This is a genomic window from Caballeronia udeis, from assembly GCF_044909315.1.
GTDB lineage: Bacteria > Pseudomonadota > Gammaproteobacteria > Burkholderiales > Burkholderiaceae > Caballeronia > Caballeronia udeis_A.
Window position 1 is genome coordinate 1 of the sequence record NZ_JBIYEB010000048.1, and the last position, 42,830, is coordinate 42,830.

38 protein-coding genes are annotated in these 42,830 nt (G+C 60.8%); 23 read left to right on the forward strand and 15 right to left on the reverse strand.

The features are described 5' to 3' along the window. Positions 1-227: 227 nt before the first annotated feature. The 3 genes from ABH944_RS41470 to ABH944_RS41480 all read right to left on the reverse strand — a co-directional run bounded on the left by ABH944_RS41470 (position 228) and on the right by ABH944_RS41480 (position 2,885). Entirely contained in the window at positions 228-1,415 is a 1,188-nt protein-coding gene (locus ABH944_RS41470) for an NAD(P)/FAD-dependent oxidoreductase (protein ID WP_404614777.1), read from the reverse strand. A gap of 118 nt (positions 1,416-1,533) precedes the next feature. Next, positions 1,534-1,926: a RidA family protein gene (locus tag ABH944_RS41475; RefSeq protein ID WP_404614775.1), complete on the reverse strand. Its 393-nt coding sequence runs from the start codon at positions 1,924-1,926 to the stop codon at positions 1,534-1,536. A 356-nt stretch (positions 1,927-2,282) separates the two neighbouring features. Beyond that, on the reverse strand, positions 2,283-2,885 hold the full coding sequence (locus ABH944_RS41480) for a helix-turn-helix domain-containing protein (RefSeq protein WP_404614773.1): 603 nt from the start codon (positions 2,883-2,885) through the stop codon (positions 2,283-2,285). A gap of 222 nt (positions 2,886-3,107) precedes the next feature. Between ABH944_RS41480 and glnT the strand changes: the two genes are divergently transcribed. From glnT to ABH944_RS41500, 4 genes are read left to right on the forward strand one after another with little or no spacing between them, the layout of a single operon-like run. After that, the gene (glnT, locus tag ABH944_RS41485; protein ID WP_404614771.1) at positions 3,108-4,508 is read left to right on the forward strand and encodes a type III glutamate--ammonia ligase; all 1,401 of its coding nucleotides are present in this window, start codon (positions 3,108-3,110) and stop codon (positions 4,506-4,508) included. Positions 4,509-4,519: 11 nt separating this feature from the next. Further along, positions 4,520-5,428, forward strand: coding sequence for a class II glutamine amidotransferase domain-containing protein (locus tag ABH944_RS41490; RefSeq protein ID WP_404614769.1), 909 nt, complete (start codon positions 4,520-4,522; stop codon positions 5,426-5,428). Beyond that, complete coding sequence (locus ABH944_RS41495; protein ID WP_404614767.1) at positions 5,416-6,105, forward strand: GltB/FmdC/FwdC-like GXGXG domain-containing protein; 690 nt, start codon at positions 5,416-5,418, stop codon at positions 6,103-6,105. Before ABH944_RS41490 ends, ABH944_RS41495 begins: the two co-directional genes overlap by 13 nt. A gap of 26 nt (positions 6,106-6,131) precedes the next feature. Beyond that, positions 6,132-7,490 (forward strand): FMN-binding glutamate synthase family protein, encoded by a 1,359-nt coding sequence (locus tag ABH944_RS41500; protein ID WP_404614766.1) that lies wholly within the window; start codon positions 6,132-6,134, stop codon positions 7,488-7,490. A 23-nt stretch (positions 7,491-7,513) separates the two neighbouring features. On the opposite strand, the gene ABH944_RS41505 is transcribed toward ABH944_RS41500, so the two are convergent. Then, positions 7,514-8,419 carry a LysR family transcriptional regulator gene (locus ABH944_RS41505; RefSeq protein WP_404614764.1) on the reverse strand — a complete coding sequence of 302 codons (906 nt, stop codon included), beginning with the start codon at positions 8,417-8,419 and terminating at the stop codon, positions 7,514-7,516. A gap of 150 nt (positions 8,420-8,569) precedes the next feature. On the opposite strand from ABH944_RS41505, the gene ABH944_RS41510 reads away from it, so the two are divergent. Genes ABH944_RS41510 through ABH944_RS41520 form a run of 3 tightly spaced genes read left to right on the forward strand, consistent with a single transcriptional unit; the run spans position 8,570 to position 12,348 of the window. Next, positions 8,570-9,973 (forward strand): M20 family metallopeptidase, encoded by a 1,404-nt coding sequence (locus ABH944_RS41510; RefSeq protein ID WP_404614762.1) that lies wholly within the window; start codon positions 8,570-8,572, stop codon positions 9,971-9,973. After that, a complete protein-coding gene (locus ABH944_RS41515; protein ID WP_404614760.1) occupies positions 9,973-11,259 on the forward strand; it encodes an MFS transporter in 1,287 nt (428 codons plus the stop codon). Before ABH944_RS41510 ends, ABH944_RS41515 begins: the two co-directional genes overlap by 1 nt. A gap of 24 nt (positions 11,260-11,283) precedes the next feature. After that, positions 11,284-12,348 (forward strand): serine hydrolase domain-containing protein, encoded by a 1,065-nt coding sequence (locus ABH944_RS41520; RefSeq protein ID WP_404614758.1) that lies wholly within the window; start codon positions 11,284-11,286, stop codon positions 12,346-12,348. Between the two features lie 91 nt (positions 12,349-12,439). On the opposite strand, the gene ABH944_RS41525 is transcribed toward ABH944_RS41520, so the two are convergent. The 4 genes from ABH944_RS41525 to ABH944_RS41540 all read right to left on the reverse strand — a co-directional run bounded on the left by ABH944_RS41525 (position 12,440) and on the right by ABH944_RS41540 (position 18,767). After that, positions 12,440-13,243, reverse strand: a complete 804-nt coding sequence (locus ABH944_RS41525; RefSeq protein WP_404614756.1) for a hypothetical protein — start codon at positions 13,241-13,243, stop codon at positions 12,440-12,442. Between the two features lie 105 nt (positions 13,244-13,348). After that, the gene (locus ABH944_RS41530) at positions 13,349-16,351 is read right to left on the reverse strand and encodes a bifunctional diguanylate cyclase/phosphodiesterase (RefSeq protein WP_404614754.1); all 3,003 of its coding nucleotides are present in this window, start codon (positions 16,349-16,351) and stop codon (positions 13,349-13,351) included. After that, complete coding sequence (locus ABH944_RS41535; protein WP_404614780.1) at positions 16,348-17,589, reverse strand: ABC transporter substrate-binding protein; 1,242 nt, start codon at positions 17,587-17,589, stop codon at positions 16,348-16,350. Before ABH944_RS41535 ends, ABH944_RS41530 begins: the two co-directional genes overlap by 4 nt. A 266-nt stretch (positions 17,590-17,855) precedes the next feature. Next, on the reverse strand, positions 17,856-18,767 hold the full coding sequence (locus ABH944_RS41540; RefSeq protein WP_404614752.1) for a LysR family transcriptional regulator: 912 nt from the start codon (positions 18,765-18,767) through the stop codon (positions 17,856-17,858). A gap of 92 nt (positions 18,768-18,859) precedes the next feature. Here ABH944_RS41540 and ABH944_RS41545 point away from each other — a divergent pair, with 92 nt between their 5' ends. Further along, positions 18,860-19,834, forward strand: a complete 975-nt coding sequence (locus ABH944_RS41545; RefSeq protein WP_404614750.1) for a zinc-binding dehydrogenase — start codon at positions 18,860-18,862, stop codon at positions 19,832-19,834. Positions 19,835-19,888: 54 nt separating this feature from the next. On the opposite strand, the gene ABH944_RS41550 is transcribed toward ABH944_RS41545, so the two are convergent. Together ABH944_RS41550 and ABH944_RS41555 are read right to left on the reverse strand one after the other, a co-directional pair. Next, the gene (locus tag ABH944_RS41550; protein ID WP_404614748.1) at positions 19,889-21,811 is read right to left on the reverse strand and encodes a hybrid sensor histidine kinase/response regulator; all 1,923 of its coding nucleotides are present in this window, start codon (positions 21,809-21,811) and stop codon (positions 19,889-19,891) included. A 196-nt stretch (positions 21,812-22,007) separates the two neighbouring features. Beyond that, entirely contained in the window at positions 22,008-22,763 is a 756-nt protein-coding gene (locus ABH944_RS41555) for a hypothetical protein (protein ID WP_404614746.1), read from the reverse strand. Between the two features lie 523 nt (positions 22,764-23,286). On the opposite strand from ABH944_RS41555, the gene ABH944_RS41560 reads away from it, so the two are divergent. Continuing rightward, positions 23,287-23,943 (forward strand): peroxiredoxin, encoded by a 657-nt coding sequence (locus tag ABH944_RS41560; RefSeq protein ID WP_404614744.1) that lies wholly within the window; start codon positions 23,287-23,289, stop codon positions 23,941-23,943. 195 nt (positions 23,944-24,138) lie between these two features. After that, positions 24,139-25,209: a rhodanese-like domain-containing protein gene (locus tag ABH944_RS41565; RefSeq protein WP_404614778.1), complete on the forward strand. Its 1,071-nt coding sequence runs from the start codon at positions 24,139-24,141 to the stop codon at positions 25,207-25,209. 8 nt (positions 25,210-25,217) lie between these two features. Here ABH944_RS41565 and ABH944_RS41570 read toward each other — a convergent pair whose 3' ends face one another. The 4 genes from ABH944_RS41570 to ABH944_RS41585 form a co-directional block, all read right to left on the reverse strand. Further along, complete coding sequence (locus ABH944_RS41570) at positions 25,218-26,660, reverse strand: CHASE2 domain-containing protein (RefSeq protein WP_404614742.1); 1,443 nt, start codon at positions 26,658-26,660, stop codon at positions 25,218-25,220. Positions 26,661-26,698: 38 nt separating this feature from the next. Further along, positions 26,699-27,316: an OmpA family protein gene (locus ABH944_RS41575; protein ID WP_404614740.1), complete on the reverse strand. Its 618-nt coding sequence runs from the start codon at positions 27,314-27,316 to the stop codon at positions 26,699-26,701. Further along, positions 27,313-27,780 (reverse strand): FecR family protein, encoded by a 468-nt coding sequence (locus tag ABH944_RS41580; RefSeq protein ID WP_404614738.1) that lies wholly within the window; start codon positions 27,778-27,780, stop codon positions 27,313-27,315. Before ABH944_RS41580 ends, ABH944_RS41575 begins: the two co-directional genes overlap by 4 nt. Positions 27,781-28,057: 277 nt before the next feature. After that, positions 28,058-28,948, reverse strand: coding sequence for a LysR substrate-binding domain-containing protein (locus ABH944_RS41585; protein WP_404614736.1), 891 nt, complete (start codon positions 28,946-28,948; stop codon positions 28,058-28,060). A 216-nt stretch (positions 28,949-29,164) separates the two neighbouring features. Here ABH944_RS41585 and argH point away from each other — a divergent pair, with 216 nt between their 5' ends. The 9 genes from argH (at position 29,165) to ABH944_RS41630 (ending at position 38,083) form a co-directional block, all read left to right on the forward strand. After that, on the forward strand, positions 29,165-30,592 hold the full coding sequence (gene argH / locus ABH944_RS41590) for an argininosuccinate lyase (RefSeq protein WP_404614734.1): 1,428 nt from the start codon (positions 29,165-29,167) through the stop codon (positions 30,590-30,592). Next, entirely contained in the window at positions 30,586-31,470 is an 885-nt protein-coding gene (locus tag ABH944_RS41595) for an amino acid ABC transporter permease (RefSeq protein ID WP_404614732.1), read from the forward strand. The genes argH and ABH944_RS41595 overlap by 7 nt, the downstream gene beginning before the upstream one ends. 29 nt (positions 31,471-31,499) lie before the next feature. Next, entirely contained in the window at positions 31,500-32,282 is a 783-nt protein-coding gene (locus tag ABH944_RS41600) for an amino acid ABC transporter ATP-binding protein (protein ID WP_404614730.1), read from the forward strand. A gap of 63 nt (positions 32,283-32,345) precedes the next feature. Further along, on the forward strand, positions 32,346-33,197 hold the full coding sequence (locus ABH944_RS41605) for an ABC transporter substrate-binding protein (protein WP_404614728.1): 852 nt from the start codon (positions 32,346-32,348) through the stop codon (positions 33,195-33,197). Next, the gene (locus ABH944_RS41610; protein WP_404614726.1) at positions 33,184-34,065 is read left to right on the forward strand and encodes a polysaccharide deacetylase family protein; all 882 of its coding nucleotides are present in this window, start codon (positions 33,184-33,186) and stop codon (positions 34,063-34,065) included. The genes ABH944_RS41605 and ABH944_RS41610 overlap by 14 nt, the downstream gene beginning before the upstream one ends. After that, positions 34,062-34,964 carry a polysaccharide deacetylase family protein gene (locus ABH944_RS41615; RefSeq protein ID WP_404614725.1) on the forward strand — a complete coding sequence of 301 codons (903 nt, stop codon included), beginning with the start codon at positions 34,062-34,064 and terminating at the stop codon, positions 34,962-34,964. Before ABH944_RS41610 ends, ABH944_RS41615 begins: the two co-directional genes overlap by 4 nt. After that, positions 34,961-36,379, forward strand: a complete 1,419-nt coding sequence (locus ABH944_RS41620; RefSeq protein ID WP_404614723.1) for an MmgE/PrpD family protein — start codon at positions 34,961-34,963, stop codon at positions 36,377-36,379. Before ABH944_RS41615 ends, ABH944_RS41620 begins: the two co-directional genes overlap by 4 nt. Positions 36,380-36,438: 59 nt before the next feature. Then, positions 36,439-37,296 carry an ABC transporter substrate-binding protein gene (locus ABH944_RS41625; RefSeq protein WP_404614721.1) on the forward strand — a complete coding sequence of 286 codons (858 nt, stop codon included), beginning with the start codon at positions 36,439-36,441 and terminating at the stop codon, positions 37,294-37,296. A gap of 91 nt (positions 37,297-37,387) precedes the next feature. Further along, entirely contained in the window at positions 37,388-38,083 is a 696-nt protein-coding gene (locus tag ABH944_RS41630; RefSeq protein WP_404614719.1) for a helix-turn-helix transcriptional regulator, read from the forward strand. Between the two features lie 96 nt (positions 38,084-38,179). Here ABH944_RS41630 and ABH944_RS41635 read toward each other — a convergent pair whose 3' ends face one another. Then, the gene (locus tag ABH944_RS41635; RefSeq protein WP_404614717.1) at positions 38,180-39,337 is read right to left on the reverse strand and encodes a pyridoxal phosphate-dependent aminotransferase; all 1,158 of its coding nucleotides are present in this window, start codon (positions 39,335-39,337) and stop codon (positions 38,180-38,182) included. A 32-nt stretch (positions 39,338-39,369) separates the two neighbouring features. On the opposite strand from ABH944_RS41635, the gene ABH944_RS41640 reads away from it, so the two are divergent. The 4 genes from ABH944_RS41640 to ABH944_RS41655 all read left to right on the forward strand — a co-directional run. Continuing rightward, positions 39,370-40,026 carry a GntR family transcriptional regulator gene (locus ABH944_RS41640; protein WP_404614715.1) on the forward strand — a complete coding sequence of 219 codons (657 nt, stop codon included), beginning with the start codon at positions 39,370-39,372 and terminating at the stop codon, positions 40,024-40,026. Positions 40,027-40,082: 56 nt separating this feature from the next. Beyond that, positions 40,083-40,937 (forward strand): class I SAM-dependent methyltransferase, encoded by an 855-nt coding sequence (locus ABH944_RS41645; protein WP_404614713.1) that lies wholly within the window; start codon positions 40,083-40,085, stop codon positions 40,935-40,937. A gap of 153 nt (positions 40,938-41,090) precedes the next feature. Then, positions 41,091-41,729 carry a LysE family translocator gene (locus ABH944_RS41650; protein WP_404614711.1) on the forward strand — a complete coding sequence of 213 codons (639 nt, stop codon included), beginning with the start codon at positions 41,091-41,093 and terminating at the stop codon, positions 41,727-41,729. A gap of 479 nt (positions 41,730-42,208) precedes the next feature. Beyond that, a partial coding sequence (locus tag ABH944_RS41655; RefSeq protein ID WP_404614709.1) for an aromatic amino acid lyase occupies positions 42,209-42,830 on the forward strand: 622 nt, incomplete at its 3' end.

Genomic DNA, 42,830 nt, shown 5'->3' on the forward strand with positions numbered 1-42,830 from the left:
TTCAGCCGGATAGCCGCTGATAACCCCGCAGGACCGCCGCCCACGATCACGACGTCGTACTCCATGGATTCACGGGGACCGTACTGCTCGATGAGTGCTGCGTTATCCATGGTGTTTTATCGAAGGGCTATGTGATCCATTGCGACTGACACAAGCCGCGCACCCGGAGTTGGTATCGACGACCCGTTTCACGTAGACGGGAATTTTCAGGGACACCGTAGAAACGATCAGGACACCGCACCAGAACCGTATTTGCCTACCAGCAACGCACCGCTCGCGAAACGATCGAGCGAGTACGGCGCGAGCGAGACGTCGGTGGTCTGGCCCAGCGCATGCTGCGCAAGAATTTTTCCGATCCCCGGCGACAGCTTGAAGCCATGCCCGGAAAAACCGAAACCAACGGTCAGTCCTTCTATATCTCCGAGCGCTCCAAGCACGGGATTCCAGTCCGGCGTGACGTCATACACACCCGTCCACGATGAAGCGAGCCCCGCCATTTCGTAGGCGGGAAAGCGTTCGGCAACCTGCGCGCCGACTTCGCCAACATAGTCGAGCGAGATATCGCCTTGCTCGGTTTCAGGGGCATTCAGCGTTTCACCGACCACGCCTTCGGACACCAGCATCTGACTGCCACCGTAGCTGCGGAAATAAAGCATGCCCGGCGAGCCGAGATCCTTGAAGGCGGGCATGCTGAATGTGTAGGGAGCACCGTCGCACTCCAGCGCGAGCACCGTATGCCGTTCCGGTTTGACGGGCAGCGGCACGCCAATCCACTCCGCGAGTTCTGGGGTCCAGATGTTCTGCGTGCTGATCAGCGTCCCGCAACTGAAGGTACCGGCCGACGTTTCAATGCCGGTCACCCGGCGGCCATCGCGCACGAGTCGGGTGACGGTTGTGTTCTCCATGATCTTCACACCGCGCCGGCGAGCCGAGCGCGCGAAGCCGGTCGCGACCAGATAGGCATCGGCGAAACCCGCCTCGGGTTCGTAGCCGATCAAGGCGGCGTCGTCGAAGTGCGCGATCGGCAGCCGCTCACGGGCTTCAGTCCTGGAGAGCAGCTGCACTTCAATACCCATGTTTTGCTGCGCGTCGAGCGAAGCTTGCAGCGGCGCGAGTTTGTCGCCTTCAGGCGCGCAGATCATATAACCGCACTTGACGAGACCGCACGAGGCTTCATCGTCGTCCACATAAGCGGCGAAGTTGTTGAACGCATGCCACGATGAACGCGCGAGCTCCACGTTCTGCCGCACGGAATAGTGCGTGCGCAAAAGTCCCGACGACTGCGAGGTCGTGCCGGCGCCGATCGTGCCGCGATCCACCACGAGCACGCTTTTAGCCCCGAGCGCCGCGAGATGATGGGCAACCGACGCGCCGATAACCCCGGCGCCGATCACGATGAAGTCGTAATGGCTCATGGCACTTCCTGAAAGAAGATCGATGAGCGGATTCTAAGGAGTCGAAATGCTAAGCCGCTTTGTATTAGACAAACTTATGCAGACTGCGCGGATCGCTGCAGACTTTTTTGGCGGTGATTCAAACGGCTGCGATGCAATCGATTTCTATGTCGAATTTTCCCGCCCATGCGGGAACGCAAACGAAGATCCGGGCAGGCTGGTCCTTGGGGAAGTAGCGTACGTAGACCGCGTTGATGGCCGCAAACTTCTCGACCGACGTGCAATACACATTGCACTTCAAGACGTTCTCCAACGACGACCCCGCTGTTTCGAGGCAAAGCTTCAGCTGTTCGAGAGCCAGTTCGGTTTGACGTTCGATCGATGCGTTGACGACTTCGCCCGTGTCGGGATCGAACGGGGGAAGGCCCGAAACATACAGGGTATCGCCATGTCGGGTCATGACGGAGGCGGGTGCGTTCCATCTTTCCAGATACGAGGAAAGGGGTTCGACGCGGATGATTTGTCTGTTCATTGGAACGCTCCTGCGGTGAGGGTCTCGGATGAATGCAGAGTACCCCTGACCTGGCGACCAACGTTTCAGCTCGTGATGAAATGAGAATGTTGCCGGGAGCGCGGACCCCTCTCGCGATTCCCCGCACGCTTTGCATAAGCGCTTGTGATGAACTTTATAAGTGGGCCACCCGGCAGCGTGCGTCGACGCACCAGGCAAGACAAACGGCGCACCGCCATAAGGCGGCAGCGTTTCCCGTACGGCCGGACATGTCTTCCCTCATGATCGCCGGATGGTTTCCTGCTATGAACTTTTAGTTCTCAAAGGGAAACGTGGCACGATCGTTGCATTGCTGTATCGAACAGCGTTTGGCGTCTTCATTCGGCTGCAGCCGGCGGGTACAGGATGATCGACAGGAACTGGATGGGCATCTTGATGAGCTTCTCAGGACCGTGCGGGACATCGCCCTGGAACGTGAGGGTGTCGCCCGGATGCAGGACATAGGTTTGCTGGCCGTGCCGGTATTCAATCACGCCTTTCAGCATGTGAATGAATTCGGTGCCGGGATGCTCGAAGACCGGGAATCTTTCCGCTTCGTCATCCATCGTGATGAGGAACGGTTCGAAGATTTTTTTGGGGCCCTGGTCATAGGCAAGCAGGTGGTAGGTATGACCGCGTTTGGTGCCCTTGCGGACCACCTCCATGCCCGCCCCTTTCTTGACGAACTGAGCGCCACCGTCGGGCACGTCGTAGTTGCGAAATAGAGCGGACATTGACACGCCAAGGGCCTGGGCGATCCGGTTGAGCACGTCGAGTCCGGTCGAAGTCTGGGCATTTTCGATCTTCGACAGCATGCCGCGGCTGATGCCGGCCTGTTCGCAAACCTGTGCAATGGTCAGTCCATGGCGCTGGCGAAGTTCGCGGATGGTCGCACCAAGGTAATGCTCAAGCGGGTTCTTGCGGTCGTCCTCGGTTTGCATTGCACGCCTCATGAGAAAACGGCAGGTTAGCAGATCAGTTGGGGTACATACGTGTGAAGAGTTTCATGACATGAATTATTGTTGCATATCAATAAATTCATGAACATACTGCGAACTTGCTTGTGGATCGCCGCGATGGGTGACTTCCGAGTGGGTCGTAATCGGGCCATGCAAAAGAAGCATGGCTTTTTCAACCAACGATAGACGATGCAGGGAGTCACGATGAACCTGAACGATGGCGGCAACGCGCCGCTCACGGAGTTCGGCACAGAGCTTGGTACCGTCCCGCGTTTTGAATCCGCGCAGGACGCGCAAAGTTGGCTCGCGCAGCAAGGCGTGAAATACGTGCTGGCGCAGTTCGTCGATATCCACGGCGTGGCCAAGGCCAAGTCGGTGCCGGTCGCGCACCTCAACAGCATTCTGACCGCGGGCGCCGGGTTCGCGGGTTTCGCGATCTGGGGCGTGGGCATCGAGCCGAACGGCCCGGACTTCATGGCGGTCGGCGATCTCTCCACCCTCACCACCGTGCCGTGGCAACGCGGTACGGCGCGCATTGTCTGTGAAGGACATGTCAAGGGCGAACCGTGGGCCTACGATGCACGCGTGACGCTTAAAAAGCAGATCACTCGCCTGACCGATCGAAAATGGACCTTGTTTACAGGGCTCGAACCGGAGTTCTCGCTGCTCAAGCGGTCGGTGACGGGCGTGATCGAGCCGTGCGACGCCAGCGATACGCTCGCCAAACCCTGCTACGACTACAAGGGTTTGTCGCGTACCCGTGCGTTCCTGGAAAAGCTCACCGAGTCCATGCGCGCGGCAGGTATCGACGTCTATCAGATCGATCACGAAGACGCGAACGGCCAGTTCGAAATCAACTATACGTACACGGATTGCCTGACCTCCTGCGATCACTTCGTGTTCTTCAAGATGGCGGCGTCCGAGATCGCGAACGAGATGGGCCTGATCTGCTCGTTCATGCCCAAGCCGTTTGCGAACCGCCCGGGCAATGGCATGCACATGCACATGTCGATTGGCGATGGCGAGAGCAATCTTTTCTCAGACAAAAGCGATCCGTCGGGCATGGGCCTGTCGAAGCTGGCCTATCAATTTACGGCTGGCCTGCTGGCTCACGCCCCGGCGCTCACTGCGCTATGCAACCCGACCGTGAACTCATACAAGCGGCTGGTGGTCGGCCGTTCGCTGACCGGCGCTACCTGGGCGCCCGCGTATATCAGCTACGGCGACAACAACCGCTCGACCATGGTGCGCGTGCCGGGAGAGCGCATTGAACTGCGCCTGCCCGACGGCGCGTGCAATCCGTATCTGGCGACGGCCGCCGTGATTGCTGCGGGTCTGGATGGTGTGGACCGCGAGTTGTCGCCCGGCGCGCCGGCTAATGAAAACCTCTACGACTGGTCGCCGGCGAAGCTGCGGGAACATGGCATCGGCGTGTTGCCGCAGAACCTTGAACATGCGCTGGACGCACTCGAGAGCGACCGCCTGATCTGTGATGCGCTGGGTCCTGTCGCCGATGAATTCCTCAAGCTCAAGCGCATGGAGTGGCTCGAATACATGCGGCATGTGTCGGATTGGGAAATGAAAAGCTATCTGGAATTTTTCTGAGGAGAAACACGATGTGCGGAATCGTAGGTTTGCTGGTGAAAACACCGGCACTGCGCGAGCAGCTTGGCGCACTGATGGTGCCAATGCTGATCGGCATGACCGAGCGTGGCCCGGACTCGGCCGGCCTCGCGGTGTTCGGTGAGCCGCTGGACGCCGCCAGGCGAAAACTCAGCCTGTATTCGGGATTCACTCCTGAAGGCGACCGCTTCGACTGGAGCGGGCTGACCGCCGCATTGAACGGCGCCATGAATGTGGGCGCGCGGGTGGAGGCACAAGGCAATCACGCGATCCTGACCTTGCAGGGTGACCCGGAAGCGGTGAAGACCTGGCTGCGCGCCGCATTTCCGAAGGTGTACCTGCTTTCTACGGGACGTTCCATCGATCTGTACAAGGACATCGGCACGCCGGCGCAAGTTGCCGCGCGCTACGACTTCGCGAACCTGAAGGGCTCGCATCTCGTGGGCCATACGCGCATGGCCACCGAGTCGGCGGTCACGCCTGACCGGGCGCATCCGTTCACGGCCGGCGAGGATTTTTGCCTGGTGCATAACGGCTCGCTGTCGAACCCCTATGGCGTGCGCCGCATGCTCGAACCGCAAGGCATTCACTTCGATACCGACAACGATACCGAAGCCGCCTGCCGTTTTCTCGAATGGCGGTTGCGCGAAGGCGATGAATTGCCGGTAGCGCTGCAAAAGGGCTTCGAGGAACTCGACGGTTTCTACACCTTCCTGATGGGCACGTCGACGGAACTGGCGTTGATTCGCGACCCCTTTGCGTGCAAGCCCGCGGTCGTGGCCGAGACTGACGACTATGTGGCAATCGCATCGGAGTTCAGGTCTCTGGCGCACCTGCCCGATATCAAGCATGCCAAAGTTTTTGAGCCCGCACCCGAGGAGATGTACGTATGGAAAGCGTGATCTTTGACCTGGAGAAAGCGTCGGTCCGCGAGGTCAACCAGTTTCTTCATGGTGCGCCCGAGACCCTTGAAGGTCTCCACGTGACGGTCGTTTCGCCGAACGGCGCCCACAATCTGGCGGTCGGCGTGGATGCACCGGTGCAGGTGCTGATCGACGGGCACGCCGGCTATTACGCGGGCGGCATGAACAAATACGCGACGATTATCGTGGAAGGCAGTGCGGGCACGGGCGTCGCGGAAAACATGATGAGCGGCAAGGTGCACGTGAAGGGTTTCGCGTCGAATGGCGCGGGAGCATCGGCGCATGGCGGCCTGCTCGTGATCGACGGCGATGCCGGCCTGCGCTGCGGAATCTCGCTTAAAGGCGGCGACATTGTGGTCGGCGGATCGGTCGGCAGCTTCTCGGCCTTCATGGCGCAGGCGGGCCGCATGGTGATCTGCGGCGACGCAGGCGACGCTCTTGGCGACTCTCTCTACGAAGCCGTGCTGTATGTGCGCGGTTCGGTGAAGTCGCTAGGCGCCGACGCCCAATACGAAGAGATGACCGACGCCGATGTCTCGGCCGTTCGCGACCTGCTGAAAGCGGCGGGACTGAATCACGATCCGATGTCGTTCAGACGGATTGCTTCGGCGCGCAGCCTCTACCACTGGAACGCCGACGCGAACCAGAATTATTGATATTCCGTTATCCTAAGAAGGTCACAATGGAAGCCAAACCGATTCACTTCGCACGGCTGCAGCAAGAAGAGTCAGCAGGTTATGACCGCAGCACGATTGACTATATCCACGGCGCGGCACAGCGCGGACTGTACGAAATCCGCGGCCTCGGCGCGAAGCGCAAGGTGCCCCATTTCGACGACCTGCTGTTTCTCGGCGCGTCGCTGTCGCGTTATCCGCTTGAGGGTTATCGCGAGAAATGCGCAACAAAGACCGTGCTCGGTACGCGCTTTGCAAAGAAGCCCATCGTGCTGGATATCCCGATCACGATTGCAGGGATGAGTTTCGGCGCGCTCTCGGCTAACGTGAAAGAAGCGTTGGGGCAGGCCGCGACCGCAATGGGCACGTCCACCACGACCGGCGATGGCGGCATGACCCAGGAAGAGCGCCGCTCGTCCAAGACGCTGGTGTACCAATGCCTGCCGTCACGCTATGGCTGGAATCCCGACGACGTGCGCCGCGCCGACGCAATTGAAGTGGTGATCGGGCAGGGCGCGAAACCGGGCGGTGGCGGCATGTTGCTTGGGCAGAAGGTCAACCCGCGTGTGGCCGCCATGCGTACGCTGCCCGCCGGCATCGACCAGCGTTCGGCGAGCCGTCATCCCGACTGGACGGGTCCCGATGATCTCGCGATCAAGATCCAGGAGCTGCGCGAGATCACGGATTGGGAAAAGCCGATCTATGTGAAGGTCGGCGCAACGCGCACCTTTAATGACGTGAAACTTGCCGTCCATGCAGGCGCCGACGTGGTCGTGATCGACGGGATGCAAGGCGGCACCGCCGCGACCCAGACGTGTTTTATCGAGAACGTCGGCATTCCGACGCTGGCGGCTGTCCGTCAGGCGGTGGACGCGCTCGAGGACCTGAACATGAAAGGGCAGGTGCAGTTGATCGTGTCGGGCGGGATTCGCACGGGTGCGGATATTGCAAAGGCGCTGGCGATGGGCGCGGATGCCGTGGCGATCGGGCAAGGCATGCTGATGGCGCTCGGCTGCAACAGCGATACCTATTTCCAGAACGGTGGCCTGCATTCTGCGGCGGCTGACTATGCGGCACTGGGCACGTCGGCGGGTTTTTGCCATCACTGCCATACCGGCAAATGCCCGGTGGGTGTCACCACGCAAGACACGTTGCTGGAACAGCGCGTGCAGCCGGAAGAAGGCTCGCGCCGGGTACGCAATTACCTGAAGACGCTGAACATGGAACTGACGACCATCGCACGGGCCTGCGGCAAGCAGAATGTCCATCATCTGGAGCCTGAGGATCTGGTCGCGTTGACGGTCGAAGCGGCTGCCATGGCGCGGGTGCCGCTGGCGGGTACTTCATGGATCCCGGGTTTGACCTGAGTAACAACGCCTGAGTAGCAACCTCAGTCGAGGCACGTTGGATCCTGAATCGCCGTGATCAGCAGTTCAAGAAGCGCGGCCACGGCCTTGGGCAGCGTACGCCCGGCCATGGTCTGAACCTGGAGTGTCCGCTGATGCAATTCAGGGTTGCTGATGGGCACGATCGCCAGATTGTCCGGCTTGAGGCGGCTGCGCACGGTCAGGTAGCCGACCAGCGTGACCGCGTTCGTTTGCTGCACGAAGCTCTGGAGGGCGCTGCCGTAATTGCTCACGAACACGGGCTCGAAGCTCAGGCCTTCAAGGCTGCAGGCAATATCGAATAATTGCCTGACGGTCACACCTTCGTCGAATATTGCCAGCGGCCAGGGTTTCAAATCGGCGAGCGAGACAGATGACTGCTGCGCCAGCGGATGGTCTTGACCGACCAGCGCGAAGATGGGCGCCCTATGCGCGTAGTGCACGCTGACGTCCTTTTCCGGCGCAACGCTGAAGCACACGGCAATATCCGCGGTGCCGTCACGCACCCGCTGCGTGGCTTCGGTCGGCGTGTCCACATCGAGTTGAAAATGCGCCGCCGGCCAGGTCTTCAGGAAGTGCGCGAAAACCTGCGGCAGGAAGTCCCGCGCAACGCCTTCGGAACTCGACACGCGGATCGTCGCGCGACGGTCCGTCGTCAAGCCGCGAATCTCTTCGGTCACCCGATCCTGCTCCATCAGGCTGCGGTGCGCATGCGCGGCCAGCAGGCGTCCCGCCTCGCTCAGCACCATGCCTCGCGGCCGCCGCTCGAACAGCGGCACGCCCATCTCGTCCTCCAGCTTTGCAATCTGCCGGCTCAGCGCCGACACGGCGACGAACAGCCGCTCGGACGCTTTGCTCAGCGAGCCGCTTCGTGCGACTTCCAGAAAATAACGCAGCGCGGTGGTTTGCATGACGCATGCCTTGTAGGAGCTTTGCCGTTTCGGCAACGGAATCTGCCAAATATTGTCATTGTCCATAAATATCGGCGGTATCAAGATCGCGTCATCGATTTCCCGAACCAGAAGATGCACGCCTTTAGCCTGCTAAATCGGAGACCAGAAGTGACACGCGAGTCTGCTATTCAAGCTGCGGCCGATCTGTACGATTCCGGCATTTTTCTCGAAGACCTGCGTCGCCGCGTGGCGATGCGCACGGAAAGCCAGGAGCCTGAAAGCGGCCCCTTGCTGAGCGCGTATCTCAGCGAGGAGATCGCGCCTCTTCTGGCCGAACTCGGTTTCACGTTCAGGCTCGTCGACAATCCCGCGAAGGGTTCGGGGCCGTTCCTGGTTGCTCATCGTCACGAAAGCGATGACGTGCCGACAATCCTGACCTACGGGCATGGCGACGTCGTACGGGGCTATGACGCACAGTGGCGCGATGGCATGTCGCCATGGCAAGTTACCGTTGCCGGCGATCACTGGTACGGACGTGGCACGGCGGACAACAAGGGCCAGCACAGCATCAACCTGGCTGCGCTCAAGGCCGTGCTCGACGCGCGGGGCGGACGGCTCGGCTTCAACCTGAAGCTGCTGGTGGAAACCGGCGAGGAGGTGGGCTCGCCCGGCCTGCATGCGGTGTGCGAGATGCTTCGCGACGAGTTGAGCGCTGACGTACTGATTGCCTCCGATGGCCCGCGCCTGGGCGCCGCGCACCCCACGATCTTTCTCGGTTCCCGAGGCGTGGTGAATTTCAAGCTCGATGTAAGCCTGCGTGAAGGCGGCCATCATTCGGGCAACTGGGGCGGTTTGTTGCGCAATCCGGCCATAGTGCTGGCGAGCGCGATTGCGTCGATGGTCGATGCCAATGGGCGCATCCTGGTTGAAGGTCTCAGGCCGCCCGAAGTGCCGCAAGCGGTGCGGCGCGCGCTGGACGGCATTACCGTTGGCGGCAATCCGGGCGAACCGGAAGTCGACACAGGTTATGGCGAACCCGGCCTCACGCCGGCTGAACGCGTATTCGGCTGGAACAACATGGAGGTGCTGGCGTTCCGGACCGGCAATCCCGAGAAGCCGGTCAATGCAATTCCGCCGCACGCATTCGCGTACATGCAGATCCGCTTCGTGGTCGGAACGGACTGGAAAAACCTCGAGCAGATCGTGCGTCGCCATCTGGATCAACGAGGTTTCGAAAGGGTCAGCGTCGAGGTCGACCGGGGTACGCCCGCCACGCGCGTGGACCCCGACAACGCCTGGGTGCAATGGGCCGTGCGCTCGCTCAAGCAGACCACCGGCCGGGCGCCCGTGCTCCTGCCGAACCTGGGAGGCACGCTGCCCAATGATGTCTTTTCGGACATCCTCGGCATGCCCACGCTATGGGTGCCGCATTCGTATCCCGGCTGCTCGCAGCACGCACCCAATGAGCATTTGCTTGGAAGTGTCGTGCGCGAGGGGCTGTGCATCATGGCCGGGTTGTTCTGGGACCTGGGCGAATCTGACCATCCCGCCTTCGTGCGGAGGAGCGCCTGATGAGCACCGACTCCGCCGCCACCGGTTTGCCCGCAACACGACGACATGCCAGCATCTACAAGCTGATTGTCGCGACATCCATAGGTAACGCGCTCGAGTTCTACGATCTCGTGGTCTATGGCTACTTTGCATCGACGTTATCGAAACTGTTCTTTCCGACCACCGATAAAACCGTGTCGCTGCTGCTGACGCTCGGCACCTTTGCGCTCTCGTATCTCGCGCGGCCGGTGGGCGCGTTCGTGCTGGGGTCGTACAGCGACCGCAAGGGCCGCAAGGCGTCACTAACGCTTTCCATAGCCATGATGACGCTTGGGACCGGCATGGTCGCGCTGATGCCCGGCTACGCGACCATTGGTTTGCTCGCGCCCATCGGCATCTTCGCGTCGCGGCTGTTGCAGGGATTTTCGGCGGGCGGCGAGTTCGGCAGTTCCACGGCTTTCCTCACCGAGCATGCGCCCGCGCGCAGCGGTTTCATGGCGAGCTGGCAGTTCGCGAGCCAGGGCGCCAGCGTGCTGGTTGCGTCGGCGTTTGGCGCGGTGCTGACCAGCACGCTTACACCGGCGCAACTTGAAGGCTGGGGCTGGCGCATACCGTTTTTGTTCGGCATCCTGATCGGTCCGGTGGGTTGGTATATCCGCCGCCACGTCGATGAAACCCCGGAGTTCGAACGCACGGAGCGCTCCGCTTCGCCCATTCGCGAAGTGATGACTACGCAGAAGGAACGGATGCTGGTGTGTATCGGTTCGCTCGTGCTGACGACCACGGCGAACTACATGCTGCTCTACATGCCGACATACGCAAGCAGGCAGCTTGGCCTTGCGCCTTCCTATGGATTTATCGCGACGCTGGCAGCGGGTTTTATCGTCATGGTGCTGACACCGATGGTCGGCCACTGGTCCGATAAAGTGGGCCGCACCCGCATCATGCTTGGCGCAGGGTCGCTCTTTTTCGTGACCATATATCCGGCGTTCATGTTCATGAATGCTCATCCGTCGCTGCTCACGCTTCTCGCCGCGGTCATCTGGGTCGCGGTACTCAAGGCCGTCTATTTCGCGCCCATTCCCGCGTTGATGTCGGACCTGTTTCCGGTTCGCACACGCACTACCGGCATGGCGGTCGGCTACAACGTGGGCACGACGGTCTTCGGCGGATTCACGCCGCTTGCGGTGGCTTCGCTGATTGCGGTCACCGGCAATAACCTGGCGCCCGGCCTCTATCTGATGCTCGCGGCCATCATCAGTCTCTTCACGCTGCTGTGGGCGCGAACGCGCTTGAAAGTGCATTGAACCGTTGGACGAAATTTTCTGGACATGACCGATATGAAGGATTTGCAGCAAGCCATACAGTTCGCGATAGATCATGAATCGCTGTGGGACCGCAATGTCGACGGCGCCTGGGGCGTGCATGTTAACGACCCGCCGCCGTGGAACCGGCTGCTCGGCCCGGTGCACGATCGCGGTCCCGTTTCCGGCGCGATTTCCGTCGATGGCAAGGTGCTCACGACCTGGGGAGAACCGGATCGGGTCGACCTGACGTTCAGCATCGCCAAGACCTACCTTGCCTTGCTGGCGGGCGTGGCGTTCGACCGCGGCTTGCTGCCGGACGTAAGCGAGCCGGTGCATATACGCGTGCCGGGTATTGGCTTCGATGATAAGCACAACGCCCGCATCACCTGGGCACATCTGCTTCAGCAGACGAGCGAATGGCGAGGCGAGTGCTTCGGATTGTCAGATCAGGCGGACCATTTTCGTGCAGTGACCTTCGGCCGCGCGCCCGACGGCAAGAAGGGCGACCTGCGGCAAGTGCAGGCACCCGGCACGTACTGGGAATACAATGACGTGCGCATCAACCAGTTCTCGCTGGCGTTGCTGCATCTGTTCGGCCGGCCGTTGCCGGAGGTGTTTCGCGAGGCGATCATGGAGCCGCTTGGCGCCAGTGAAGACTGGCAATGGGTGGGCTATGACCATGCCTGGATCGAACTCAACGGGCAGCGCATGCAATCGGTGCCAGGCGGGACACACTGGGGTGGCGGGCTGTCGATCAGCGCGAACGATCAACTCAAGGTCGCGCGTCTTTTTATCGATGACGGGCTGGTGAACGGGCGCCGGATCATCTCGCGTGAATGGCTCGCGCGCATGCGAGCGCCTTGCGCGCTTGCGCCGTACTACGGTTATCTCGTGTGGCTCAATCATGAGCGCCGTGTGTTTCCGAGCCTGCCGGCGTCGAGCTATTTTGCAATTGGCGCGGGCAGTTCGTTCACCTGGATCGAACCTGAGCGAAAGATGGCGGTGGTGGTCCGCTGGCTGAACTCCGCTCACGCCGACGAGTTTTTCGGACTGGTGTTGAAAGGCGTGGATGAGGTCGTGGGGCGTTGAGCTGCTGGCGATCATGGCGAAGGGCAACGAACGATCGGGAAGATCTCCGTCGCGCTTCGCTTGCAGTTCGGCTTACAGAGCTCGGCTTACATCAAGGCTTCGCGTCCTCTGCTGCTGGATCCTTGGGTGGAGCAAAGCGGCTTTGTACGGCGACAAGCTGGTCATCGGTAGTCGCCACCAGCCACAGACGTGCGTGCTGCACGATCAGGCGGTTGTGATCCTTCAACGGACCCATGGCGCTGGCAGCTTTCCAGACTACCGGGCCTATCTTGCTTTTCCTGCCCGACGGTGCGCCTACCAGCAGGCAATAAGGTCCCAGCGGAAGAGAGACGTAGGGAAGTCCCGGGTTGGTACGTGTGCGCCAGTCGATGAAGGGCGTCTCGCTGATCAACAGCGGCGTGGGCAATCCGTACAGCACGCTGAAATCGTATAGCGCCAGTTGTTCACGCATGCCGACATAAATGCGCCGGATATCCTCGACCACCGCCGCGCGGATTTCGTCGTCGAACATGGCCTCTTCCGCGTAGCGGGCCGTTGCCTCGCGAGCCTCCAGTTGATACGCGCTGTAGAGGCCGAGTTCCACGCAGTCCTGCACGGCGCGCTGGACCTCCGCTACCGAGCCTGCATCTTCCGGCGTGCCTAACTGTGCAGCCCGCAAGAACCGCGCAAGTCCAGCGTCAAGGATCGCGAGGCTCTCCGCGGGCGCATCGGTGGCCGCGTCCTTATCGAGGGGCACGTAGATATAGGGCTCGGCCGCGAAATGCGATTTCTTGCCTTCATCGAACTTGATTTCGCCATCGGTGCAGTCCAGATAGCGAGTCCCAATTCGACCATGTTCCCAAACCCAGTTCTTAAGGAACGGGCGGAGTGGATGCAGTTTGTCTTGTTCAGCCATTGAAACCTCCAGGGAGGCCAGTATAGTTCCAAGCCGCCGATTGTCCACCGGGAAGCCGGGTGGCCGGAGTGCTTGCCCGCCAACCAACATGAGTGCATAACGGACTTATGCCGAAAGTCCGCCCGCATGTTCGGTGCATGGCTCTTCGCGCTGAGGGACAACGCAGGAACGGCCCGCCGCACCCTCCTCAGCATTCGGCCATACCAGCGCCTCGAATTGATCAGGCGCAACCGGTTCGGAATACAAGAAACCCTGGGCAAAATCACAGCCTACGGAGATGAGGAAATCGCGTTGCTCGATCGTCTCGACCCCTTCCGCAATGACCTGTAATCCCAGTTTGTGTGCGAGCACGACCATGGCTTCGCAAAGCGCCTGGTTGTCCGGGTCGAAGGAGAGGTTCTGGACGAATGAGCGATCGATCTTGAGGTAGTCGATGTCGAAGCGCTTGAGATAGGCGAGGGACGAGTAACCCGTCCCGAAGTCGTCGATCGAGATCCGGATCCCGGCATCGCGGAAGGTCAGGAGTTTCTCGTTCAATCCGGCATCCAGCAGCAAGCCCTCGGTTATTTCAACCGCAACACTCTCCCCGGGCAAGCCTTCCCGGATGAGATAGTCGGACCATTGGGTGCAAACCATGCTGTCCTGACGAATCTGCACGGGAGACATGTTGACGCTGATCTGGAAAGACGGATGGAACCGGTTGCGCCATTCACGGACCTGATGCACGGCCTGCTTGAACACCCAGTCGCTGATTGGAACAATCAGCCCGGTGTCTTCGGCCAATGGAATGAACTCCACCGGGCTGATCGTGCCGCGTTCGGGGTGCTGCCAGCGGATCAGTGCCTCGGCTTTGTAAATGGCGCCGGTCGCCAGGTGAGCGATGGGCTGGTAATAGACCTCGAACTGGTCGCCATGCAGGGCGGCACGCAGATCGTTCATGAGACGCCGGCGATTTTCCGCCGCCACTTGCAAGTCGGGCGTGAAGTAGCTGAAACGGTTGCGCCCGGCGTTTTTGGCGGCATACATGGCCTGGTCAGCGTTCTTGAAAAGAACATCGAGTTCGCTTGCGTCGTTGGGGTAAAGCGTGACGCCGGCGCTGGCGGAAATGAATGCCTCGTCCGGGCCGAGCTTGAAGGGTTCGGCCAGCGTCGTGATGATGGTCTTCGCGATTCGCTCAATACTTTCGGTGTCGTCCAGATTGGACAGGATGACGGTGAACTCGTCACCGCCAAGACGAGCGACGGTGTCGGATTCGCGCACGCATGAAGTGATGCGGCGGGCAGCCTCGATCAGCAGGATGTCCCCTGTGTCGTGGCCCAGTGAGTCATTGACCTCCTTGAAACGATCCAGGTCGATCAGCATCAACGCCATGGATCGTCCGGAGCCATGTGACATCCTGGCTTCATGGTCGAGACGGTCATGAAACAATTGACGGTTCGGAAGCTGGGTCAGCGCATCGAAATTGGCCTGTCTCCAGATGGTCGCCTCGAACGCCATCCGGTCCGACAGGTCACGACCGATAGCCAGCACCGAGTTCACCTTGCCCGACCGGTCAATCTCCGGTGTCAGGCGGATATGGGCGCATTGTTCCTGTCCATCCTTGCTGGCCCATCTCAACTCGAATTGCCCGCTTTTTCCGCTTGAGATGGCTTCGCTTATCTTCTTCTCGTAGATGAGGGCATTGGCACCGCCGGGGATCTCCGAGGGCCGCTTGCCGAGTGATTCGCCGAGGCTGCGCCCCACCGAGGCACAGAAGGCGGGATTGGCGTAAATGCGGCGGAGATCGCGGCCGTAGCGGGTAATCGTGTCCGGCGAGTTCTCGATCAACGTTCGCGACTCCTGTTCCCTCGTGACGAGTTCTGCCGTTCGATTGACGACGGTCTGCTCGAGGGACGCATTGATCTCGTTGATCTTCTGGATCTTCTGCCTGATCGCCGCACTCATTCTTTCAAAACGCTGCGCCAGCCTGCCCAGTTCATCCTTACCGCCGGCATCGCCGTGCGTTTCTGCAAGCACCTCCGCCTCGGCTCCCGCATCGTTACCTGTATCGTGCATCTTTCGCACGAGTTCCTTAAGCGGCGCCGATATGCTGTGGGAAATGAAGTACGCCAGGAAGATCGAGAGCAGGAACCCCGAGATGCCGACCAGTACGATCTGGTTGCGCACGGACTGGGCTTCCGCCATCAGCTTCTTTTCCGGAACCGTGCTGACCACAAACCATGTCGTGCCGGGAATGCTGCTGTAGGCGGCCAGGTAACGCTCCCCGCGCTTGCCCTCGAAGTCGACGAAACCACCCGGCTCGTGTGGCGCGTTGCTTGCGATCTTTGCAATCAGGCCGGGTTCGACTGCCCCGTCGGGGTTCGTCGAGGTGCCGTCGGCACGGACGATCAGCTTGTTATTGCTGGCATCGATAACGCAGATTTGGGTTCCGCTTCCCAAGGCGACGTCATTGAAAATAGTCGAGAAATGTTCGGGGCGAATCACCAGGACCAGCGTGCCGATGCGCCGGTTGTTGCTCTTGCCTATGATGGCACGCACCATGCCGAGGTTTTGCTGGCCAACGCCATTGTCGTAACTGCCCCAGTAAGGGCGGCCATTCTGAGCGGGGGCCAGCTCGACCAGGCGCATCACACCCCGGGTCAGTTGCGCGAACGCCTGGGTGTCCATGATCCGGTTGTTCTTGTCGAGCAGGTATTTCTGGTTGATGAAATCAACCGATCCGTAGTGCTCCAGAAGCAAGCGGGTCATATCCTGATGCGCTTCGCTCTGCTCTTTTGCGCTGCCGTGCGCAACCCGTGTCAGGGCGCCCTGAACTTGATCGGAGAGCACAACCACGCTGCTTTCCGTCTCGATCTGCTCCATGAGCAACGAGATGTTCTTGGACACCTGCTTGACCACTTCCTTCGAGAATATCTCCGCCTTGTCCCTGATCGCTTCGGTCGATTCTACATATGATATGTAACCCGAAATAAGTATGGGTATCAGGGAAAGCAGGATGAACGCGGTGATCAGCCGGTAACGAATTTCTATCCGGCGCAGCAGATCCAGCGAGAGGTAGGCGAACGTACCTCTCAGCCTGTTTAGCAGCGCGCCAATGAGTGAGCTCATTTGTAATGCATCTTCGCTTCGTTCTTGACGGACTCGTCCAGGAGTCTGGCTGCCTGCCTGGGCGTGATCTTCTTGAACAGCACATCCTGCATCAACCGATGCACCCGCTCGATCGAGTTGGAGGGGAGAACCGAATAGTACGGGCTGGAGGTCACCGGAAAGCGACTGACCCGGTTCGTGTAGTCAACAATCTTCTGGTCGCTCACAATCGCTCCCGGGGCTTGCTTGAATGGGGGGATGTTCTGGCGTTTCCTTTGCAGGATCGAGAACCCCTTCCCGGCGATGAATTCGAGAAAACGCATGGCTGCGGCCTTGTTGGGAGTCTCGCACACCGCAAACCCGGTTTCACTGCCAATGACAGGCACCACCCGCTCGCCGGGTGCATTCCAGGGCGGAATAAACACACCGACGTCGAAAGGATTGCCGTGCAGCAGCAGGCCGGCGGCCCAACTGCCGTGAAACGCCATCGCGACCTTGCCTTCCTTGAACAGCCGTATGCCCTCATCGTAATCCGTCGCCATGAACTCGTCCTGAACGTAACCACGCTCCGGCAACAGCAGGATCTTGGCAAAGATATCGGCGACCTGAGGCGTGTTCAGATCCAGCGTGCCGTCGCCCATTTTCCGCTTCCAGTCCGGCTCGCGTGTCACCACGTTGTTGGCAAAGCCAGAACTGAAGGGGCCGTTGCCGAGCATGTTCGGGAAACCGCCGTTCCACATGATGGGTGTAAAGCCCGCGCGTTTGAGCTGCTCGCAAACCATCAGGAACTCGTGGAAATTGGTTGGCAGTTGCTTGATACCTGCCTTCGCGAACATGGCCTGGTTGTAGTAGATCAGCGTTGTAGCCACGCCGCCGGATATTCCAAAATTCCTGGATTGACGACTGGTCCAGTCCCCCTTGAGAGGGTCGAGCATGTTGTTCCATGCCGCTGTCCCGCTGACGTCTGCCAGGATGTGTTGATCGGCCAGTTCAGCCGCGTAGGCATTAGGGTTGACACTTAGCAGATCAGGCAAGTTGCCGGAGGCGATCCGGGGCTTGATATTTTCTTCGACCGAATTGCCGATCATGAACTGCACATTCACGCTGATGTCCGGATTGAGCCTGGTGAATTCAGCGGCAATCTGGAGCATCTGCTCCGGCCAGTCCGGCGCCCATATCAACGCGGTAATGGTAGTCCTGGCCGGCGCGGTTGCACTGGCAGAAGAGGGGGCTTGCTGGTGACAACCGGACAACGACATGAGAATGAGGGTGACCAGACCAGACAGCAGGAGGGCAAACTCAATTCGTCGCACTTGAGGGGCCACTTTATGGTTTCGGGATAAATCGGCCCGGCTTCAGAAGGCACGTTGGACCCAGCTGAAGCCAACCGTTGGAACTTGCGTCGCGAAAGAGCCCAATGGCATGACCAGGGTGGCGTCTTTGCTGCGGTAACAATGCAACGGTCAGACAAATTGAATGGGACAGTGCCTAGACTGAATATCGGCAACACGCGTCAATACTTTAACTAAGGGGACCCCGGATTTTCCCGACCTGCTTCCTGTTCCAGCAGCTGGATCCAGAGCTTCTGTGCAATGGGTCCGTGAGCGGTGTCCCGACGGCGCGCTGCGTAGTGCTTGAGCGTGGCGCCCCGCAGGTGCCTTCCTTCCAGCGACACCAGCCGATGTTGCCTGAGGTCGCCGGCCACAAGATGAGACGGCATGTGGCCCCACGCCAGCCCTTGCACAATCAGTTCACGCTTCATCAACTGGTCAGGCACGGTACAGGTCGGCGCGCCCTCGATCAGGTAGTAACTGGCGTCTGATGGCTGTGTGCCCGTGTCACGAATGACGCACTGCACATAGGGCCTCAAATCATCGGGCGTGAGCAATTCGTCAACAGGCTGCCGGAGAAACCCGGGCGCTGCGACCGGCACCAGTTTCACTTCGAAAAGCTCGATGCTTTCGATCGCCGGCGACGGTTTGTCGAGGTGATGAAAGATCAGTTCGCAATCGCCATTGCGCAGCCGTTCCCACGGGCCGCTTATGGCCTCGAACAGCAACGTCAGCCGTGTGCCTGTATGGCTCCCGAAGAACCGTCTCAGCAGACCCAAGGTCTCCGGCAAAGGACAGAGGTCACCCACGACCACACGCAACTCGGCCTCTTGGCCGGCAGCGAGTTGGGCTGCTTCTCGCCGAAGATTTTCATATTGACGAAGAAATACGGCCGCCCGCGAGCGAAACGCGGCGCCTTCCTCCGTGAGCGAGACCCGATACCCGGTCCTGTTCAGCAGCACCATGCCCAGCTGCGCTTCCAGCGCCGTCACGGCCGCGTGGACGGTCGGATGCGTCCGGTTCAGACGCGCTGCAGCCGCGGCGAAGCTCCCCTCGGTCACTAAGGCCTCGAAGCATTGCAACTGTAGAAGGGTGGGTTCATTCATTGTAGGATCCGACTTCAGTCCTTGTCGAAACATCGTAATTTATTTCGATGGTGACCGATCCTACCATTCGTTCTCCCATTGAGGAGATCGACATGAAGGCAATTTCGAGGAAAGGGTTTGGTGGTCCGGACGTGATGGAAGTCGTCGATGTGCCGGAGCCTGCGGTGAGGCCGGGTTGTATCCTGATTCGCGTTCGTGCATTTGGCCTGAACCGGGCCGAACTCTATATGCGTCGCGGATTGTGGGGGGAGGTGGCCGACATTAGCGGCATCGAATGTGTCGGGACCGTTGCTGCGGATGCGACGGGGGTTTTGCGCGAGGGCCAGACCGTCATGGCATTGATGGGCGGAATGGGACGAACGATCAACGGTAGTTATGCAGAATACGTCGTGGTACCTGCATCCAATGTCGTGGCCGTTGAAACCACGCTTGACTGGGAAATTCTCGCTGCATTGCCGGAAGCCTATGCGGTTGCCTGGACGTGCCTTCACCGGAACCTGGAATTGAAGGCCGGACAGCGACTCGTCATACGCGGGGGCACGTCGAGCCTGGGACAGGCGGCTATCGACATCGGTAGCCAACTCGGTGCCGATGTGATTGCGACCACCCGTCGATCAGGCAGCGAAGCTTTGCTCCGTTCGCTTGGCGCTGCACACGTAGTGACGGCGCAGGAGGATTTGCTTGCGGCGCCGGATTGGCCCGGCGGCAAGGCTGATGCGGTGCTCGATCTCATCGGAAACAGCACGGTTCTGGACTCATTGCGTGCAACGCGGCGGGGCGGCCGTGTCTGCCTCGCGGGGTTTCTTGGGGGGCTTGCACCTCTTGCCGAGTTCAATCCGCTCGGCCAGATGGCAAGCGGTGTCCAGATGAGTTTTTTTGGAAGTTTTATATTCGGGACTCCGGAGTTTCCACTGTCGGACGTGCCAATGCAGCAGATCGTGGATTTCGCGGCGGGTGGTTTGTATCGAGGCCGGCCAACGCGGATATTTGGCCTGACCGAGGTGCCGATGGCTCACGAATTGATGGAGCGTAATGAGGCAAGAGGAAAGGTTGTTGTGCTGATCTAGTCGGTCCCCGGGGAATCGCGACCGGCCGAACCGGGGTACTCTCACTTCAAGCCGCTACGAGGCGCGCAGCACCTTGGCCAGCTCTGCCAGCCGGTAGGGTTTGGATATAAAAGTGAAATCGTCGAGTTCACCGTGATCCCGGCGGAGCGCCAACAGCGGAAAGCCGGAAGCCAGCACGATTTTCACAGCAGGATAATCCCGCCTCACAAGGGCTGCCAGCTCAATGCCGCTCATCCCATGCCCCATCATGACATCGCTGAACAGGATATTGATGGCGGGGTTCTTTTTCAGTATTTCAACCGCATCCGATGCGTTACTGGCCACCAATACTTCATAGCCGATACTTTGGAACAACTCGGAAGCCGCGCCCAGCAAGTCGGGTTCGTCTTCGACCAGCAAGACGGTTTCGACCGACAAACGGCCGGCATACTCGTTTGCACCGTTCACCTCGTCTTCGACTTTGGGAAGATAGAGCTCAATGGTCGTGCCTTCGCCCTCGACGCTCCTGATCACAATGTCGCCGCCCGACTGGGTGATGAATCCATATACCTGGCTCAAGCCGAGGCCTGTTCCGCGTCCGGGTTCCTTCGTAGTGAAAAACGGATCCAGAGCGCGCGACAACACAGCGGGTGACATGCCCGTGCCGGTATCTGCGATGGAGATCCTGACGTACGCACCAGCGGGAAGAGTGCCGACCGCGCCGTGCTGAAGTTCGACGATCTCCGTGCCGACTACGACTGTCCCGCCTTCGGGCATTGCGTCGCGTGAATTCGCCACGAGATTGAGGAGCGCTGCCTCAAATCGCGGACCATCCAGCAGGACCGTCGGCTTTTCGGAAGCAAGCTTGACCTGACACGTGATCGACGAGTTCCCGACACGCTGCAGCATGGGTTCGAACTCGCTGATCAGCGCATTGAGATTAACCTTCTCGATTTTCAGCGGTTGTTGGCGAGCGAACGAGAGAAGCTGCTGGGTGAGCGATGCGCCACGATCAACAGCGCGTTGCATCGTCTGGATCATCTTGACGTCCAGATGCGTTCGCGACTGGCTGGTGAGCACCTGTAAACCGTTCGACAGCACGGCCAGTAAGTTGTTGAAATCGTGTGCGACCCCGCCCGTCACCTGACCGATGGCCTCCATCTTCTGCGCATGGGCAAGCGCCTGATTGGCTTGCTCCAACTCCGCGGCTGCCCGCCTGGGTTCGGTTACATCGCGAGTGATCTTTGCGAAGCCGACAAGCGTCCCGGATTCGTCCCGGATCGCATCCACGATCACGTGAGCCCAGAATTGGCTTCCGTCCTTGCGAACGCGCCAGCCTTCGAGTTCCACACGACCTTCCTTGGCTGAGATGGCCAGCGTCCGGGCAGGCGTCCCGGCCGCTCGGTCCTCCTCGGTATAAAAACGCGAGAAGTGCTTGCCGATGATTTCGCCCGCCTGATATCCCTTGATGCGCTCGGCGCCTGCGTTCCAGCTGATCACGTCGCCTGCGGGAGACAGCATGTAGATTGCATAGTCCGTCACGCCCTGGACGAGGAGGCGGAACTGTTCTTCGCTCTGGCGCAACGTCTCCTGCGCGACCTTGCGCTCGGAGATGTCGCGCGTTATTTTCGCAAACCCGACCAAGGTGCCCGTCGCGTCGCGAATGGGGTCGATGACCACATTCGCCCAGAAGCGCGAACCGTCCTTGCGCAAACGCCATCCTTCAGCCTCGAACGTTCCATGTTCGGCGGACTTGTTCAAAGCCTTCTGAGGCAATCCCGATTGTTTGTCTTCGTCGGTGTAGAACAGGGAGAAGTGCCTCCCGATGACCTCGCTCGCCGTGTAGCCCTTGAAGCGCTGCGCACCGGCGTTCCAACTGACGATAATGCCGTCGGTATCCAGCATGTAGATGGCGTAATCCTTCACGCTGGTGACGAGCATCTCGAATCGCTGTGCGTCGGAGAATCCGGTCAGGGGCTGGTCATCAGAATGGGTCATTGTCGGGTGCGGAGGGAAACGGAAAGTTGAACATGACGTTCGAACCATTGTAACGTCAGACGATGTCCGGGTCCCGCAGGACCGGTTCAAGGAGCGGTTTCGGCCCGACGGAGGCGTCGATTCCGTGAAACAAAAGCACGAGATTCAGCATGATGGCGTGGCGCCGACGTGGTTCGCGTCAGTTCAGATCGTTGGTTCACATCATGCCGCCGGTGGAGCTGCCGGCGCCGCCCGTGCTGGATGAAGGTGTTGACGTCGCCGTGAGTGGATGAGCGAGACCTGCCGAGGAAAACAGCGAGACGGCGGCCGGATCGGGCATGCCATTGGCGTCGATAGCGCCTGCTGCCGCCAGCGCGCCGAGATCACTGTCGACGCCTGCTTGCCCGACAACAAACGGCGTAGTCAGAAACGCCGGCGCCGTCAGCGTGAGCGCATAGCGCTGCTGCAGATTCGTGACGGTTGCCGATTGCGCAGCCAGCACATCGGCCTGGTTTGCCAGCACCTGCTGGAACTGCGAGTTGCTCGGGAAGCCCGCAATCAGGCTGGTCTCGCTCGTGCCGAGTTGCGACGCGAGGTAGACGAGCATCAGCTCGGTCTCAGGCGTCGTATTGAAGGTGCCGCCGGCAAAGGCCACTGAATGCAGGGTCGTGCCGCCGGAAGTCACGGTGACGATGCATGGAAGCGTGGCGTTAAACGTGATGCTGTAGTGTCCGCCGCCGTCTGACAGGGTGGAGCCCGAGCCCTGGGCACAACTGAAGCTGACCGCCGCACTGGCGAGCGCCGTGCCGGTGGCGGCCGTGCCCGATAGGGTGATGTTTGGCGCCACGCTGGCGCCGCCACAACCGTCCAGGCCGACACAGACGTTTCCGCCGCACGCGGCGAGCGCAACCAGCGAAGTCACGCAAAGCGCAGCCAGCGCGGGGCGAACGAAACACGCATTGTCAGTGCTCATGGTCAGGGTCGCCTGCCGTTGATAGAAAGGGATAGGACGACCGGCCCCACGCAAGGGGACCGGCGCCACCTGCAATTTTAAGCCCGATGTCCCGGGGCTGTTCGCCGCGCTAATCACCCACGCGAGTACAGATTCCTTCGGCGTATAGATCAGACATTGGAGCAATTCCACACGCGTTGCAATGCAACGAACGGTGAGGTTGAAGCAGCAGGCGAATGCGTCGTCGCAACGGCGGATCGGCGGATTAACCCTGCACTCTGGCTACAGTGAAAGGCTTTTTGTTCTACGCTATATATGGGACCTGCAGCGCGTGCCGATGTCTGTCCCGCATCAAGGCTGGTGGGGGAAAGCTTCTGAATGAGTTGCGCCCCGGAGACGGTCCTCCCGCGCGATACGGTGCAAGCGGCTGGCGGGTGGTTTCAAGTCAGACCAATCACTTGACTCAACGCCCAAGGCAACCCGGGCGACGCGGCTCGGTCCGCGGCACGAGTATCTGCGGGCTCCCACACAATGGAGACTGATGATGTCGATTCGACTAGGAGAAGACGCACCCGATTTCACTGCCGAAACCACTGAAGGGACAATCCGTTTTCACGAATGGATAGGCGACCAGTGGGCGATCCTGTTTTCGCATCCGAAGGATTTCACGCCTGTTTGCACCACGGAACTGGGGTACATGGCTGGCCTCAAGCCAGAATTCGATAAGCGCAATACAAAAATTATCGGGCTCAGCATCGATCCCGTCAGCGACCACGAGAAGTGGCTCAAGGATATTGCGGAGACACAGGGCCACGAGGTCAGCTACCCGCTGATCGGCGACCCGGACCTGACTGTCGCGAAGCTCTACGACATGATTCATCCGGAGGCGAGCGGCGGCGGCCCGCGTACCGCGGCAGACAACGCGACCGTACGTTCGGTGTTTCTCATCGGGCCGGACAAGAAGGTCAAAGCCATGCTCGTCTACCCAATGAGCGCGGGCCGCAATTTCGACGAAGTGCTGCGGCTGCTCGATGCGCTGCAGCTCAACGCGAAACATTCGGTGGCGACGCCGGTGAACTGGAAACCGGGTGAAGACGTGATCATTCCCACATCCGTTTCCAACGATGCCGCGATGCAAAAATATCCGCAGGGTTTCAAGACCGTAAAGCCTTACCTGCGGTACGTTGCGCAGCCGAAGTAAAACGCTCGTTGATTAGAGCGGCGAGCGCCTGACAGTTCCCAAGTCCGGCGCCCGATGTGAGTCCGGCCGCGTTCCTGTGCCCGGCTTTCTGAACGGGCTGCGCGTGATTCGATTGCTTGCAGGGCAGGTTGGCGACGCGTCATGGGCAGCAATCCTTAAGCGCTCGCAAAAGGCGAGCCCCGGAGCGAAATCGTGTTGACCTTCCGCCAGCTATTCGATCAGCAATCGTCAACCTACACGTATCTTCTGGCGGATAGCACAACACGCGAGGCTGTGCTCATCGATCCGGTATTTGAACAGGTGCGCCGCGACGCAGCCCTGATCGAAGAGCTTGGATTGCACCTGCTTTACACAATCGACACCCACGTCCACGCCGATCACGTGACCGGTGCATGGATGCTGAATCGCCGCACAGGTAGCGAGATTGCGATCTCGGCTGCGAGCGGCGCCGAAGGCGCGGACCGCTATCTGAGTCATGGAGACAGGGTCGAGTTCGGCTCTCGGTACCTGGTAGTGCGTGCGACACCGGGCCATACCGATGGCTGCATCACCCTCGTACTCGACAACGAGACCATGGCGTTTACCGGCGATTGCCTGTTGATCAGGGGCACGGGCCGCACGGATTTCCAGAGCGGTGACGCGCACGTCATGTTTCGCGCGATCCACAACCATATTTTTACGCTGCCCGCCGCGTGCCTGCTTTATCCGGCCCACGACTATCGCGGCTTGACGGTCACCAGCGTGGCCGAGGAGCGGCGCTTCAATCCACGCCTCGGCGGTGAACTGTGTGAAGACGATTTCACCGGATACATGACGAACCTGCACCTGCCGCATCCGAAGCAGATTGACGTAGCCATGCCTGCGAACCTGAAATGCGGTCTGGCTGCGAGCTACCCCGCGCAGATGGGGGAGCCCAACTGGGCGCCGCTGTCATGCAGCTTTGCGGGCATCTGGGAAATCAATGCCCAGTGGCTGGAGGAAAATCTGCGTGCGGTCGAGATCGTCGACGTGCGCGAACCTGACGAGTTCAATGGACCGCTGGGGCGTATTCCCGCAGCCCGGCTCATTTCATTGGGTGACCTGGCCGGGCGCGCCGCTGAACTCACGAAGGAACGCCCGATCGTGACTGTCTGCCGGGCCGGCGGACGCTCGGCACAAGCGACGATCATGCTGCGACAGGCCGGCTTCGAGCGGGTCGCCAACCTTGCCGGTGGCATGCTCCGCTGGCGCGCGGAAGGACGCGTCGTCGAAAACGGCAGCGTGTGACGGTATCGTCATCCGGGCGGCGTCCGCGCTTCTGTTCCGCTTCGCTCGCCGAAGTGGAGCAACGCGGGTGCGAAGAAGCAGCCCATGACTGCGGACAGGATAATGAAAATCGAGGCTGCATCGACCAGCAGTCCGAAACGGATGAAAATATAGAAGCAGCAGAAAAGATTCAGCAGATGAAGGAAGACGCCCAGGATGGTGGACCCCTTGGGGACGGCTCTTAGAAATCCCGCGAACCGCGACTGAGTTCGGGGAACATACCAGATGATCAGTAGCCCAAAGGTCATGATGAAGGCGCTCTCCGCCCATTTCAGCCAGGTGGGGCGGCGCAGGAAACGTCCCTCGAAAATCGTCTCTATGACTTGCGCCTGTACTTCGATACCCGGCACCAGTTCCCCCAACGCGGTCGTGCGCATGTCGGTCACGCCGGTGCCGGTCAGTCCGACCAGCACCAATTTGTTCCGGAACCGTTCCGGATCGACTGTTCCCTGCAGGATGTCGCGTGCCGACACGTAGCGGTTCAGCGTCGACCGGATGGAGGCGAAATGCAACCAGATGTCGCCGCCGGGCTGCGTGGGCACCTGCGCATCCGCGACACCCACCGCCTGCACGCCCGACGCGTCGGCAAAAACGTCGATTGCCGATGAACCCGTGGCGAGGCGGAACATTTCCATCGGCAAACCGGGGACCAGTTTCTCTCCCAAACCCATGACGAGGGGAATGCGCCGGACCACGCCTTGTTCGAGCGCCACGCTCAGCATTGCCTGCCCGTGGGCCGCCGCCTGCAATTCGGGCAGGCTGGCGAGCACATAGTCGAACCGTTGCACGCGGGCAAGCGGGTCGGTGCCATGCACGAGGATCGGCGCGCTTCGCATGTCAGTGCTGGCGGCGAAAGTGGGGTGATCGAGTGCCGCGGCACCCAGTATGGTCGGCGCTGCGCGCAACGACCTGGCGAGAATGGCTTCGTGACTGGGAAGTGCCCGCAAGCCGGCGGCGAGAGCCGCTGCCGTTGCCGGCAGATTGCCGGCAACCTTGTCGGGAGAGGTCTGATCCGGTTCCGGCATGTAGATGTCGAGACCGATAGCCAGCGGTTTCAGTGCAGCAATGGCATCGATCAGGCTCGCTAGTCTGTTTCGCGGCCATGGCCATTGACCGACGGTTGCCAGCGTCGCGTCGTCAATCTCGACAATGGTCACGGGTTGAGCCGCCGGAATTCGCGGGAAGCGGCGTTGATACTGGTCGAACAGAAGTTGCCGGGCCGTTTTAAAGGAGTCAGGAAGCGTTTCGTCAAGCGCGGCCACAAAAGCCGGACGCGGTATGTTGCTGGGCCATTCGCTGGACAGGTTGATCAGGCTCAGGCCGAACAACACCAGCAGTGCCACCGGGCGCCCCTGGGCCGCCCTAAGCAGATTCCTGATCCTGGCCAGCCATAGGTCGTAGTAGCGTTTCATCAAGGGAAAGCCCGTTCACCGTCGATGACTGGCGCGGCTCACTGGATGGTGATGACTACGCGCCGGTTCATGTGATTGGGAACACCATCCGCCGTGTGGACCAGTGGCTCGCGCTTGCCGCGGGCAGCGGTCTCTATCTGTTGGGCGGGAATGCCTTGCTTGATCAGGAACGCTGCAACAGTCTGCGCTCGCCGCCTGGACAGGTTGTCATCGAAGTCCTGGGCGCCCGCCAGATCGGTGTGACCCACCACCACGAGCTTGGGCGCGGGCCAGGTAGCCAGCACGGTTTTTAATTGTTTGACCGTGGCAAGTGACTCCGGGGCCAATTCGGTGGCAGAGTCAAAGAGGAAAAAAATCGTGAATGTCATGGGGCGGGGAGGCCGGGCCGCAAGCAGCTCGCCATATCGCGCCTGCACACTGGATTGGCTATCCATTGTTTTTTCGATGGCGCCTCCCTTGGCGACGTCCACGCCGGCATACGCCTTGTTGATTGTCTGCTCTCCGGTGGCGCTGTGGACAATGACCGCGCCGACCTTGCCCTCGGGATCCGGCAATAGAATAATTTTGTCCGGGGGCGTGCTGCACCCGGACAGGACAGCCAGCATGACAAATGCCGCTGCAGAAGTCTGGCGGTGACATTGGAGGGCGGCCTTCAACGCGCACTCTCCCCGTTACCACCGACTTCGATGATGAATGCCGTGCCGCGCACGCCCAGCGTGGTGGTCGGCGTGCTGAAACGGACGGCATCCGGATTCGCCTTCGCCAGCTTGCCTGAAATCACTGCCAGGGAGCCGCGCTTGATGGTGGCATCGAGCACCCCGTCATGGGTCGTGGTATTGAACGCGAACTTGTTGAGCTCAAGAATGGAATTGGCGCCGGCCGAGAGTTGGGTGTCGTCGCGAAGCGTGATACCCACTGAGGATTCCGGGCCGGTCACTATGCGATCGCTCCCATAAACCTCGCTGCCGATGGCCGCGCCCGAACTTGTTCCGGCGCGCTCGACCTGCACCGTGCCCTTGACGGTCTTGACGACGCCGGCGGCATCGGCGGCAAGCGCATCGGCAGCCGCCACGCACCCGCAGGCAAGAATCAAGGCATAGGTGATGGCTTGGAGACGCATCGGTGGCACCTGATTGCGTAAGCGCTGCTTTTCCGCGGGGTAGCCTGGCTCCCCCATGTCGACCCGGAGGGTGAGGGGGCTTGTGAAGGACCTGCAGAAATACTGCTCGTGGAAGGCAGGTGGAGACGTTTCTGCGGTATCGAACAGAGTATGGCCCGGACCCGAACGACTCTGTGCGCTGCCGCGCATATCGCCGCCGGGCATTTCCCTGGCGGCTGGTTTGCGGCTACAAACAACGCTGTTTCCCGGCGAGCGCCGCAACCCGGCGCAACTCGTCTTAACCCGCCGTGATCCTCAGCAACCACGCGAGCAGCGGTTTCAATTTCTCGCGATATTCATTACGCGGCGGATGCACGAGGTAATACCCCGAGCCCGTTTCAAGCACGCGTTCGAACGGCGCCACCAGCGCGCCACTCGTCAGGTTCTCCTGCACCAGGTTCAAGTCTCCCAACGCCACGCCATGACCGCGCACCGCCGCGCCAAACGCAAGGTCGAGCGTGTCGAACACCTGCTCGCGATACGTATGCGACGCGAGTTCATCGCTTTCCTGTTGCAGCCATAACATCCAGCCGCGTCTGCCAAAGCTCGAATGCAGCAGCGTGTGATGTTTCAGATCGGCCGGCTCCGCCAGCGGATGGGGCCCAAGCGCGGTCTGCGGCGAACACACGGGTGTCAATCGTTCGCGCATCAGGCAGGTCGCCTCCAGTCCCTCCCAGCGGCCATTGCCGAACAGGATGGCCGCATCCAGCGTGCCTTCGCCGAAATTGGTCGGCAGGAACCAGGCGGTATCGATGTTCAATTGCGTGCCCGGCACGTCCGCATAGAAGTCGGGAAGGCGCGGCAGCAGCCAGCGCGCGGCCAGTGTTGGCGTGACCCGCAGCGTGATGGTCTGGCCGCCCGTGCTGATGATATGCATCGACCGGCGCGCGGTCGCCAGCAACTCTTCCACGATAGGCACAAGCCGCTGGCACTCGGCGGTCGGCACGACCATGCGCGTGTGCCGGACGAATAGCGCGCAGCCGAAATACTCCTCGATCTGCTGGATATGCCGGCTCACCGCGCTCTGGCTGAGGAACAACTGCTGCGATGCCGCCGTGAAATTACCGCATCGGGCTACAACGAGCAGCGACTGAAGCACGTTGAACGGCGGATAGCGTTCGATTTTCATTTATGCGAGTTATGCATGGTAACCATGAGATTTTACCGTTTGTCGCTTCAAAATTGGCATTCATAAAATCGCCTCGAAAGTTAAGGTTTTTTGCCTCTTGCCCCAAGCGCAGGAAGCCTTGAACGAGCAGGGCGCCGGGCGGTATGCAACTTCAAGCCGCTTCAATACCGCCTCACATGCCCGCTTTCAGACCATCCACTTCCAGGGAGCTTTTGCATGACTCAACCTTCAGACCGGCTGTGGGGTGGACGCTTCAAGACAGGTCCTTCTGCCGCACTGACCGCGCTGTCGCGCTCGGACCCGAGCTTCTTCCGCCTCGCACCTTACGATCTCGCCGGCTCGCGCGCCCATGCGCAGGAACTGCGCCGCGCGGAAATCCTGACGGCTGACGAACTGCAGCAACTGCTGCGCGAGATGGACCGGCTGGAGGCGCAGTTCCTGGCGGGCGAAGTGGGCCCGACGCTTGACGATGAAGACGTACATACCTTCCTCGAGCGCGAACTGACGCAACGCCTGGGCGCAACCGGCGGCAAATTGCGCGCCGGCCGTTCGCGCAACGACCAGGCGGCGAACGACCTGCGCCTCTTCCTGCGCGACAAGGCGCGCACGCTCGCACAAGCGGTCATCGATTTGCAGAATGCATTAATCGAACAGGCGAACGCGCACGTGCATAGCGTGAGCGCAGGGTTCACGCATTTGCAGCCGGCGCAGCCGATCGTGTTCGCACATCACTTGCTCGCGCATGCTCAGTCGATCTATCGCGACGTCGATCGTCTGGTGGACTGGGATCGCCGCAGCGCACGTTCGCCGCTGGGTGCAGCGGCGCTGGCGGGATCGGCGATATGCCGGCGGCCGGAGTTGTCGGCGGCGGAACTCGGTTATGACGGCCCGTGTGAAAACTCCATCGACGCCGTCGCGTCGCGCGACCACGTCGCCGAGTTTGTGTTCATCACCAGCATGTTCGCGGTGAACCTGTCGCGGCTCTCGGAAGAAGTCATTCTCTGGACCTCGCGCCAGTTCGGCTGGGTCGTCCTCGACGATGGTTACGCGACGGGCAGCTCGATCATGCCGCAGAAGAAAAACTCGGATATTGCGGAGCTGACGCGCGGCAAGGCGGGGAGGTTGATCGGCAACCTGAGCGGTCTGCTCGCGACACTCAAGTCACTGCCGCTCGCGTATAACCGCGATCTCGCTGAGGACAAGATCGCCGCGTTCGACAGTATCGATACCCTCGAACTCGTGCTGCCCGCCATGGCCGGCATGATCCGCACCATGCATGTGAACGCGGATGAAATGCGCCGCCAGGCGCCGCTCGGCTTCACGCTGGCAACCGAAGTCGCCGACTGGCTCGCGCTGCGCGGCGTGCCGTTCAGCGAAGCGCACGAGATCACCGGCGCGTTGGTGCAAGCCTGCGAGGAGCAGGGCATTGAACTCTCCGAGGTATCGGTTGCGACGCTGGCAAAGGTCGATGCGCGGCTGGAACCCGCAGTGCTCGATCACGTGACGCTGGACGCGGCGGTGGCGGCGCGCAGCGGTTTCGGCGGCACCGCGCCGGTGCGTGTGGCCGAGCAGATCACGCGTTTGCAGACGGCGCTCAATCAGCAGCTGGCATGGGCCACTTCATACGGCGGGCCGACATGCTGAGCGTTTCAAAGGAGGTCGCACCCGGCGACGCGATCGACGCCGGCACGGCCGACGCCACGCAGCTGGAATACGTGCACCGACGCCATTGGGGCCGCTACATTGCGTCGGCCGTGATCCTGGCGATCGTGGTTTATATAGGCCTGGCGTTTGCGCATGGGCAGATCGAATGGCGTTATGTCGCACGCTTCCTGACGGCGAAGTCGATCCTGACGGGCCTCGTCAACACCATCGTCATGACGGTGCTTGCGATGGCACTGGGCGTGGCGCTGGGCGTCATCACCGCGATCATGCGGCTGTCGACCAACCCGGTGCTGCAGACAGTCGCGCAAGCCTACGTATGGTTGTTTCGTGGCACGCCGGTGATCCTGCAACTGCTGCTGTGGTTCAACCTCGCGCTGGTGTTTCCGTCGATAGGCATCCCGGGTTTCTTCGAGTGGCGCACCGTCGACGTGATGACGCCGTTCCTCGCTGCATTGCTCGGGCTCGGTATCAACCAGGGGGCGTATACATCGGAAGTGGTGCGTGCCGGTTTGCTCTCTGTCGACACCGGCCAGTACGAAGCGGCGAAGTCGATCGGTATGCCGAGGCTGCAGGCGCTGCGCCGTGTGATCCTGCCGCAGGCCATGCGCGTGATCGTGCCGCCTATTGGCAATGAACTGGTGGGCATGGTGAAGCTCACGTCGCTCGCGAGCGTGATCCAGTACGCGGAGATGCTGCATAACGCGGAGAACATCTACTACGCCAACGCCCGGGTGATCGAACTGCTGATGGTCGCGGGTATCTGGTATCTCGTGGTGGTGACGGTGCTGTCGTTCATGCAGTCGCGCGTGGAGCGGTTTTACGCACGCGGCGCGGGTCGTCCGTCGGGCCGGCAATAGCCCCGGCGACTGAAAAGGAAAACCCACCCATGAGTTCTATCGGTTCAAGCGGTTCAATCGTTCGTGCGGTCGACGTGCGCAAGTCCTATGGCGACTTCAAGGCGCTGCAAGGCATTACCCTCGACATTCCGAAAGGCGAAGTGCTGTGCGTGATCGGACCGTCGGGTTCGGGCAAGAGCACGTTTCTTCGCTGCATCAACCAGCTCGAAGAGATCAACGACGGCGCGTTGTGGGTCAACGGCGAGCGCGTGGGCTACCGGCGCGTGGGCAACAAGCTGTATGCGTTGTCGGAGAAACAGGTCGCGCGCCAGCGGCTGGCAACCGGCATGGTGTTCCAGCGCTTCAACCTGTTTCCGCACAAGACCGTGCTGGAGAACGTGATTGAAGGGCCGGTGCAGGTGCTCAAGCGGCGCCGGCCGGAGGCGATTGAAGAAGCACGGTCGCTGCTCGAGCGCGTGGGCCTGGCTCACAAGTGCGATGCGTTCCCGGTGGAATTATCGGGTGGACAGCAGCAGCGTGTCGCCATTGCACGAGCGCTTGCCATGCACCCGCAACTCATGCTCTTCGACGAACCCACCTCCGCGCTCGATCCTGAACTGGTCGGCGAAGTGCTTGCCGTGATGCGCGATCTTACCAAGAGCGGCATGACGATGATCGTCGTCACGCATGAGCTCGGATTCGCACGTGAAGTGGCGAATCGCATTGTGTTCATGGACCAGGGGCAGGTGGTGGAGACCGGCACGCCGGAACAAGTTCTGTCGAATCCCCAGCACCGGCGCACACGGGAGTTTATTTCCGCTGTGCTGTCCTGATTTTTTATCCGTGACTCCAGAGCGTCTGGAACACGGTCTGACCTTTATCTTCAGCGAGTTTCCATGAATGTTTACCTTCGTCTGACGCGGCTTGCAGCGCTCGTAACCGGTACGGTCGCACTGACCTTGTCCTTGTCCGTGTCACTCGCACACGCCGGGACGGCTCCGTCGATTGGCAAAAGCACGCTGGTCGCGGCCATCGTGCCGAACTATCCGCCGTTCGAATACAAGGACCCGGCCACCGACAAGCTGATGGGCTTCGACGTGGACCTGGGCGAAGCGATTGCCGCGAAACTCGGCGTCAAGCTGCAGTGGGAAGAAACCGGCTTCGACCAGATGATGAGCGCACTGACCACTAACCGTGTCGATGTGATTCTTTCAGGCATGACCGACCTGCCGTCACGCCGCGAGGCAGTGAACTTTCTCGACTACGTCACGGGCGGTCCGCAGTTCTACACCGTCAAGGCGCGTGCCGGCGAGTTCGCCAGCATTGACGCGCTGTGCGGCAAGACGGTGGGCGCGAGCCGCCGTACGTCGTGGCCTGATGACATCGCGAACTGGAGCAACGAGCATTGCGTGAAAGCCGGCAAGAAACCGGTCAACGTGAGCGGCACGAACGGGTCCGCGGATGCACGCGTGCAGTTGCGCCAGGGACGCATTGACGCTGCGGTGCAGGGTGGCGAAACGCTGCCGTACCAGAACTCGGTGGAGGAGAACGCGTACGTGCCTATCGGCAAGCCGTTCCTGTCGCAGTACAACGGCATTGGCATGGCGAAGGGCAACACGGCGTTGAATGCGGGATTGACGGCTGCGCTCAACCAGCTCATTGCAGATGGCACGTACCAGAAGATCCTCGTGAAATGGGGCCTGCAGGAACACGCGGTTCAAAAGGCGCTGATCGATGCCGGCAACTGACTTGAATCCGGGTGCTCCGCGCTGGCCTGAGGGGCAGCGCTCATGCGTCGCGCTGGCTTTCGACCTTGACGGCCCGACGGGTGATGCCATGCTCGACGGCTCGATCTGGAACAACCCCTCGTACTTCACGCTGGGCAGCTATGGCCCGTGGCGTGCACTCGAGCGCCTGCTCGACATGCTGGATGAGCGTAAGGTGCCGGCCACGTTCTTTGTCCCCGCATGGGTGGTCGAGAACTGGCCGGAGCAGTGCGCGGCGATCGTGGCGCGCGGTCATGAGATTGGTTACCACGGCTATAAACACGAGGCATTCTGGACACTCGACGCGGATGGCCAACGCGCCGTGATGGAGCGCTCGGCGCAGGTGTTCGACAAGTATCTCGGGATTCGCCCGGTTGGTTTTCGCACGCCCTCCGGCGACTGGGGTCCGGACACCATCCGCGTGCTGATGGAAGCGGGCGTGCGGTATTCGAGTTCCATGCGTGGCGACGACCGTCCGTATTTGCTGCACGCGCCGGGCATGGCCGAACCTATGGTCGAGATTCCTGGCCGTTGGGAAATGGATGACTACGCGTCGCTTGCATATCACCGCAATCCAAATTTTCCGGCGAGCCTGGATCGGATTGCGAGCTACGACACAACACTCGATAACTGGCGGCGTGAGTTCGATGGTTCGCATCGTGACGGACTGTGCCTGACGACGCTGTTCCATCCGAAGGTATCGGGCAAACCGGGCAGGATCGCGCTGCTGGAAAGCCTGATCGATCACATGCATGCACAGGGTGGCGTGTGGTTCGCCACGTGCCGCGACGTCGCTCAATGGTGGCGCGACAACTCCGCTTCACCGACTCCGCAGGAAGCTCCCAGATGAACTCTTTACGCTGGCCGCAGAACGCGCGATGCGCGGTCGTTGTCACGGTCGACTTCAACGACGAACACGGCATTCTGACGCAAGAGCCCCGCATTGCGGGCCGCGAGAAATCGCTCTCCGTATGGCGTTATGGGGCGAAGCGCGGGGTGGATCGCGTGCTGGATGCGCTCGAAGAATTCGATGTGCGTTCAAGCTGGTTCGTGCCGGGTCGCGTTGCAGAAACGCACGTGGATCTGGTGCAGCGCATCGATGCGCAGAAGCATGAGATTGGCAATAGCGGTTACGTCTGCGAGGACTTCGACACGCTCACGCTCGACGCGCAAAAAGACGCATTCAGAAAAGGACGAGCCGCGCTTGCTCATGCGCTCGGGCGGCGTGCGCAAGGGTTCCGTTCGTTCACCGGCAACTGGGCGCCGGGCTTCGCGGACTTCCTGCGCGATGAAGGCGTGACGTGGTCGTCATCGTGGCGCGGCGATGATCTGCCGTACTTCCATCTGCCAGATACGGATGCAGCGCTCGCAGCGCCGCGTCTGGTCGAGTTGCCGTTGCACTACGAGCTGGAAGACGAGCCTTACTTCGCTTATAACCTCTCGCCGGCCGTTCCCGCCGGGCAGCCGCGCATCCCTTCGTATCGCGAAGTGCTGCGGAACTGGAAGCATGATTTCGCGGCGTTTCTCCGCTTCGGTTTGTGCTTCGTGCTGAGACTGCATCCGGAGATTATCGGCACGGCGGGGCGCATTGACGTGCTGCGCGAACTGCTCACCGAGATCCGCTCACACGACGACGTCTGGTTCGCGACCGGGTCGGAGATGGCGGCATGGTGGAATCAGAACGTTGAAGCCAACGAGCCGGGGCATCCGGTCGAAGTGTATGCACGGCATCGTCGGGAGGAAGCGTGAACGCATCGTCTTTATCCCTGTCTTTATCCTCGTCTTTTTCCTTATCTCAGCGCCTGGCTGCGTTCGTTGCGGAGACCCCCGCTGACGTGCTTCCCGCAACCGTCGTGCACAAGACGAAGCGCCATATCCTCGATACCCTCGGCGCGTCGTTGGGCGGTGCGACCGCGTTGGAAGCGCGCAGTGCCCGCGCCGTCATGGGCATGGGCAGCAGCGGTAGTGTGACCGCCTGGGGCACGGCACAGACGTTCAACGCCCGCGATGCGGCCTTTGTGAATGGCGTGGCGGCCCATGCGCTTGAACTCGATGACGCCGGCGGCTGCGATCACTCCGGCGCGGTCGTGCTGCCCGCCGCATTCGCGGCGCTTGCCTGCACAGAAAGGCCTGTAACGGGCCGCGAGTTCCTGATGGCAGTTGTGCTCGGCTACGACGCCGGCCGCCGTGTGCTGGAAGCGTGTGGCGGTTATTCGCCGCATAACAATCACGGCTGGCATTCGACCATGACCTGCGGCGTGTTCGGTGCGGCTGCCGCCAGCGCGCGCCTGCTGGGCCTCGATGCCGCGCAGACTGCGGCAGCATTTGGCCATGCCGCCAGTTTCAGCGGCGGGTTGTGGGGGTTTATCCACGACGCATCGCAGACCAAGCGCATGCATACGGGGCGCGCGGCTGAGGGCGGATTGCTCGCTGCGTTGCTCGCCCGGCAAGGCGTCAGTGGTCCGACACAGGTGTTCGAGGACGTGTGGGGCGGTTTCTTCAACGCGTTTGCACGAGACACGCAAATACCCGATGCACTGCTCGCGGACCTGGGCGTTGTCTGGAAACTCACGCGCTGCTCGATCAAACCGCATGCGGCGTGCCGCAGCACCCACGCAGCCGTGGATGCCACGTTCGAGTTGCTGCAGGGGCGAGCCGCGGACCTGGACAAGCTGGTTGGCGTGCACGTCAGCCTCAGTGCCTTCGTGAACCAGATGTGCGGCGGCCGTGACCTGAGCACGCTGGCTTCGTCGCAAATGAGCCTGCCTTACGCGATCGCCACGGTGCTGGTGAACGGCCATGCCGGGATAGGCGCTTATCTCGACGCGCAGCGTCGCGACCCCCGCATAGCAGCCGCCATGGAACGTGTCACGCTCGAGATCGATCCGTCGATGTCCGACCTCGACGAGCCCGTCATCACGCTCGCACTGTCCGACGCCGAACCGCGTTCGCGGCAGGTCAATGTGCCGCTTGGCGACCCGCGCAATCCGGTGTCCGATGCGGACCTTGCCGATAAATACCGCACGCTCGCTGCCATGACGATCCCTGAAGCATCGGTGAATGCGCTTGAAATCGCCGTGCTCGATCTGGAGAATCTCGCCGATGCGCGAACGCTGGCGCACTGGCTGCAAGGTGACGCAGACGCAAGACCTGTAGTGCGTTAATCGATATTCCGACCTCCGGCCCCGACCCTCAACAAGACCTTTATAAAGGTACGCCTTCCATGAACAAGCTGAATCCGATCCGTGCCGTTTCCGGCCTGATGGCACTTTGCCTGTCGACGTTTCTCTTCGCGAGCGGCGCGCATGCGCAAGCGTTGCCCGATGCTGTCGCCAAGTCCAAAGTGATCAAGGTCGCGGTGAACTCCATCTATCCGCCGATGGAATACAAGGACCCGGAAAGCGGCGACCTGGTCGGCTTTGATATCGACCTGGGCAATGCCATTGCCAAGGAGCTGGGCGTAAAGATGGACTGGCAGGAGTCGGCGTTCGAGCAGTTGCTGCCGTCGCTGGCAACGGGCCGTGTCGATATGATCCTGAGCGGAATGAGCGATGTCCCGGGCCGCCGCGACACCGCCGATTTTCTCGACTACCTGAATTCGGGCGCGCAGTTCTATATCCTCGCGTCGCGTGCGAATGAGATCAAGCAAGCGCCGGATCTCTGCGGCAAGTCGGTTGGCACGAGCCGCAGCACGTCCTTCCCGGCCGACACGGCCGCATGGAGTGCGCAAAATTGCGAGGCCGCCGGCAAGCCTGCCATTACGGTCTCCGGTACCGAAGATACGTCCGCTGCGCGCATGCAGTTGAAGCAGGGGCGGATTGCAGCGGGCGTGCAAGGCAGCGAGACGCTGCCCTATGCCATGAAGCTTGAACCGAATACGTACAAGCCGATCGGCGAGCCGTTCGCGACATCGCCTGAAGGGATTGCGTTCGCGAAGTCCAATTCGAAGCTGCGCGACGCCGTGCACGGGGCGCTGAATAAATTGATCGCAAACGGGACCTATGCGGCGATTGTCGCCAAGTGGAACCTGCAATCGAGCGCGGTCAAACAAGTGACGCTGAACGCAGCGGCAACCAAGTAGTCGACCGCGTTTGCCGGTGCGGGGGGTCATTGAAGCACTGGTTGAAGTTCGTGGTACGTTTAGCCCCTGTCCGATCCTGTCAGGAGCCAGGGTGTCCCGAACCGCTCGTTTATTGACCTTGCTGGAAAGGCTTCGCGCGAAGCGTGTGCCGGTCACCGCGTCCGAACTCGCTTCGGACCTGGGCGTTTCCGAGCGCACGCTGTATCGCGACATTGCGACGCTGATCGAGCAGGGCGCACCCATACACGGCGAAGCAGGCATAGGGTACGTGCTCAGGCCGGGGTTGTTCCTGCCGCCACTGATGTTGAGCGAAGACGAGATCGACGCCGTGGTGCTGGGCCTGCGATACGTCGACCAGCGCGGCGATGACGTTTTACGCAAGGCCGCCGCTCAGGCGTTAGCCAAGATTGATGCTGTATTGAACGCGTCGGGCAAGGACGCCATGCGTGCCCCGACCGTTCATTCCGGCCCTCCGGTGCAGGACTTTCCTGTGAACGCCGTGCCGCTCACGAGCCTGCGCGCGGCCATTCGCGGCCAGTGCAAACTCCGGATCGCTTATCTGGACGCGCAAGGCGAGCCGTCGGATCGTGTTGTCTGGCCAGTCGTCCTGGGCTTTCTCGACAATGTCCGGATTCTTGGCGCGTGGTGCGAAAAGCGCCAGGATTTCCGCAGTTTTCGCACGGACAGGATCACGTCTGCCGATGAGACCGGCGAGCGATATCCCGGGGCGAGGGCGGTGCTGTTACGCCGGTACCGGACGCATCTCGCGAAGTCGACGCCCTGGTAGCGGGTAGTCACGTTGCAACCTGCCCAAGCGTGATCGGGGTGCGGGACGTCGATCACCTTTCACCCTGGTGACGCTACGATCAAATCCCGCAGTAGTCTAGATTCCCCAGGCCGCACGCACGCGGCTGCGGATATCGGCGAGACGCGTAGCGGGTTCATTCGCGAACACGAAGCGCAGATACCGGCCTGCATCCGGACCCCATCCGGGCATTGGCGTTGCAGCTATCTCGCCCTTCGCGAGCAGCAGTTGCGAAGCCTCGGTAGAGGGAAGCCCAAGCTGTTCAGTGTCGATCAGCACAGACCACCCGCCATGCGGCCGGATGACCGGAAGGTCATGAAGCGCGTTCAAGATGACGTCGCGTCGATCCTGCCATTGCGCCACGGCTTGGGCCACGCCGTCGTCGGTCGACGTCAGGGCGGCAGTCGCACCCGGCATACCGATTCCGACTTGGCAGACCACGTTGGACAGGCTCGTCAGGCGCACGTCGGCCATGATGCTCAGTGGTCCTACGATCCAGCCTACCCGCCACCCGATCATGCGGAACTCTTTCGAAACCGCGCCAACCGTAATGGTTCGTTCGCGCATGCCGGGCAATGACGCGGGGTGAATGACGGGGAGGCCATCGAACACGATGCGCTCCATTGCAGCGTCATAAACAAGCCACGCATTCGCGCGCCTGGACTGTTCCGCGATTGCATTCCATTCGCTCATGTTCGCGACGAAGCCGCTTGGCATGGACGGCGACATGATGAGCAATGCGCGCGTGCGCGGCCCGACTGCAGCGGACAGGCTGTCGAGGTCCAGCCGCCAGCCGTCGGCGCCAGGCACCAAGCGGGCGAACTTCGGAATGCCGCCTGCCAGCCGGACGCGATTGATGAGACCGGCATAAGTCGGATCGGTCAGCACCACTTCGTCGCCGGGTTCCAGTATCGACAAAAGGACGTTGAGAATGCCGTTCAGGCCTCCCGCGGATATGATGCATTCGCTGTTGGCGTCGTACTCGATTCCGGTCGATCGCTGCATGCGCGCCGTCACTGCCTGACGCAGCGCAACCTGACCGGTAAAGGGCAGGTAGCTGTTGGCGTTGTCGTCGTCTATGGCTTCATGGGTCTGGCGAACGGCGTCGGCCGGCGGCCGTATATCCGTGTCCAGGTTCTCGAGCCTCAGGATGTTGGGATTGTTCGACGAATCCGCGGCGTCACCCATTTTGTCGACACCAATTCCGGGAATACTTTGCAGGCGAGTGACAGTCACATGAGCCTCCTAATTTGTTTTAATATATTAAAATGAAAAGATCGATCGATGCAAATCTTTCTCCCGGGTCGCTGTGCGACCGCCTGCGCGAGCGGATCCTGCGCGGTGAACTGGCGCCCGGCACCCAGTTGCGCCAGGACCGGATTGCCGAGGAATTCGGCACCAGCCACATTCCCGTGCGAGAAGCATTTGCTCAACTGGAAGCGCGTGGCTTCGTGACCATCGTTCCTAACCGCGGCGCTTTCGTGTCTGCCATGACACGCGACGAGGCGGAAGAACTGCAGCAGATGCGCGTTGCACTCGAGCTTCTCGCGCTCGACGCAGCTATTGACGTGTTCAGTACAGAGGATGCGGCGGCTGCGCGCGCCACGCTTGCGCTGGATGCGAGCGTGACTGACGTCGACCAATGGTCGAAAGACAACTGGGCGTTTCACCGCTCGATTTATGCGGCCTGCGGCAAGCGCCACCTGATGGAAACGCTGGAGTCGATATGGCAGAAGGCAGACCGGTATCTGCGTCTTGTCTGGCAGATCGAGGCCTATCAGGACACCTCGTTTGCCGAGCACACCCGGATTCTTGCCGCTGTTGAAGCGAAGGACAAACGCCTGGCGAAACGGTTGACGAAAGAGCATATCGTCGAGGCAGGTATTGTCATGCTCGACGCGCTGCGCGCTCATCGTTCGCGTTAGGCGTTTGACGCAAACAGTACGAAGGTCTCAACCCGGGCAACAACAAGAAAAGAACCATGACAAACGAATTTCACGAGAGAAACCGCCTTTCCTGGGATGCCGCCACGGCAGCGCATAACAGTCACAAGGGTGATCAGGCTGCATTTTTCCGCAATGGCGGTTCAACGCTGTTCCCCGAGGAAGTCGAGTTGCTTGGCAGTATCGAGGGACTGGACCTGCTCCATCTGCAATGCAATTCGGGGCAGGACACGCTGAGCCTCGCGCGTCTTGGCGCCAACGTGACCGGTGTCGATATCTCGGACGAAGCCATTCGCTTCGCACGGGATTTATCGGAGCAATCAACCATCTCGGCGATCTTCCACCGCGCCGACTTGCTCACCTATTTCGCGGAACAGGCAAGCACGCCGGGCCGGTTTGACCGCGTGTTCGCTTCTTATGGAACGCTCTGCTGGCTCTCCGATATCGACGCATGGGCGCAAGGCGTGGCGCATTCGCTCAAGCCCGGCGGCCGTTTTGTGCTGGTCGAATTTCATCCGTTCGCGATGATCTTCGACGAGCAATGGAACATGCGATACGACTATTTCGACCAGACGCCGATCGCAAGCGATGGCGTCAGCGACTACGTTGCGCTGTCAGGCGAGGGACTGGCGCCGGACGGCTACGAGGCCGGCGTCGAGACCTTTGTGAATCCCCATCCGAGCGTCGAGTTCTTTTGGGGAATCGGCGACGTTGTGACGGCATTGGCCAAAAACGGCCTGGTCATCGAGCAACTTCGCGAGTACCCGTATGCAAACGGGTGGAAGGGTTTTGAACGCATGCGCGACAGCGGCGGCCGGCGCATGGTGCCTCCGCAAGACATGGTGCGCTTGCCGCTGATGTACGGCATCGCGGCGCGAAGGGCGGGGCGGTGAACGAGTCGCGTGCGCTTCGAAGCCGAAAGGGTTGAGCTCGCAAGCCATGACCGGCGCTTAACAATCTGCTTAATTTGCAAATGTGGCGCCGGTCCGCACGTGTTATTTTTGTGGAAAATACATCCCTTAACCCCCTCTCACTGGAGAACGCCAATGACCGCCTTAGCCGCCGTTGCCGCCATACTTGCAGCGCTATTAATGGGGGCGATGAGCCCCGGCCCGAGCTTTGTGCTGGTCGCGCGCAACGCGATCGGCCTGTCGCGAGCGGATGGTCTGGCGACCGCGCTCGGCATGGGAGTGGGTGGCGTTTTCTTCAGCGGCATCGCGCTTGCCGGACTCTATACGCTGCTGTCCGCGGTCGAATGGCTGTATGTCGGCTTGAAGGTGGCCGGCGGGCTTTACCTGATCTACATTGCCTCGAAGATCTGGCGGGGTGCGTCCAGTCCGCTAGTCGTGGACGACGGGCGCGACGCGCAAAACCACAACCTGCGTAAGTCATTCTGGATCGGTCTTACGACGCAACTCAGCAACCCGAAGACTGCGATCTGGTACGGCAGTATCTTCGCCGCCTTGTTGCCGCAACATCCGCCTCTCTGGTGTTACCTCATCCTGCCGCCCATGATCTTCGCGATAGAAGCAGGGTGGTACACCATTGTCGCCGTGTGTTTCTCCAGCCGTCGTCCGCGCGAGCTTTACCTTCGCGCCAGGAAATGGATCGATCGTATTGCGGCAGGCGCCATTACTGCGCTGGGCCTGCGATTGATTTTGACCGCGCATAAAGCGGGTATCTGACGGTGACGCGGCAGCCGGGGCTACGCCCTGGCGAACCGCATCTGGATGACCAGCCACCAGAGGCGAATCGCGATATCAGCGAGATTCTGGAGACGAACCCGCGGTCCGTTGAATAAGCACCTTGACCCGTCTTCGAGAAGCCGGGCGCGGAGACGCGCGTTGCGGCAGCCGCTGCTGCATGGAGCGCGGAAAGGTAAGTAGGCGCAGTGGTATAGACAGGATTTAAAGCTGCAATTTATAACGGGTCTTCGCTGCCCGGAATACTGAAAATTCAGGGTTAACACGGATATAACTGACTTGTAAGCTATATTCTCCGCAAGCCACCTGCCTTTATCCGGCAATGCCGCCGCCCATCACTAAAAATATCTTCCCTCATCCGTACCTATAAAAACCTCTTGTATATACCGATTTTGTTGTCCTAGACTCAAGGCTATTCTCTTGTATAGACAAGATAGCCGCCAAAGCCAAAGGACTACCCGATGATCAAGCTCACCCCCGGCAACCTGACTCTGCCCCAACTGCGCTGCATCGCGCGGGAACGCGTCCAGCTGACACTGGATCCGGCAAGCCACGCCGCTATCGACGCCTGTGCGCAAGCGGTCGAGGACATCGCTGCGAAGGGCCTGCCGGCCTACGGCATCAACACGGGTTTCGGCCGGCTAGCGAACACGCACATCCCCGCGGATCAGCTTGAACTCCTGCAACGCAACCTGGTGTTGTCGCATGCGGTCGGAGTCGGTGAGCCCATGTCGCCGCCCGTCGTGCGTTTGTTGATCGCCCTGAAACTGTCGAGCCTTGGACGCGGCCACTCGGGGATCAGGCGCGTTGTAATGGACGCGATGATCACGCTGTTCAACGCGGATATCCTGCCGGTTATCCCGGTTAAAGGTTCGGTCGGCGCATCAGGTGACCTTGCGCCGCTTGCGCATATGTCGGGCGTGTTGCTCGGCATTGGCGAGGTGTTTATCGAAGGCAAGCAAGCTTCCGCACTCGATGGGCTGAAAGCTGCCGGTCTCGAACCGCTGACGCTGCAGGCTAAGGAAGGTCTCGCGCTCCTCAACGGCACGCAGGCTTCCACGGCGCTTGCCTTGTACAACATGT

Coding starts and splice junctions, on each gene's coding strand:
- ABH944_RS41470 (WP_404614777.1), bottom strand. CDS start 1,415: ATGAGCCATTACGACTTCATCGTGATCGGCGCCGGGGTTATCGGCGCG.
- ABH944_RS41475 (WP_404614775.1), bottom strand. CDS start 1,926: ATGAACAGACAAATCATCCGCGTCGAACCCCTTTCCTCGTATCTGGAA.
- ABH944_RS41480 (WP_404614773.1), bottom strand. CDS start 2,885: ATGCAAACCGAGGACGACCGCAAGAACCCGCTTGAGCATTACCTTGGT.
- glnT (WP_404614771.1), top strand. CDS start 3,108: ATGAACCTGAACGATGGCGGCAACGCGCCGCTCACGGAGTTCGGCACA.
- ABH944_RS41490 (WP_404614769.1), top strand. CDS start 4,520: ATGTGCGGAATCGTAGGTTTGCTGGTGAAAACACCGGCACTGCGCGAG.
- ABH944_RS41495 (WP_404614767.1), top strand. CDS start 5,416: ATGGAAAGCGTGATCTTTGACCTGGAGAAAGCGTCGGTCCGCGAGGTC.
- ABH944_RS41500 (WP_404614766.1), top strand. CDS start 6,132: ATGGAAGCCAAACCGATTCACTTCGCACGGCTGCAGCAAGAAGAGTCA.
- ABH944_RS41505 (WP_404614764.1), bottom strand. CDS start 8,419: ATGCAAACCACCGCGCTGCGTTATTTTCTGGAAGTCGCACGAAGCGGC.
- ABH944_RS41515 (WP_404614760.1), top strand. CDS start 9,973: ATGAGCACCGACTCCGCCGCCACCGGTTTGCCCGCAACACGACGACAT.
- ABH944_RS41520 (WP_404614758.1), top strand. CDS start 11,284: ATGACCGATATGAAGGATTTGCAGCAAGCCATACAGTTCGCGATAGAT.
- ABH944_RS41525 (WP_404614756.1), bottom strand. CDS start 13,243: ATGGCTGAACAAGACAAACTGCATCCACTCCGCCCGTTCCTTAAGAAC.
- ABH944_RS41530 (WP_404614754.1), bottom strand. CDS start 16,351: ATGAGCTCACTCATTGGCGCGCTGCTAAACAGGCTGAGAGGTACGTTC.
- ABH944_RS41535 (WP_404614780.1), bottom strand. CDS start 17,589: ATGTCGTTGTCCGGTTGTCACCAGCAAGCCCCCTCTTCTGCCAGTGCA.
- ABH944_RS41540 (WP_404614752.1), bottom strand. CDS start 18,767: ATGAATGAACCCACCCTTCTACAGTTGCAATGCTTCGAGGCCTTAGTG.
- ABH944_RS41545 (WP_404614750.1), top strand. CDS start 18,860: ATGAAGGCAATTTCGAGGAAAGGGTTTGGTGGTCCGGACGTGATGGAA.
- ABH944_RS41550 (WP_404614748.1), bottom strand. CDS start 21,811: ATGACCCATTCTGATGACCAGCCCCTGACCGGATTCTCCGACGCACAG.
- ABH944_RS41555 (WP_404614746.1), bottom strand. CDS start 22,763: ATGAGCACTGACAATGCGTGTTTCGTTCGCCCCGCGCTGGCTGCGCTT.
- ABH944_RS41560 (WP_404614744.1), top strand. CDS start 23,287: ATGTCGATTCGACTAGGAGAAGACGCACCCGATTTCACTGCCGAAACC.
- ABH944_RS41570 (WP_404614742.1), bottom strand. CDS start 26,660: ATGAAACGCTACTACGACCTATGGCTGGCCAGGATCAGGAATCTGCTT.
- ABH944_RS41580 (WP_404614738.1), bottom strand. CDS start 27,780: ATGCGTCTCCAAGCCATCACCTATGCCTTGATTCTTGCCTGCGGGTGC.
- ABH944_RS41585 (WP_404614736.1), bottom strand. CDS start 28,948: ATGAAAATCGAACGCTATCCGCCGTTCAACGTGCTTCAGTCGCTGCTC.
- argH (WP_404614734.1), top strand. CDS start 29,165: ATGACTCAACCTTCAGACCGGCTGTGGGGTGGACGCTTCAAGACAGGT.
- ABH944_RS41595 (WP_404614732.1), top strand. CDS start 30,586: ATGCTGAGCGTTTCAAAGGAGGTCGCACCCGGCGACGCGATCGACGCC.
- ABH944_RS41600 (WP_404614730.1), top strand. CDS start 31,500: ATGAGTTCTATCGGTTCAAGCGGTTCAATCGTTCGTGCGGTCGACGTG.
- ABH944_RS41605 (WP_404614728.1), top strand. CDS start 32,346: ATGAATGTTTACCTTCGTCTGACGCGGCTTGCAGCGCTCGTAACCGGT.
- ABH944_RS41610 (WP_404614726.1), top strand. CDS start 33,184: ATGCCGGCAACTGACTTGAATCCGGGTGCTCCGCGCTGGCCTGAGGGG.
- ABH944_RS41615 (WP_404614725.1), top strand. CDS start 34,062: ATGAACTCTTTACGCTGGCCGCAGAACGCGCGATGCGCGGTCGTTGTC.
- ABH944_RS41625 (WP_404614721.1), top strand. CDS start 36,439: ATGAACAAGCTGAATCCGATCCGTGCCGTTTCCGGCCTGATGGCACTT.
- ABH944_RS41640 (WP_404614715.1), top strand. CDS start 39,370: ATGAAAAGATCGATCGATGCAAATCTTTCTCCCGGGTCGCTGTGCGAC.
- ABH944_RS41645 (WP_404614713.1), top strand. CDS start 40,083: ATGACAAACGAATTTCACGAGAGAAACCGCCTTTCCTGGGATGCCGCC.
- ABH944_RS41650 (WP_404614711.1), top strand. CDS start 41,091: ATGACCGCCTTAGCCGCCGTTGCCGCCATACTTGCAGCGCTATTAATG.